Raw genomic sequence first — 55,789 nt, 5'->3', positions numbered from 1 at the left:
TGCCGCGATGGAGCAAGGGCAACACGAAGTAGCCGTACTGCCGCTTGGGGGCCGGGGTGTAGCATTCGATGCGATAGTCAAAATTGAACAGTTCACTGGCCCGCTTGCGATCCCACACCAGCGGGTCGAACGGCGACAAGGCGGTGGTATGGGTCGCCTTGAGGGTGCCCGCCTGTGCCCTTGCCAGCTCATCGGCCAGCGAGGCGTGCACAAAAGCGCCGTGCTGCCACCCCTCCACCCGTACCGGCAGCAGCTCACCCTCGTCCGCCAGCTGATGGAGCAAGGCGTCATATTTGCCGCGCCGCAGCCGATAGTAGTCAGCGACCCAGCCAGTTTTGACCAGCCCCAATGCCCGGCAACTAGCGCGCACCATATCCCGCTGCGCCTGCTCGACGCTCGGCAGATCCCGCTCGTCACGCCACTCGGGGATGACCCGCTCGGCCAGGTCATAGACCCGCTGAAAGTTGCGCCGCTCCCGCACCATCAGCTGACCTGTGGTAAAGAGCACCTCCAGATGGCGTTTCTCCGGCTTCCAGTCCCACCAGCCGTTCCCCTTGCCGGTTGTGCGCTCAAAGTCAGCCGCCCGGACCGGGCCATGGTGGCGAATACGCTCGATCAGCTGGCCAATCTCCTGCTGATGGGTGGCTAGCCAGTTGGCCGAAAACTTCCAGCCCATGGCGACGGGGTCGAGCATCCGATGGCGCAACAGCCGGTAATCCTCGCGGGGCACAAAGCAGGCCTCGTGGGCCCAATATTCGAAGATCTCGCCGTCGGCCAGCAGCTGCTCCAGCCAACGCGGTTCGTACTGGCCAAGGCGGCTAAAGAGCACCAGATAGGGGCTGCGCGCCACCACCGAGATGGTATCGATCTGCAGCAGCGCCATGCGGCGAATGGTGGCCAACAGATCGGCCGGAGTCGCCTTGCTGCGACGGGGGGCGAGCAGCCCTTGCGCCGCCAGTTGCAGATGACGGGCATCTTGCAGTGACAAATGGGTAATCGACATCAACAACCGCTCCCTGCTATCTGGCCATCGCACGCCCGGCGGATAGCCAACAAAACCGGGGGAGGCACCACGCTGGTATGCCTCCCCTCCCTGTGTACCAGCGCCGCTATGAATGGGCCGGGGGCAAGACCAGCTGATTGACCACCAGCATGATCTCTTGATAAGTGGCTTCTACCGTCTCGGGGGTCGGCTCCAGAATCAGGTCATCGGCATAGCCGTTGATGAGGGAGGTGATCTGGCGCGCCAGTCGCCGGGCATCGCCCGCCACAAACTCGCCGCTGTCGATCCCCTTTTGCAGGATCAGCTCCAATACCTCCCGCCACGCCAGAATGATTTTGCGGTAGCTCTCGGCAAACACAGGGTCGCGCAGTGACTCGTTCCAGGCATCCAGATAGATGGCCCAGGAGGCATCCTGACTGGTCGGCAGGTTATCCCGCACAAAGAGCGGCAACGCTTCGCGGGCCGGCAGCGGCAATAGCCACTCCCGCTGCTCGGCGATCTCCTGATAGGTGAAACGCTCCACGGCGCAGAGGCAGAGCTCCTTCCAATCCTTGAAGTAGTGGTAGACGTGGCTGCGCGCCAGACCGGTGCGCTCGGCCACATCACGGGTAGAAGAGGCGGCCATCCCCTTCTCCCGAAACAGGCCCAATACGGCCTCGATGATCATCTCTTTGCGCTGTTCTGCTGATGGGCGTGCCATCTGACCTCCTGCGATACCAATCGATCTGCTTGACTTTGAGCAGTCGCTCAAACAAACTTTGAGCACTCGCTCAAACTTAGCGTTTCCGACATCTTAGGAGATAACCCATGACAACACCAACCACTTCGGCAGCCAGTTGCAACGAGCAGGCCACGCCGTTGCCACACTCGGCCGGTCGTTCGCTGGGGGCGATTGCACGGGCCAATCCCCTCAAGCTGGCGGGCACCTTCTCGCTGGTGGCCCTCGAAAACATCCTGCTGGTGGCTTATCCCCTGTTCGCCGGCTTTGCCATCGACGCCATCGTCAAGGGCCAGTGGCTGCAGGCCTCAAGCTACGCCCTCATCGTACTGCTGTTCTGGCTCATCGGCGCCCTGCGCCGGGCAGTCGATACCCGCACCTTTACCCATATCTATGCGGCACTGGCGGTGCCGGTGATCCTGACCCAGCGCCAGCAGCAGGAGGGGCAATCCACCATAGTGGCGCGGGTTACCCTGGCGCGGGAATTTGTCGACTTCTTCGAGAAACATATCCCGATCCTGGCCACCAGCCTCATCTCCATCGTCGGGGCGGCAGTGATGCTGATGGTGATCGAGTTCTGGGTCGGCATCGCCTGTATGGGGGTATTGCTGCTGTTCGGCCTGCTGCTGCCCGGCTTTTCACGCAAAAACCAGCTGCTGCACGAGCGGCTCAACGATCGGCTGGAACACGAAGTCAAACTGGTCACCCATGCCCAATCAGCCAGCCTCTCCCGCCACTACCGCGCGCTGGCCTGGATCCGCATCCGGATTTCGGATCGGGAGACACTCGCTTTTCTGGCGGTCGGCATCAGCGCCTCCCTGCTGTTCCTGCTCGCCATCACCATGCTGATGGCCCAGCCCCAGGTCTCGGCAGGCCATGTCTATGCTGTGATGACCTACCTCTGGAACTTTGTCACCAGCCTGGATGAGGGGCCCGGTCTTGCCGATCAGCTGGCCCGGCTGCGAGATATCGGTCGCCGGGTCAACACCGCCCAACCCGATGAACTGATTTGATATTTTGTATCTGTAACCGGAGTAGAAGATGAATCCGACCACCCTTTGCCAACGAGCGTTGACCATGTGCATCAGCTGTTTCTTCCTCGCCGCCTGCGGCCCCAAGATGAGCGACTTTGAGCCCAACACCAGCTACTGGTTCAAGGAGAAACCGGCAGAGGAGAGCGCCCCGCTGGCACAAGACATGAAGGTGGATATCGCCATCATAGGCGGCGGCTACAGCGGACTCTCCAGCGCCTGGCATCTGGCCAAGGCCAACCCGTCGCTCAAGATCGCCATCTTCGAAGCCAAGCAGGTGGGCAGCGGCGCCTCGGGCCGCAACGGCGGCATGGTGTTGCCGGGCTCCGAGGTGATGGATCTCTACGAGGGGGGGGAGGCGAGCAAGCGCCACTACGATCTCACCGTCGCCAGCATGCGCAAGCTGCAGGCGCTGGTCGCCTCAACCGGCGTCGAGGCCGACCTCAAGCTCGATGGCTATGTGGAGGCGATCCTCGATGAGGAGGATATCGCCGAGTACCGCGACTATGTGAAAACCGCCAATCGCCTCGGCATCCCGCTCCAGTACTGGAACGCCGATACCACCGAAGAGAAGCTCGGCACCGATCGCTACGTGGGGGCGGTCTACGACCCCAATGGCGGCCAAGTACACGCCATGAAACTGGTCAATGCCCTGCGCAAGGCGGTGGAGCAGGCAGGCGTCACCATCTACGAGCAGAGCCCGGTGCAGGGGATCAAGGAGGGCAAGCAGATCGAGCTCAATGTGGCCCACAAGTACAAGGTGACCGCCGACAGCATAGTGCTGGCGACCAACGGCTATACCTCAAAACTTGGCTACTTCAGCGGGCGGGTCTTTCCGGTACACGCCCAGAGCGCCGTCACCGAGCCGCTCACACGGGATCAGCTTAACGCCATCCAGTGGCAGAGCCGGGTGCCCTACTACGACACCCGCAACATCCTGTTCCATCTGGTATTGACCCCGGATAACCGCATCGTCATCGGTGGCGGCAATGCCGAGTACGTCTTCAACGACGGCCTCAACTACAAGGGCGATCTCAATCGGGTCAGCGAGATGATGATGACCGAGCTGGTGACCCTCTATCCGGCCCTCAAGGGGATCAAATTTGAACAGGTGTGGGACGGGGTGCTCGGCATGACAGGCGACAGCACTGAAGCGGTGGGGGTGATGGGGGCTCACAAGAACATCTACTACGCCCTCGGCTACAACGGCCACGGCATCAATCTCTCCTTCCTGTTTGGCGACATCGTGGCCAGCCTCTATCAGGGCAAGGAGCACCCCTGGTTCAACCATGCCGAGCAGAGTCTGCCGATGTGGCTGCCGCCAGAGCCGTTCAAGTCAATTGGCGTAAAATCTGCCCTGATGTACTACCAGTGGCAGGACAAGGGCTACAAGGAGTAGCGCCGGGCGAACCCGACGAGTAACAGACGAAGGCACGCCTCAGGGCGTGCCTTTCTGCAATACCGCCACATCGGCGTGGGGGAAGCTGAGTTCGGCCTGCCAGCTGGCGGCCAACACCTGAAACGATGCCTCGGCAAAGAAGACGATGTGGGTCGGGTCGTGGCGATAGCGCCAGTTTTTAAACCGCTCGTCACCGAGCACCCGCTGGGTCTGCAACACCAGCAGGCCACCGGGCTTGAGGCAATCCCACAACTGCGCCAGCACCGTGCGCGGCTCGGCGATATGTTCTATCACCTCGGTACTGGTGATGAAGTCATACTGACGCGTCAGCAACTCGGGAAAGTCGGCATAGAACTTGTCATATCCCGCCATCTGGTAACCCGCCTCGCGCCCCATCGCCACCAGTGCCGGCCCCGGGCCACAGCCAAAATCGAGACCACTGGCAGGTAGCGGTACCCGCGCCAGCACCTCGCCAAAGGCCCGCATCAAAAAAGTGCGATAACGGGGATCATCCACCCGATTGTCGTGACCGTCATAGACCGCCTTCTCCGCCGCCTCATCCAGATGATCCGCCTCATCCAGCCAGACCAGCTCGCACGCGAGGCAGCGATGATAGCGCTTGCCAGCCACCGGCAGGGGATAACTGCGATGACTGGCACACAGGGGGCAGCTGACGGTGGATGACATGACGGTTCCTCTTGGGGGCTTCCTGTTGGATAACAGCGGCGCAGATTGCCTGCCCGCAGCCTCGCTGACAACTTTTTTTGCTCCTTAAGGGTTTCTTAAGTTTGCCCTTTTACTCTCAAACCATCGCAAGAGAAGGAGTCACCCATGACCATCGAGATCCAGGCCCCCTACCGATTGCTGCTAGCCAAGTCCCCGCAGCAGGTCATGGCGCTGCAAACCTATATCCAGGCCGCCTACACCCTCGAGTTCAACGCCCGCATCCCCCATTTTCTCCCCTGTCTGCTGGGGCTCTATCGGGCGGACGGGACGCTGGTCGGTGCCTGTGGTCTCAATCATACCAGTGAGGGGCCTCTCTATCTGGAACAGTATCTGGAGCAACCCATCGAGGCCGCCATCAACACCCGCCTCGGGGTCTATCCGGCACGCAACCGCATTATCGAAGTGGGCAATCTGGCCTGCAGCGAACCGGGCAATGCCCGCCTGATGTTCGCGGCCCTGTGTCGTCTGCTGTGTGAAAACGCCCTCGACTACGTGGTCTTTACCGGCACTGCCAAGCTGCGCAACAGCTTTGCCCGCCTGCAACTCAACCCGGTGGAGCTGGCCCCTGCACAGGCCCATCAGGTGGGAGCCGACGCCGATGCCTGGGGTGAGTACTACCGCTGCCAACCCAAGGTGATGGTGGGTGACATCAATCAGGGGCGCGAGGTGCTGGCCCAGCGCAGCCTGCTGCTCAATCTGCTGGCCCCCATGCCAACCCTGTTTGACGATGCCGGTGAGAGCAGTGATAACCAGACCCATCAAAAAAGGTGCGCCCAATGAGCCTGTTCGACGCCATCGCCAAACATGCCCACGAGGCTCCGCAATCCCCTGCGCTGCTGAGCAGCCTGCAGCGTCTCGATTACCAGACCCTGTGGCAACAGATCCAGCGTCTTACAAGCCAGCTGCAACAGCTCGACATCAATCGTCTGGCTCTGCAACTGGACAACGGCCTGCCCTGGGCGCTGCTGGATCTCGCCTGCACCCGCGCCGGTATCGTGGTCATTCCGGTGCCCCACTTCTTCAGTCAGGCCCAGCAGGCCTGGTTGCTGGAGAGCAGCGGTGCCGATGCGCTGGTGGGCCCATATCATCAGGGGTGGCATGCCGCCGAGCCGCTCTCGCTGATCACCGGCGAGCTGCCGCTCTGGCGCCATACCCCGGCCAATCGACCGGCGCTGCCCAAGGGCACCGCCAAGATCACCTACACCTCCGGCACCACGGGCCAGCCCAAGGGAGTCTGCCTGTCACTGACCCAGATGATGGCGGTGAGCCATGCGCTGGCCGAGCGAGTCGCGTCAGCCAAGGTGGAAAAACACCTGACCCTGCTGCCGCTGGCGACCCTGCTTGAAAACATCACCGGCCTTTATGTGCCGCTGCTGACCGGCGCCTGCAGCCGCATTCCGTCCCTCGGTGAGCTCGGCTTCACCGGCTCCAGTTCGCTCAATCCAGCCATGCTGGGGGAGGCGCTGCTACGCTGGTCGACCCACAGTCTGGTGCTGGTGCCCGAACTGCTGCGCCTGCTGCTGGCGCTCTGCACCAGCACCCCGACGCTGGCCCAGCAGCTCAAGAGCCTGCGCTTTATTGCCGTCGGTGGCGGCAAGGTGGCCCCCGACCTGATCAAACATGCCCGCCAGCTCGGACTGCCGGTATATGAAGGTTATGGCCTCTCGGAGTGTGGCTCCGTGGTGGCGCTCAACAGCCCGGATGCTGACAAGCTCGGCAGCGTCGGCCGCCCCCTGCCCCACTGTCAGGTCACCATCGCCAGCGACGGCGAAATTATGGTGAGCGGCAGTGCCATGCTGGGCTATCTCGGCAGCAACGAACTAACTCCCGAACAGATCGCCACCGGCGATCTGGGTCATCTCGATGATGAGGGCTACCTCCATATCACCGGGCGCAAGAAGAATGTCCAGATCACCGCCTTTGGCCGCAACTTCTCGCCAGAGTGGGTGGAAGCCGAGGCCCAGCTCTGCCCCGCCATCGCCCGCATCGTGGTGTTTGGCGATGGTCAGCCTGCCAACGTGGCGCTGATCCAGCCCCTGCCGGGGAAAGAGGCGGATCTGCCACGCCAGATCGCAGGTCTGAACCAGCGGCTGCCCGATTATGCCCGGCTGCACCACTGGTTGCCGGTGGCACTGGATCAACATCCCGGCCTGCTGACCGCCAACGGGCGCCCCCGTCGCAACGAGATTTACCAACACTTTTCCCGGCAAATCAGCCAATGCCTTACAGGAGAATCGTCATGAGCTTCTATCAGACTCTGCAACAAGCCACTGCCCAGGAGCGTGAGCATCTGTTCAACGCCCCCATTATCGAAGCCTGTCGCCGTGGCGATATCAGCCGTGACACCTATCTCGCCTTTCTGGCACAGGCTTACTACCACGTGCGCCACACAGTTCCGCTGCTGATGGCAACCGGCGGCAAGCTGGGTCAGGAGTACGAGTGGGTGCGTGGCGCCATTGCCGAGTACATCGACGAGGAGTATGGCCATCAGGAGTGGATCCTCAACGATATCCGCGCCTGTGGCGGTGATGCCGAGGCGGTGCGCCACGGCCAGCCCGGGCTGCCCATCGAGCTGATGGTCGCCTTCCTCTACGACCAGATCCAGCGCGGCAACCCCATGGGCTTCTTCGGCATGGTGCAGGTACTGGAAGGCACCAGCGTCGCCATCGCCCTCACCGTCGCCGACCAGCTGAAAAAGGGCCTCGGCCTGCCACCCCAGGCGATGAGTTACCTGAGCTCCCACGGCGCCCTGGATCAGGAGCACCTCAAATTCTTTGAATCCTTGATGGATCGGGTCGAGAGTCCGGCGGATCAGGCCGCCATCATCCACGGGGCCAAGGTGGTTTATCGCCTCTATGGCGAGATGCTCTACAACCTCACCGCCACACCGTAAGTCGGCAGCAGACAGCAAAAAGGGAATCCATACCATGAACCTTGAAGGGAAACTCGTGCTGCTCACCGGCGCCAGCGGTGGCATAGGTGAGGAGCTGGCACAGGAGCTGGCCGCCCAGGGGGCCCGCCTGCTGCTGCACGGACGTCGCGGCCCGGCACTGGAGCGGCTGTGCAAGTCACTGCCTCATCCCGAGCGCCATCAGGTGGTGCTCGCCGACCTCGGCTCTGCACAGGAGCGGGCCAAGCTGTTGCAACACCCGGCGCTGGAGCATGGGATCGACATCCTGATCAACAACGCTGGCTGCAACCAGTTTGCCTGGCTGGAAGATCAGAGCTTTGAGCAGGTGGAGCGCCAACTGCTGCTCAATATCGAGGCGCCCATCCAGCTCACCCGTGCCCTGCTGCCAACCATGCGCAAGCCGGGGATCATCATGAACATGGGCTCGAGCCTGGGCAGCATCGGCTACCCCGGTTACAGCGTCTACTGCGCCAGCAAATTTGCCCTGCGCGGCTTTAGCGAAGCGCTGGGACGGGAGCTGGAGGGGAGCGGCATCAAGGTGCTGCACTTTGCCCCCCGCGCCACCCGCACCAAGCTCAACTCCGAGGCTGCCTACGAGATGAATGCAGCGCTAGGCACCCAGACCGACAGCCCGCAGGAGGTGGCCGAAGAGGCGGTCATCGCCCTGTGCAACGAAACCCGCCGCAGCTGGCTCGGCTGGCCGGAAAAACTGTTCGTGCGGCTCAATGCCATGCTGCCCGGCATTGTCGACAAGGCGCTGGCCAGACAGCTGCCGATCATCAAACGTTATGCCCGTCATCTTCAGCCAGGGACGGCTGATGCTGGCGCCAACAGCGCGCCACAACCAGACTTGTCCCGCCCGATCCCGACCAAGAAGGAGCATTAATATGAACTTTTTCCGTCAATCAGTGACCTCTTGTGCCATCGCCATCCTGCTGGGATCCACCTCAGTCATGGCCGCGGGTGATGCCCTCGTCCCCATCCAGCAACAGTGGGCCGTCTGCCAGTATCAACAGAGCGGCAAGGCGAAAGAGAGCTGCCTCGAAACCCTGAGCACCCAGGCCGAAGCGGCCAGCGCCAAGGAGCCTTTTCGCGCCGATCTGCTGATCTGGTCGGCCATCGTCAAGAGCACCTGGGCGGGGGCCAAAGGGGGGCTGGGGGCACTGGGTCTGGTGAAAGAGGCCAAAGCCAAGCTGGAGCTGGCGCTCAAGCAGGATCCCAAGGCGCTGGACGGCTCTGCCTACACCAGTCTGGGCTCCCTCTACTATCAGGTGCCCGGCTGGCCGGTCGGCTTTGGCGATGACGAAAAGGCAGAGCAGCTGCTCAAGCAGGCGCTGGCCATCAATCCGGATGGCATCGACCCCAACTTCTTCTATGGCGACTTCCTGCTGGATCAGGGTCGCAAGGCCGAGGCCAAAACCTATCTCGACAAGGCGCTGGCCGCCCCGGCTCGCCCGGGCCGCGAAGTGGCCGACGAAGGGCGCAGAATGGAGATCCGCGATCGGCTGGCCAAGCTATAAAATCCTGATGGATCAAAGAACTATTTAAACTCTGCCCACCAGCTTGCATACTGGTGGGCAGGGTTGTTTATGCCACGGCACGCCCTGGCGCTGAGCCAGATCGCCACACCCAACAAACAGGGAGAAAAGAATGCGGATCCTGCTGGTGGAAGATGATGTGATGCTGGGGGATGGTATGCAGGATGCACTGCGCCATAGCGGCTACACGGTGGACTGGCTGCAACAGGGGTTGCCCGCTCTGGCAGCCCTCAAGAGCGACGAGTTCGCCGCCCTGATCCTCGATCTCAACCTGCCCGACATCGATGGCCTCAGCCTGCTGCGCAAGTTGCGGCGTGAAGGCCACCAGTTGCCGGTGCTGATCCTCACCGCCCGCGATGCGCTGGACGATCGGGTGGTCGGCCTTGATGCCGGCTCCGACGACTACATGGTCAAGCCCTTCGCCCTGCAGGAGCTCAACGCCCGCCTGCGCGCCCTGGTTCGTCGCAGCAAGGGGCAGGCTCAGGCGGTACTGGAGTATGGCGACATCCTCATCTATCCCGAATCCCAGCAGGTCACCTATCAGGGGGAAGCGGTCAAACTCACCCCCCATGAATACAAGTTGCTGCAGGAGCTGATCAGCCAGAGCGGCCGGGTGCTGAGCAAGGATCAGCTGCAACAGAGCCTCTACGGCTGGGATGAAGGGGCCGAGAGCAACGCGGTAGAGGTGCATATCCACCATCTGCGCAAGAAGTTCTACAGCGACCTCATCCGCAATATTCGCGGGGTCGGCTACATCATTCCCCAGCTCGAACAGCCAAGCCGGACACCCGCACGATGAAACGTCCCCGCTCCATTCGCCGCTTTCTGCTCACCGGTATCCTGACGCTGGTGAGCCTGAGTCTTACCATCAGCGCCTTTATCGGCTACATGGAGGCGAGCCACGAAATGGAGGAGCTGTTTGATGCCCGCCTCGCCCAGTCGGCCCGCATCACCAATCAGCTGCTTGCTCGCTACATGGCCCAGCAGGGGCAGTTGCCCGCCAACGGCACCGTCTATCAGGAGTGGGAGGCGCAAAATCCCGATGAGTGGCAAAAAGACCCCAGTCTCAACCTGACCGGCGAGGATCGGGAGATCACCCCCTACGGCCACGAGTTCGAACGCAATCTCTACTTCCAGCTGCTCGATGAAAAGGGCGGCTTGCTGCTGCGCGCCCCCAGCGCCCCGGATCAGCCGCTGGTCACCCTGGCCATCGGCTTCGACACGGTCGAAAAAGATAATCACCAGTGGCGCACCTTCACTCTCTACAACCAGCAGGAGCAGACCTGGCTGGTGGTGGCCGAGCGGGACGACGAGCGCAGCGAACTGGCCAGCAAGATGGCCACCCTCACCATGCTGCCGCTGCTGATCACCCTGCCCTTCCTGCTGGCCCTGCTCTGGTGGCTCATCACCCGCGGGCTGGCCCCCCTGCGTCAGCTGGCCCAGGCCATCAGTGAACGTCACCCCGCCAACCTGAGCCCGCTCAGCCTCAAGATAAGCGCTCAGGAGCTGACCCCCCTCACCAACGAGATCAACCGGCTGATGCAGGCGCTGGCGGAGACCATAGAGCGGGAGAAACAGTTTACCAACGAGGCGGCCCACGAGCTGCGCACCCCGCTGGCGGTGCTGCGGATCCACAGTGAAAATGCCCTGGCTGCCGAAGATGAAGTGAGCCGCCAGCAATCCCTGCACAAGATGCTGCAGGCCCTCGACCGCAGCGATCGGCTGATCCGCCAACTGCTGACCCAGGCTCGTATCGACAACCAACAGGGGCTGGTATTGACCGAGCTGGAGGTGGGCCACCTGCTGCAAGGCACCCTGGCGACCCTGGCCCCCATCGCGCTCAAGAAGGATCAGCAGCTGTCGCTGGAGTGTGAAGTGCCGCAGCTGGTGATGGGGCAGGCCACCCTGCTCGAACTGCTGTTTAGCAACCTGATCGACAATGCGCTGCGCTACACCCAGCCGGAGGGCGAGATCAGGGTGCGGGTTCAGCGAGAGGGCAATCGGGTGAGGGTGGATGTGAGCGACAATGGCCCCGGCATTCCCGCCAGCGCCTTGCCCCGGTTGTATGAACGCTTCTTTCGGGTCAATCCCCAGCAGGGGGATGGCGTGGGTCTCGGCATGGCCATCGTCTCACGCATCGCCCAGTTGCACGGCGCCGACCTCGATGTCCACAACCGGCCGAAAGGGGGGCTGGAGGTGAGCGTGCTGCTCCCGCTGCCGCCGGCAAGATAAGCGATAAGTAAAGAGCCCGCGATGCGGGCTCTTTACTTTCAATGACAATCTGGCTGCACGGTAAAGGTTCGACTGGAGTCCACCGGGCCCAGCTCCGCCAGCAGACGTCGACCCAGCAGCACCGGATAGATCATCTTGCTGCGATCCCGCAGGGTGAACCACTCCTCATACACCTTGTCCCCCAGACAGATGGACATGGTCACCGTTGGCCGCTGCTCCATGCCGCCCGCCCCACGCACCGTCACGCTGCGCTCGACCCGCCGTTCGAACTGCTGCTTGACCAGTTTGCCGCTGTCGGCATCGGTCACCACCAACATGAAGCGCACCCAGGGCTTGCCATCCCGTTTGAATCTGGTGATAGAGCGTGCATCGAGGGAAGAGGTGAGCGCCCCGGTGTCGAGTTTCATCTTCACCGCCACGCCGGTGGGCAAAATAAGTCCCTTCTCGATCCAGCCATAGCTGGTCGGGGTCTCTGCCAGCGCACTGCCACACAGTGCCAGCATCAGGGTGATCCCCACCATCATCTTGCCCATTTTACTGCCCTGCCTTGTCAATCCTGCGCCCAGATCTACCACAGTCCCATTGTGGGTCAATCCGATTTATTTCAGCTACTTGGATAATATCTGGCGGGTCAGGAGAGAGACGACAAAGAGTGGCCGAATGGCGGCCCAAGCGGGCGGGAATATCGTAGGAGAGCAAGGCACCGAACGGTGCTGGATGAAACTGGTGGTTAACCTCAGGTTGTGACGCCAAAGGCTACCACAACAATGAGCGAATTATCAGTCTTGTTCTGAAGGGATTTTTGCCTACACTGTTGTAAACCGGAGGGCCTGAAAACCACCGGTTTTTTTGCGCCTGCCGAAAATTTGCCACTGCAAAAGTGACTTTCAACAAGGCTCAATAAGGAATTTGTAATGCGTATCGAAGAAGACTTGAAGCTCGGTTTCAAGGATGTCCTGTTCCGCCCCAAGCGCTCTACTCTCAAGAGCCGTTCCCAAGTAAGCCTGACCCGTCAGTTCACCTTCAAACACACTCAGACCCAATGGCAAGGCGTACCCGTTATCGCCGCCAACATGGATACCGTCGGCAGCTTTGCCATGGCACGCACGCTGGCCGGTTTCGAGATGATGACCGCGGTACACAAGCACTACAGCCTTGAGCAGTGGCAAGCTTTCGTCAACGAGACCGATCCGGCGCTGCTGGGCCATGTGATGGTCTCCACCGGCACCTCGGCTGAAGATTTCGCCAAGACCCGCCAAATCCTCGCCATGTCCGAAGCGCTGCGTTTCATCTGTGTCGATGTGGCCAACGGCTACTCCGAACACTTCGTCGAGTTCGTGCGCAAAATTCGTGAAGCCTGCCCCAACCACGTCATTCTGGCGGGCAACGTGGTGACCGGCGAGATGGTCGAAGAGCTGATCCTCTCCGGCGCCGACATCGTCAAGGTCGGCATCGGCCCGGGCTCCGTCTGCACCACTCGCGTCAAGACCGGTGTCGGTTATCCGCAGCTCTCCGCCATCATCGAGTGTGCCGATGCGGCCCACGGCCTCGGCGGCCAGATCGTCGGTGACGGCGGCTGCACCTGCCCGGGCGACGTCGCCAAAGCGTTCGGCGGCGGCGCTGACTTCGTCATGCTGGGCGGCATGTTGGCAGCCCACGAGGAGTGCGGTGGCGAGATCGTCGATGTAGACGGCGAACCCTTCATGAAGTTCTACGGCATGAGCTCCTCCAGCGCCATGGACAAGCACGCCGGTGGCGTCGCCGAATACCGCGCCTCCGAGGGTAAAACCGTGCTGCTGCCCTACCGCGGCCCGGTCGAGAACGCCGTGCGCGACATTCTGGGCGGCGTGCGCTCCACCTGTACCTACGTCGGTGCCAGCCAGCTGAAAGAACTCACCAAGCGCACCACCTTTATCCGGGTACGCGAACAAGAGAACAACGTCTACGGCAAGGAGTAACCTGCCACAGACCGCCGTCACGCGCTGACGGTTAGAAGCCAGTCAACCGGTGTGCTACCCTGCGCACCGGTTTTTTTGCATCTGGGATCACGAGCCATGACCACTCCCCTGCCCCCGTTTGACTGGGACATCTTCTGCTGCGTCGTCGACAACTTCGGCGACATCGGTGTCACCTGGCGACTTGCCCGCCAGCTAAAGCGGGAGGGGAATATTGCGGCACATGGCGATGAGGTTCAGGTGCGGCTCTGGGTGGACGATTTGACAAGCTTTGCCCGCATCTGCCCCAAGCTCGACCCGGCGCAGGATGGCCAGTGGGTCAATGGCATCTATATCCAGCACTGGCATGAGACCCTGCCGAGCGACATGACACCGGCCAGGGTGGTGATCGAAGCCTTTGCCTGCGAGCTGCCCGCCCCCTTCATAGAGCTGATGGCGAGCCAACCCAGCCCCCCATGCTGGATCAATCTGGAGTACCTCTCGGCGGAGAGCTGGGTCGAGGATTGCCACGCTCTCGCCTCGCCCCAGCGGGTTGGCAACCAGAACCTCAATAAATACTTCTTCTTCCCGGGCTTTACCGCTAAAACCGGCGGCCTTTTGTGCGAGCACGACCTCATCACCGAACGGGAGCTGTGGCAGCAAGATGATGCGGGACTTACCGCCTACTGGGCCAGCCTCGGTTTGCCGCCAAAACAAGAGAACGAGCTGCGGGTCAGCCTCTTTACCTACGAGAGCGATGCGCTGAAGAGTCTGGTCGAGAGCTGGTGCCAGAGCGCCACGCCCATCACCCTGCTGCTGCCGCTGGGGCGCTCTCTCAACGATGTGCTCACCGGTGCCGGTCTGACTGATGCCATCCCTGCGGCCAAAGCGGGGGATCTGCTCCACTCGGGCAACCTCACCATCAAGCTGCTGCCGATGACCGATCAGGCCGGTTACGATCGACTACTCTGGAGCTGCGATCTCAATCTGGTGCGTGGGGAGGACTCCTTCGTGCGGGCCCAGTGGGCGGCTCGTCCTTTCCTCTGGCACATCTACCAACAGGAGGAGGAGGCCCATCTGGTCAAGCTGGAGCAGTTCCTTGACCACTACTTATCCGATCTACCCGCCGAGTGCGGCCAATGGCTGCGCTGCTTCAATCTGGCTCTCAACCGTGGCGAAGATTGCGGCGAACTTTGGGCCCAATGGCCCCGATATAGCGCCATTTGGCAGCAACATGGGCGAAGCTGGTCACAGAAGTTGCTCCGGGATGGGGATCTCGTCACGAGGTTGGTGAAATTTTTAGAAAGCCGTATATAATCTGGCAGTTTTTATCCGTCCGTTTCACGAACAGGAATTTTTTACATGAAAACCGCACAGGAAATCCGCGCTGGTAACGTAGTCATGATCGGCACCGAGCCGATGGTGGTTCAGAAGGCTGAATTCAACAAATCCGGCCGTAACTCCGCCGTGGTCAAAATGAAGCTGAAGGGCCTGCTGAACGGCAGCGCTACCGAGACCGTCTTCAAGGCCGACGACAAGCTGGACGTTGTTCAGCTGGAACGTAAAGAGTGCACCTACTCCTACTTCTCCGACCCCCTGTATGTCTTTATGGACACCGAGTACAACCAGTACGACGTAGAGAAAGACAACCTGGGTGACGTGCTGAACTACCTGGTAGACGGCATGGAAGACATCTGCGAAGTGACTTTCTACAACGAGAAAGCCATCTCCGTAGAACTGCCGACCACCATCGTGCGCGAAGTTGAGTACACCGAGCCGGCTGCCCGTGGCGACACCTCCGGTAAAGTGACCAAGCCTGCCCGTCTGAAAGGCACTACCTACGAGCTGGCTGTTGCCGCTTTCGTAGAGATCGGTGACAAGATCGAAATCGATACCCGCACCGGTGAATTCAAGCGTCGCGTCAACTAATTGACCGCTTTGAATTGATTACAAAAAAGCGAGCCACCGGCTCGCTTTTTTATTGCCTCCGAGTTGCCATCACACCGCCCGCCTTCAGAAAATCCCGCCGCCGCCGCTAACCCAGATAACCGGGGGAGCACACTATGGCCAGATTATCCTTATCACTGCTGTTATTGACCTTGCTGGCTGGCCATGGGGCAGAGGCGAGCGAGGTTGCGCCCCCCGTTGCCGAGCCAATGCCCCTCGACCATTGGCAAGCGAGCGACTGGAAAGGGCTACCCGATGCCACCCAGATAGACAAGCAGACGGTGCTGTTCGCCAAACACGACAGTGAAAACTATCTGGGGCTCGCCATTTTACTGCCCGACTGGCAGCGCAGCGGCCAGCTCTGGCAACTGACTCGCGCCCTCGGCCGATTGGGCTTTGATACCCTGCTGCTGCTGCCCTCCCCCCAGCAGACCGAACTGGACCCAGCCGCCGAGAAAAAAGCGAAAAACAGCGATGCATTTCGCAAACAGTTTGCCGAGCGGATCAGCAAGCTGGCCGATGCCAAGCTGCAGGAGGGGGGCTTCAAGCTGATCCTGGCGCAAGGCACAGGCGCCGCCTGGACTGCCAACCTCATCGCCAGCGAACAGTTGCCAGCCCCCGACGCCCTGGTGCTGCTCGATGGCTTCTTCCCCAACCAGCAGAGCAACCAGACCCTGGCCAAACAGGTGGCTCAGGCGGCCATCCCCACCCTGGACCTCTATCAGGAGGATGGCGGTCGCTGGCCACTGCTGGCCGCCGAGGCCCGCAAAAGCGAGAGCCGCCGCAGCAACAAGCTCAACTATCGCCCCTACGCCCTGATGGAGCTGGAGGAGACCCCCACCCGCATTCAGGGCTGGCTCAACCATCTGGGCTGGCTCTGACCTCGGGCCACAAAGCGCGCGCAACATCACATCTGCCGGATAAAGCCCAGCCATGACACAGCGGCAGGCTGGCCCTGACTGCATCCTCTTTGGCATCATGGCCTCTCGAACCTGAACAATGGCAGGAAGGCCCATGCAGCAGATTGTGTTTCTCGACAGCGATACCCTGGATGCGGGCATCACCCTGCATCACCCCGACTTCCCCCACCACTGGCAGAGCTATCCAAGTACTACCCCGGAACAGGTGGTGGAACGGCTGAAAGATGCCAGCATCGCTATCATCAACAAGGTACGGATCGGCGCCGCCGAACTGGCCCAACTGCCAGAGCTCAAACTCATCGCCCTGGCCGCCACCGGCAGCGACAACGTGGATCTGGAAGCGTGCCGCGCCGCCAACGTTGGGGTGTGCAATATCCGCAACTACTCGGGCCCCTCGGTGCCGGAGCACGCCATGGCGCTGATGCTGGCCCTGTCGCGCAACCTCTTCTGCTGGCGCCAGTCGCTGCTGGAGGGGCGCTGGCAACAGAGCGGCCAGTTCTGCTTCTTCGACCACAACATCATGGATCTGCACGGCAAGCAGCTTGGCATCATCGGTAAGGGAACTCTGGGACAGGCGCTTGGCGAGCGGGCCAAAGGGATGGGGATGACAGTGCGTTACGCCCAGAGCCAGGTCGGCGCCAGTCACGACGAGGATCGCTTGCCCCTCGACGAGTTGCTGCAAAGTTCGGATGTGATCAGCCTGCACTGCCCGCTAACCCCCTACACCCGCAACCTCATTGGCGAGCGGGAGCTGGATCTGATGAAACCGGGCGCCCTGCTGATCAACGTCGGCCGCGGCGGGCTGGTGGATGAGGAGGCGCTGCTGCAAGCGCTGGCCAACGGCCGCCTCGGTGGCGCCGGTTTCGATGTGGCAAGCGTCGAACCGCCGCCTCCCGACCATCCCTTGATGAAGGCGCTACAATACCCCCACTTCATTCTGACCCCCCATGTGGCCTGGGCCAGCGAGGAGTCGATGCAGCGTCTCGCCGATCAGCTGATCGACAACATCAACGCCTTTGCCGCCGGTCGCCGTCAGCACCGGCTGGTGTAACCGCACAAGCGAGTAACCGCAAAATTGAGTGACCACACCATGCAAAACGGGACCAAAAGGCCCCGTTTTGCATCTTCCGCACTCACTGCACACGCATCAATCGTCGTCATGCCATCTGTGCTTCTTATGCTTTTTGTACTTCTTGTGGTGCTTGTGATGGTGATGATCATCGTCATCATCGTAATAGCGATCCTGGCTCTTGTGGCCATCGCCCGTCTTGGAACCGATGGCCGAACCGCTCGCCCCGCCGACCCCGGCGCCGATCAGCTGGCCGGTATCACCACCGACACTCTTGCCGATGGCAGCACCACCCAGCGCCCCCACCGCGCCGCCAAGGGCCGCTTCATTCTTGTTGCCCTTGTTGGCCGTCGCAGCCCCACCGGCAGCACCGCCCAACGCAGCCCCCACCAGCGCACCGATATCGCCACCCAGCTCCTTGCCGATCATGGTGCCCGCTACACCGCCTGCGCCACCACCCAGAATGGTATTGAGGGTCTCGGAGGCGTGCACGGTCGTGCTGCCAGCCAGCAAGGCGCCCAGCAGTGTCAGTGCGCGAAGAGCACGCGAATTCATCTCCATGGGTACTCCTGTCCAATCTGATTAATTTCCTCTGCACTATACAAACCGGCAGGCAGCAAACCAGTGGGTGACTAGCGGCAAGTAGATTTTCACTTGAAACCCGGCAATAGGCGTGACCGGCAAGCCCGAATTCAATCTCTTGAATAACCACACGAAATTTTTTATTTCACAGATATGGCGTGTCCCTCGGCAGGGGCGGGAGGCTGTCGCAGCCCCACCCCAACTACTGGCGATCGGACAGCTCCTGTCACCTGCGCAGGGTTGGGTGGCGCAATCTCAGATGGGCTGACAGTTCAGCGCGCCTCAACCCCGTTCACTGGGGAGCAGCAGGATCGCCTATGTGCGGGGTGTTAACCCTCAGTTGAAAGTGTCACCACTACATGTAAACGCCCGGAAGATGATCGGGTGGTATAGTCTATAGCTTGAACAGCAGGGGATGGCTGGCCACAAGGCTGGCGCCCGGTGACTATCAAGCAAAGGAGATGTTATGAGCAGTCCGTTTATCGAGCAGATCAAAGCACGTCGTACCATCTATGCCCTGGGCGACCAGGTCTCCCATACGCCGGAGCAGCTGACGGCCCTGATCCAGGATGCCATCAGACACAGCCCCTCCTCCTTCAACTCCCAGAGCTCCCGCGCCGTCATCCTGTTTGGCGCCCAACACCACAAGCTGTGGGATATCGTCAAAGCCGAGCTGAAAAAGATTGTGCCGCCGGAAGCCTACGCCCAGAGTGAGGCCAAGGTAGATGGCAGCTTCCGCGCAGGCTTCGGTACCGTGCTGTTCTTCGAAGACACCGACGTCATCAAGGATCTGCAGCAAAAATTCGCCCTCTATGCCGACAACTTCCCCATCTGGTCGGAACATGCCACCGGCATCGCCCAGTTTGCGGTCTGGACGACGCTGGCGCAGGAGAAAGTCGGTGCCTCCCTGCAGCACTACAACCCGCTGATCGACGAGGCGGTACGCAAGGAGTGGAACCTGCCCGCCAGCTGGCTGCTGCGCGCCCAGATGCCCTTTGGCAGCATCAAGCAACCGGCCGGTGACAAAACCTTTATCGACGACGCTACCCGTTTCCGCGTTTTCAAATAACCGTTGAGATAGCAAAACGCCCCCGCATCTCGGGGGCGTTTTTATTGCGACATACAGTGTTGATGGCGCTGGATCATACCGCAATCTGCGATCGTAATACGCTCTATCCACCGCTCAGGCGGGCAGCGACACCAGCAGGGATGTCTCTCCAATCTCCACCTTCACCTCGCGCCAATCGCGGATCCCCCCCACCACCGCCGGATTGAGCGGCGCATCGCCTCCTACCTGCACCACGGTGCAACCTGCACGCAGGGCACTCTCGATACCGGCCGGGGCATCCTCGAACACCAGACAACAATCGGGCGAGACACCAAGCCGTTTGGCTCCCAGCAGATAGGGCTCTGGATCGGGCTTGCCATTGATCACAGCTTCGGCCCCCACCTGTACGTGGGGCAGCGGCAAACCGGCACAACGTAGGCGGTGATAGGCAACCCGCTCACTGGCGGAAGTCACGATGGCCCAACGCTCTGGCGGCAAGCGGCGCAGCAACTCGCCAGCCCCTGCGATGGCGTCGCCGCCGGTATGCTGCATCTCCAGCTCGTCGAGCCGCGCCGCTTCCCGCTCCACATCCAGTTGCGGGGCCAGCGCCCGGATCACCTCACGTGAGCGCATACCGTGGCACATAGCCAGTACCGGCTCTGGGGCAAGCTGATGATGCTGACACCAGAGCCGCCACACCTTCTCCACATCGCCGGTCGAGCAGACCAGGGTGCCATCCATATCGAGCAGCAGGGCGGATACCGACAGGGTGATCGTGTTCATGCCAGCGCTCATACAGACTCTCATACAGGCACCCCGGCCAGCTCGGGCAGAGAGCCAGAGAGCGCATCGGCAAAGGCCTGCTGCTGGGCGGCACGCTCATAACAGGCCAGCGCCTGCTCGGCACTGCCTGCCCACACTTGCAAGGGGCCGACCACAAACCCCTGTTGCAGCAGGCTGGCGAGCAGCTCCCCCGTCTCCGGGGCCGCCAATGGCTGGGCCAGCACCAGCTTGCCCTTGATCAAAAAAAGATAACGTTGGGTAGACATGATATGGCTCCTTGTTCCGGTTCAGAGGAGGGCGATTCCCCCCTTGCCGAGCCATTAGAACAAGGCGATTAGATTATTTATAATCAATAAATGGCCACCTTTGATAACAAATTGGAATGAAATTCGACTTGAGGCAACTGCAGGCGTTTGTGACGCTGGCCGACACCGCCAACTACCGGGAAGCGGCCAGCCGCCTCTTTATCACCCAACCGGCCCTCACCAAGCAGATCCAGGGGCTGGAGCAGACGCTGGGCTGCACCCTGTTCAAACGGGGCCGCCATGGTGCCGAGCTGACGGCGCTCGGCGCCCAGCTGCTCACTCAGGCGAGTGCACTGGTCAAACACGGCAGGGAGTTTGAACGTCACGCGTTGGCAGTGGCGAGTGGCGTGGCCGGTCGGCTCAAAATTGGCTTCGGTCTGTCGAGTTTCGCACTGGCCCCTGCGCTGGTGGCCCGCTTCAAACAGCAAGTCACGGACGTGATGGTCCATCTGCAGGATATGCCCTCCGCGATCCAGCAGGAGCAGCTGCTCTCCGGCCAGTTGCAGCTGGGCTTTATGCGCAGACCTCAGGTGCCGCAGTTACAGGAGCACAGACTGCTGATCGACCGACTGGTGCTGGCGGTGCCGACACGAATGACCGAACCAGACCCGGCCGCATTCGACGTCCAGCAGGCACTGACCAGTCAACCCCTGTTGCAGATGGTGGGCCACCGCTGCCCCGGGCTCAGCCAGCAGATCGCCGGTTTTCTCGGCGCCAATCGGCTGACCGGCGTGGTTCAGGAGGCCGAAGATATCCAGACGCTGGTGGCGCTGGTCGCGGCGGGCATCGGCAACGCCATCCTGCCACGCAGCGTCAGCTTTATCGCAGGGCCCGATGTCACCCTCTATCCCCTCTCAGGCCCCAGCTCCGAGTGGGAGGTCAGCATGGTATGGAATCCGGACTTTGCCGACCCCATCCGGGATCACTTCGTCAGGCAGGTGATCGCCAGCCATCCCCTGCCGCTGTCGGCCACACCCGAGCGCTGAAACCAACGCTCGCTGGTTGCTAACACCGTGACCAACCAAAAACAGTGCGCCCCCATCAAGGGGACGCATGCAGGACAAAAGCGGCAATGCGGCTCAACAACTGGCGCAGTGACTACGGTTTTTACCCGCCCCCTTGGCGCAATAAAGCGCCGCATCGGCCGCGGCCAGCAACGCCCCTTCCCCCTCCAGCGGTTGCTCTGCCGTGTAGGTGGCAATACCAATGCTGGCGCTAAGCTGAATATTATTTGCCACCACGATGTCGAGATCGTTGATGGCCTGGCGGATCTCCTCCGCAATCCGCTGGGCCGTATTTTGGTCGGTATTGCCGAGGATCAGGGCAAATTCGTCACCACCAAAACGGCAGGGCAGATCCGCAGGACGCTGGCAGAAGGATTGCAGAAGATGGCCCACCAGCTGGAGCGAGCCATCTCCCATCTGATGACCAAGATGGTCATTGCACGCCTTGAAGTTATCCAGATCCAGCATGATGAGGGAGAGCGGGGTATGTTCCCGCATGCTGCGCCGCCACTCGTTATGCAAAAAACTGTTGAACAGCCGCCGATTAGCCAGTCCGGTCAAAGGATCGTGGAGGGAGAGGCTTTCCACTTCCAGCTCCAGCAGCTTGCGCTCGGTGATATTGATATGGGCGATGGAAAAATACTCGGCATCAAGCCCGGGTACCGGCGCTACTCGCATCATAAACCAGCGCTGGGTGTCGGGGCTGTGGCAGGGGTATTCCAGATAGAACTTATCCTGCTGATGACGGATGACCCGGAGGATCCCCTCCACGGCAGCCAATCCAGAGGGCTCGGATTCAGCGTCACAAGCCCCCATGTAATTGACCCCAATCCAGTTATATCCCTTGGGCATGCCGTTTTGCTCGGCAAACAGATCCCAGGCGAGATTGGTGTAATGGATCACGCCATCCCGATCTATCACCGATATCTGGTCTTCCAGCGAATCCAGCAGCGCAGCCAGATGATGGGCTCGCTCGGCGAAGTGACTCTGCCGTGTCTGTATATCATCCGCCATGGTGGCCATCCTGTGGCAAAAGTGGCATACCGTCATCTATTAACAATTAAGTCAGCAGATAGAGTAAAGCACCCCATTCCCACTTAGCCAACTGAGACCAAATTTCACCATCGAACACTATCCGGCAAGGTTTCAGGCCAGTTTCCCTGCTCCGGATAACAAGAGCACATCATGAGTATATGTATTTGATAAATCACATTTAATGACCACACCACTGATTTTCGCAGGGGATGCCATCGCCCTCCCCGTCCATTTTGGTGTTCGGGCAATGTTGCAAAAACCAGGTTGCCTCCTCGCAGGAGGTCATCTGGGAGCAATGCTGCCGACCATCACACTGGCGAATAAAGGTCGTTGCCTGTGGCGTGCTGACCTCCTCCTGATTGAAAGAGGAGACCGGCAATGGAGCCATCGACTCGGCCGAGAAACGGGAATAGATGGAAAAGAGGCCAACGAGCACCAGCAGAGGGATCAATTTGCCACTCCAGCTGCTCTTGCGACGTCGATAGGGGTTACTTCTCTCTCTGGTCGAGGTGGGTCGTGGCGGCTGACTTGCCGCCCGAAATGATGGCGCCGCTGATGATGCGGCCGAAGGCACGGCATCCGCCAACGTGAGCGGGCGATCGGGGAAAAAGACCTGCAACGCCCTTGGCTTGCCATCCTGGCCACTGCCGATCAGATAGGTGACACGCTCCCCCGGCTCGGGCACGCGGCCATCTGATTGCAACGCCGTAACATGCACAAACAGCCCTGCACCGCGTGATCCATTGATTGTCTGCTCGGCGCCATTTTGCTCCGGCGTAATAAATCCAAAGCCGCGCGCCTCGTTCCAGCTCGCGATCCGTCCCTGATAACGCATCTGTCCATCCTTGTTGTTATCCATGTGAGCACTATATTGCCCGACAATCATGTTGCCCAAAAGCGCTGCGGCCCGACAAGGGGCCGCAAAGTCAATCTCAACACGGTGATCGGGCGCAGCCTGCGTTAAGGATCAAGCCAGCCGGGACACCTTGATGATCTCGGCGATGCGACCCAGCAACCGCAGCGAGGTGTGATGCTCAGTGGCATCTGCGGCGGCGCAGGCATCCTCCAGAATGGTGATGGCGTAGTCGCGATCGTGACCATCCCGCGCCGCCGCCTGAATGGCCCAGCTGGTGCTCACTCCGCACAGATAGAGGTGGTCGATGTGATTGGCCCGCAGCGCAGGCTCCAGCGCCGTGCCATAGAAGGGGCTCACTCTGGGCTTGGTCAGCACCAGATCGCCGGGCTGCACATCCAGATCCGGATGAAAGTCGGTGCCGCTGTCAGCCAAGGAGAGCGCCCCCAACTGGTGAGCGCGACCAAACATGGGAGACCCCTTGGGCTGCAGCTGATAGCCGCCGTCAAAGCCCACCTTGATCAGCACCACCAGCCAGCCGTGGGCGCGGGCATGGGCCAGCGCCTGATTGGCATGCGCAATGGCATCCTGCTCCAGCACATGGGCTGCGGAGGCGGCAATGCGCCCGTCGGGATGGGCAATATCGTTGATAAAATCGATCACCAGCAGTGCCTTGTTCATCACCTTTGCTCCTTCGCGAATTCAGCCCGTGTTACCTGGTTTCTACCTGTCAAACCAGCCCCAGTGCATAGCGCAGCGCCATCTCCTTGAGCGGGCCCGCCTTGTCCGCCAGATTGAGAGCCAGATTGCGGGCCAGCTTGAGGGGGCCAATCTCGTTGCTGAACACCCCGTAGAAGAGATCCATTCCCGACTGCATCAGCAGGTTGTCGGGGCGACGGCGTCGCTCGTAACGCTCGGCCAACGCCAGCTGATGCCAGTCGGCGCCGGCTCCTTGCAGCAGATCAGCCCAGCAGGCCACATCCTTGAAGCCAAGGTTGACCCCCTGCCCCGCCAGCGGGTTGATGGTGTGGGCAGCATCGCCAAGCAGCACCACCCGACCGACGTGATAGTCGTTGGCGTGGCGGCGCACCAGCGGGAAGCTCCCCTTGCCGGTGACGGTAAATCCGCCGAGGCGGCTTGGGAAGTGGCGGCGCACTTCGGCGGCAAGCCCTTCGTTGCTCATGGCCGCCAGCGCGCGGATACGGGCCGGGCTGTCATACCACACCAGGGAGCCGTGCTGACCGGGCAGCGGCAGGAAGGCGCGCGGGCCGCTCGGGGTGAACTGCTGCCAGGTGATATCTTCCTGCGCAAAGTCGGTGTCGATATTGATCAGCATGCAGTGCTGGCGGTACTCGAAGCGCGATACGCCGATACCGACCAGCTTGCGGGTGTGGGATTCGGCACCGTCGCAGGCCAGCACCCAACGGGCCGCCAACTCAGTGCCATCATCCAGAGTCAGCACCGCTTCATCCGCACTCTGGCGCAGGCTGGTCACCGCCGCCGGGGTGTGGGTCTGGATGGTAGGAAAATCTTCCATCCGCTTGAGCAGGGCGAGCTGCACCAGCCGGTTTTCGATGATGTAGCCGAGCTGGGGCAGACCGAGATCGGCGGCATTGAAGCGGGTGGCAAAACCGTCCAGCTCCCAGGTCTCCAGCCGGCGATAGGGGCAGAGCCGCATCTGCTGCAGATGGTGCCAGGCACCGGCCTGCTCCAGCAGCGCCACCGAGGCCTGACTGATGGCGGAGACCCGCAGATCCAGCGGCTGCTCCGGCGCGTAATGCTCCGGCAGTTGGGTCTCTATGACCCGCACCGAGAGGCCCTGAGCCGCCAGCAGACAGGCGGTGGCGGCGCCCACCATGCCGGCGCCGACGATGGCGATATCACACTGTTCCATACATTTATTCCTGAAAGGGTGCGTCCGGCGACAGCGCCCGGACGTGAACCGGATGGCTGCATGATAGCGCAAGGGCGGCTGATAAACAGTGAGACAAACGGGGAATTGCTGCGTCAAATCAAGGAGAAAGCTTATTGACCTTGCTGGCAACAGGTATCGGGTGAGCACCATTGCCAGCTGGATATTAGCTAGGCAGTATCCAGATTGCGGAGTAAAATGCGCGGTCCTTTGACCATGCCGATTTCAAAACAAGTCAAGAGAAGCAATGAGCAAGAAACTTCACATTAAAACCTGGGGTTGCCAGATGAACGAGTATGACTCGTCCAAAATGGCCGACCTGTTGGATGCCAGTAATGGCTACACCCTTACCGAAGAGCCCGAAGAGGCAGATGTCTTGCTGCTCAATACCTGCTCCATCCGCGAAAAGGCGCAGGAGAAGGTGTTCCACCAGCTGGGACGCTGGAAAAAGCTCAAGGCCAACAAGCCCGGTCTGGTGATCGGCGTGGGTGGCTGCGTTGCCTCTCAGGAGGGCGATGCCATCCGCCAGCGCGCTCCCTATGTGGATATCGTGTTCGGCCCGCAGACCCTGCATCGCCTGCCCGCCATGATCAAGGAAGTGCAAGAGGGCCGTGGTGCCCAGGTTGATATCGCCTTCCCCGAGATCGAAAAATTCGACAGCCTGCCCGAACCGCGCGCCGAAGGGGCCACCGCGTTCGTCTCCATCATGGAAGGCTGCTCCAAATACTGTACTTACTGCGTGGTGCCCTACACCCGCGGTGAAGAGGTGAGCCGACCGCTGGACGACGTGCTCTACGAAATCGCCCAGCTCGCCCAGCAGGGCGTGCGCGAAGTGAACCTGCTCGGCCAGAATGTCAACGCCTACCGCGGTCCGACCTTTGATGGCGGCATCTGCACCTTCGCCGAGTTGCTGCGTCTGGTGGCCGCTATCGACGGTATCGATCGCATTCGCTACACCACCAGCCACCCGATCGAGTTCACCGACGACATCATCGAAGTCTACAAAGATACCCCGGAAGTGGTCAGCTTCCTGCACCTGCCGGTGCAGAGCGGCTCCGACCGTATTCTGACCATGATGAAGCGCCCGCACACCATCCTGGAGTACAAATCCAAGATCCGTCGCCTGCGTGCCGCCCGTCCCGACATCACCATCAGCTCCGACTTCATCGTTGGCTTCCCGAATGAAACGGACGAAGACTTTGAAGCGACCATGAAGCTGATCGAGGATGTGGGTTTCGACATGAGCTTCAGCTTCATCTTCAGCCCGCGCCCGGGCACCCCGGCCGCCGACATGCCTGACGATGTCGACATGGAAGTGAAGAAAGCCCGTCTGGCCCGCCTGCAGCACGTCATCAACAACCAGGCGATGCAGATTGGCCGCGCCATGCTGGGCACCACCCAGCGCATCCTGGTAGAAGGGCCCTCCAAGCTCGACCCGATGCAGCTGTGTGGCCGCACCGAGAACAACCGGGTGGTCAACTTCGAAGGCCAGCACACCCTGATCGGCGGCTTTGCCGACGTGGAGATCACCGAGGTACGTCCCAACTCCCTGCGCGGCAAGTTCATCCGCGGCGAGAGCGAGATGAACCTGCGGATCGCCACCGCCCCGAGCGAAATCCTGGCCCGTCGCCCGGATAACGTACCGGACGAGCTGGGCGTTGCCGCCTTCACTCCCCATTAATCCCCTCCTCCCCATTCGCCCGGCGGATGGGGAGCGCCTTGAGACGAGGATATTTTGAGCCGACACATCTCGACCCTGAATCTGCATCTGGAGCCCGCCGACAACCAGCGCCTTACCAGCCTGTGCGGCCCCTTCGATGACAACATCAAGCAGCTGGAGCGCCGCCTCGGCGTCGAGATCAGCTACCGTGACAGCCACTTCCAGTTGGTGGGCAAACCGGCCCAGCTGGATGCCGCCGCCGTCATCCTCAAGCACCTCTATGTGGAAACCCAGCCCCTCAAGGGTGGCAAGGTGACCGATATCACTCCCGATATGGTCCATCTGGCCATTCAGGAGTCGCGGGTGCTGGAGCAGGATGACGAACCGGCGCCGAGCATCCCCTATGGCAAGGAGGTGACGGTCAAGACCAAGCGCGGTCTCATCAAGCCACGCAGCCCAAATCAGGCCCAGTACATTGCCAATATCGTGCGCCACGATATCTGCTTCGGCATAGGCCCTGCCGGTACCGGCAAGACCTATCTGGCGGTCGCGGCAGCAGTGGATGCGCTGGAGCGTCAGGAAATTCGCCGCATTTTGCTGACCCGTCCGGCAGTGGAAGCGGGGGAGAAGCTGGGCTTCCTGCCCGGCGATCTCTCCCAGAAGGTGGATCCTTACCTGCGCCCCCTCTACGACGCCCTGTTCGAGATGCTGGGTTTTGAGCGGGTCGAGAAGCTGATGGAGCGCAACATCATCGAAGTGGCGCCGCTCGCCTACATGCGCGGAAGAACCCTCAATGACGCCTTTATCATTCTCGATGAGGCCCAGAACACCACCACCGAGCAGATGAAGATGTTCCTCACCCGCATCGGCTTCAACTCCAAGGCGGTGGTCACCGGCGACATCACCCAGGTAGACCTGCCGCGCAACGCCAAATCCGGCCTGCGCCATGCGCTGGAAGTGCTGCCAGGGGTCGATGGTCTGTCGTTCAACTTCTTCGAGTCCAAAGACGTGGTGCGCCACCCGGTGGTGGCCCGCATCGTGCAGGCCTATGAGGCGTTCGACGCCAAACAGGCCGCCGAGAAGGTGGCCGGCCAAACAAACGCCAGCAAAGAGAGCGAGCAATGAGCGTAACCCTGGATCTGCAGCTGGCCAGTGCCAGCACTGACGGCCTGCCCACCGAAGCCCAGCTGCAAGGCTGGCTCGACGGCACCATTCTCGGCTTCCAGCAGGAGGCAGAAGTGACGGTGCGCATCGTCGACGAGGCGGAGAGCAACGAGCTCAACCTCACCTATCGCGGCAAGGACAAGCCCACCAACGTGCTCTCCTTCCCGTTCGAGGCGCCACCCGGTCTGGAGCTGCCGCTGCTCGGCGATCTGGTGATCTGCCGTCAGGTGGTAGAGCGCGAGGCCGAGGAGCAGGGCAAGCCCTTCATGGCCCACTGGGCCCACATGGTTGTGCACGGCAGTCTGCATCTGCTAGGTTATGACCATATCGAGGATGAGGAAGCCGAAGAGATGGAAGCGCTTGAGCGCGATATCATGCAGGAGCTCGGTTTTGCCGATCCTTATCTGAACGACGAAGAGTAAAGAACCGGATGGTCATCGTCTTGAAACAGCAGATGGCCATCCTTATATAACCCGAACTATTTCAAGTGTGTTCATACGAGTAACCAAGAGAGAAAATGACCGACGATCACCCTAGTACCGGCTCGCCGAAGAAAACCTGGCTCGACAAACTCAGCCAACTCTTCCAGGGCGAGCCAAAAGACCGCAATGATTTGGTAGACGTGATAGCCGATGCCGAAGAGCGCGACCTCATCGATCAGGACACCAAGGACATGATCGAAGGGGTGCTGGAGATCGCCGATCTTCGCGTGCGCGATATCATGATCCCCCGCTCCCAGATGGTGACCATCGAGAAGTCCCAACCGGTGGATGCAATCCTGCCGGTGATCATCGAGTCCGGTCACTCCCGCTTCCCGGTGATCAACGAGGACAAGGATCATGTGGAGGGCATACTGCTCGCCAAGGATCTGCTCCCCTTCGGGTTTGGCGGCCATCACGCCAGCGAGCCGCTGCAGCTCGAGAAAATCTTGCGCCCCACGGTGATCGTCCCCGAAAGCAAACGGGTTGACCGTCTGCTCAAGGAGTTCCGTGAAGAGCGCTACCACATGGCCATCGTGGTCGACGAATTTGGTGGCGTCTCCGGTCTGGTGACCATTGAAGACATACTGGAACTGATCGTTGGCGAGATCGACGACGAGTTTGACGACATCGAAGATGAACCGGACGAGATCCGCCGCCTCAGCAAGCGGGTCTTCTCCATCAGCGCCCTGACCGAGATCGAGGATTTCAACGACTTCTTCGGCACCAAATTCAGCGATGAAGAGGTGGATACGGTGGGTGGTCTGGTGATGCACGCCTTCAGCCACCTGCCCAAGAAGGGCGAGGAGATCGAGCTGGATGGCTACCTGTTCAAGGTGATGCATGCCGACCGGCGCCGTCTGCAGCAGTTGCAGGTGAAGATCCCCGAGCACCACGCGGCGGCGCAATCTGAGCCGCAATAGGCAGATCCGCTCGATGTGTGAAACAACGCCCCGACCTCGGGGCGTTGTGCTCTCTGCCACCGGCATCGAGGCTCGCCGTTGCCCCGCTTACAGGTTAAGATACCGGCCATTCGACCCCAGTTGCACACCAAGACGAGCACCATCGCCCGTGAGATTATCCCCTGTTACTTCTAAAATTCTGTTAAGCCTCAGTGCATTGGCCTCTGGTGCCATCGCAGTGCTGGCCTTCTCCCCCTTCGGCTACTGGCCGCTGGTGATCCCCTCCCTGCTTGGCCTCTACGCCCTGCTGGACAAAGCAACGCCGAAACAGGCCGCCTGGCGCGGTTTTGGCTACGCCATGGGACTCTTTTTGCCGGGGCTGTGGTGGATCCATGTCAGCATGACCGAGTTTGGCGGCATCCCGCTGCCGGTCGCCTTCGTCCTGCTGGCCGGGCTCTCCGCCTATCTGGCACTCTATCCGACGCTCGCCTGCTGGGTCTTTGCCCGCGTCTTTGGCGGCCGTCACTGGAGCCGCTGGCTGCTCGCCTTCCCGGCCCTCTGGTTGGTGGCTGACTGGCTACGTGGCTGGGTGATGACCGGCTTCCCCTGGCTCTGGTTTGGTTACAGCCAGATCGACGGCCCCCTCAAGGGCTTTGCCCCCATTCTCGGGGTGCAGGGCATCACCCTCGCCCTGTTGCTGTCCGCCTCCGCTATCTGGCTGGTGTGGAAGTCCCGCTCCCCGCTCTGGCTGGCGGTGCCTGCCCTGCTGGTGGCAGGTGCTCACGGTCTGATGCAGCTCAACTGGGTCACCCGTGGCGAGCCGGTCAAGGTGGCACTGGTGCAGGGCAATATCGCCCAGTCCCTCAAGTGGGATCCAGAGGCGCTGGCCCCCACGGTGCGCACCTATCAGGACTTGAGCCGCGAGAATCAGGATGCCGACATCATCATCTGGCCGGAATCGGCGATCCCGGCCATCGAGAAGGCGATGGGCCCCTATCTGGAGAATCTGGACAAGGCGATGAAGGTGAACGATACCGGCCTGCTGGCGGGGATTATTCACTACGATGAGCAGCAACAGCGCTTCTACAATACCGTGCTCGGCATGGGGGTGCAGGATGCGGATGGCAAGGAGTCCTACTTCTACAACCACTCCAACCGCTACAACAAGTACCACCTGCTGCCCATCGGCGAGTTCGTGCCGTTTGAAGATCTGCTACGCCCCATCGCCCCCTTCTTCAACCTGCCGATGTCCTCCTTCAGCCGGGGTGACGAAGTGCAGCCAAACCTGATCGCCAAGGGGCTCAAGTTTGCCGCCGCCATCTGCTACGAGATCATCTTCCCGGAGGAGGTGCGCCGCAACGTCAATGCCGATACCGACTTCCTGCTGACCGTCTCCAACGACGCCTGGTTCGGCACCAGTATCGGCCCCTGGCAACATATGGAGATCGCCCGGATGCGCGCGCTGGAGCTGGCTCGTCCGCTGCTGCGCGACACCAACACCGGCATCACTATCGTGACCGAGATCGATGGCAGCATCATCGGCCAGATCCCGCAGTTTGAAGCGGGCGTGCTGCGCAGCGAGGTGCGTCCCGCCCACGGCGAGACCCCCTACATGCGCTTTGGCAGCTGGCCCCTCTACGGTCTGACCGTACTGCTGCTGGCTCTGGCGCTGGCGCTGCGCCCCAAGGCTCACCCCTGGGCCCGCGAGCTGTAACGCCAATCCGCAATCCCCGATAAACAACGAGGCGCCCACAGGCGCCTCGTTTTTTTATGTCATCCCCTCACAGAGATATGCCGGAGAAGGACATGAAACCAAGGGACATCAGCCCCGCCACGATAAAGGTGATGCCGATGCCCCGCAGCCCCTCGGGTACATCAGCGTACTTCAGTTTCTGGCGCAGCCCGGCCATGGCGACAATGGCCAGCAGCCAGCCAAGCCCCGAGCCTGCGCTGTAGACCAGCGACTCGGCAAAATCGTAATCCCGCTGCGCCATAAACATCACCCCACCAAAGATGGCGCAGTGCACCGTCAACAGCGGCAGATAGATGCCGAGCGCCTGATAGAGCGCCGGAACGTACTTGTCGAGCACCATCTCCATCACCTGCACCAACGCCGCCAACACCCCGATGTAGATGATGTAATCGAGAAATCCCAGATCGAATTCCCCGAAAAAGGTACTGCCTGCCCGCAAGATATGGCGGTAAATCAAGTTGTTGAGGGGAATGGCGATCACCATCACCACCAGGATCGTCATGCCAAGGCCAAAGGCGGTGTTGATGTTCTTCGAGACGGCCAGAAAGGTACACATCCCCAGAAAGAAGGCTAGGGCGAGGTTCTCGACAAAGATTGAGTGAATAAACAGGTTGAGGTAGTAGTCCATAGGGTGTGCTCACCAGGTGTTTGCGCAAAGAGAAAGTCTGCCTCTGGCCGATGGCCAGCAGCATGGACGAAACAACAGAAAGCGCGGACGCAACTCCGGACGATAGAGCGCAGGCTGCAGGTGTCAGCCTACCCCGTCAGTCAATCGGGAGCGTTAAAAGCCGTGTGAAAATGTGGATGAGCGTCCGCCAGCCGGGTGAGCTAGTCGCCGTGACAGAAGCGAAATTGCAGATGGTGGCCGCAGAGTTGCCGTTTATGCAGATAGCCAACGTGGCCACAAGCTTGTCTGACATAGATCAGCGGCACAAAGAACAGCAGGCCACAGAGCAGGCCGAGGATGTCGTACTGGAACCAGGCCAGCAGCATCTGATAGAGATGGCCTTCCCGCTCCTTCGCCAACCGCCGCCCCTGCTCGACCCCGTGGCGCCACTGGTTGCCCGGCAGCAAACCGACCGTGTCGACCAGACGCTGATTGAGCGGGTCTTGCAGTGCCATCCCCGCCATCGCCCCGGCAGATGGCCCCTGCGAAACGGCGCTCAGCCCAGCTGCGGCAAAAGCAGCGAGCCACAGAATGCAGGCGATGGCAAAGGCCATTGCACAGTGCTGTATGCGGCTTGGGGGTAAGCGACGGGCAAGAGGCAAGGATCGAGCTCCTTCAAGGATGACAGGAATGCGAAGATAAATATATCACAAGACATCGCTTTATTGGATTTTTATATTCACCTAATCATGCAAATCAGCACTAAACACTCAATTATCACTGAACTGAGCATTTAAAAACCCAAACAAATGGGGGAGCATCTGCCCCCCCCTCCGGTCACTGGCTCACCCTCAATGGCAATAGCCATCCTCTTCACATCGCTTGCAGGCAGCAGATCACATAGCCGTAACTGCCCAGATATTGGCGGTGGATGGCCACTTCCCGGCTCAAGTCCTGCCAGGCAGCACTCTCCCCCAGCTCGTCTCGATAGCGCACCAGATTGACCTCGATAGGGTCCAGATAGTTGTTCCAGGCGCACATCGGCAACGGAGTATGCGACAGGCAGCGGTAGCCTGCCGCTTGTATCGTCTCAAGCAGGCCCGCCAGCGTCTGCATGGCGGGATAATCCTGCTGCCAGAATGCCAATGCCTCCTCGGGCGGGTTATCGGTCAGCCAGACCGCATCACTCAGCACGATGCAAGCCTGCGGGCTCGCGAGCAGCGGGCGCCACGCCTTCAGCGCATTGGCAACCCCCATCACGTAAGCGCTCCCCTCTGCCCAGATGAGGTCGGCCGGGGCCAGATCGTCCGGCAGTGCCGCCATGTTGGCGCAGAGGGTGGAGACATGCTCAAAGCCCGCAGCACGGGCGGAGTGCGCCACGGCGGCCAGTGCCTCCTCTTCCAGATCGATGGCCACAATGGCGGCATCGGTCACCTGAGCCAGCGCCATGGTCGAGGCACCGCGCCCGCAGCCCATGTCGAGGATCCGGCGCGGCCGGATGGGCAAGGCGGCAAACTGCAGCTGAGTGAAGGCGCGATCCCCCGGCCCCCAGTAACTCATGCCATCCAGCAGCTGGATAAAGTCTTTGATGTAACGCTCATGTTCATTCATGTCTTTGCTCAACCATTGCAAGTGGTAGCGATCTTTCTCGCTAAAACCCTGTTTCATCACCCAAGCGAAGTAGGCCTCCGGTGCCTCGCGCTGCAGTTGCAGCTGCCAGGCCTTGAACTCCTCACCGGAGCGCGGGCGCAGCCCTGCCAGATCCGCCAACAGATCCCGGGCGCGCTGCATCCGCGCCAGCTCCTCATCCAGCTCCCTGACCCGGGCCTGCAATGCCGCCTGATCTATCTCGCCAGCCAGACAGGCGAGGCACTGCTTGAGGCTGAGGCCACCTGCCTGCAGAGCCTGCACCATCTGCAGTCGCTGCAGATCCCCCTCGTCATAGTGGCGATAGCTGTTGGCGGCCCGGGTACCGGCAATCACCCCCAGCTTCTCGTAATAGAGCAGGGTGGAGCGGGCGAGGCCGCAGCGGCGGGCCAGTTCGGATATTTTCATGACAATCACTCACGGTGCGGGCCCTCAGGTGACCCGATAGAGACGAGCTTAAACTGTAAAGCTATAGACAGGTCAACGCCCTTTTCCAGAGATCTGTCAACAAAAACGGCCACCCGAGGGTGGCCGTTGTCAGCGATAGGGCTGCGATGCTCTTGACTCAAAGACCGGCCGCCTCCAGATGTTCCACCAGCAGCTGCACGCTGCGGTTGCCGCGCCACTCGTTGACATCGAGCCGGTAGACCAGCCGCACCCGCTTGACCGAGGCATCGGGCCAGCGCTTGAGATCGACGCCAAAGGCGATGGCATCCACCGCGTGACCGGAATCGGTTGTCAGCATCATTTTGAGGTGCTTCTCCCCCACCAGCCGCTGCTGCACCAGCACGAATTCACCGTCGAACAGCGGCTCGGGGAAGGCCTGACCCCAGGGGCCGGAGGCGCGAATAAGCTCTGCCAGCTCGAGAGTGAGCTCGTCTGGCAACAACTCGCCATCGGTGAGCAACACCCCGGTCAAAAGCTCGGGGGTCACCAGCTCACTAATGACCGCCTCAAAGGCCCGACCGAACGCCTCGATGTTGGCCTTGGCCAGGGTCAACCCCGCCGCCATGGCGTGGCCGCCAAACTTGCCCATCAGGCCCGGATGGCGGGTATCGAGCAGTTCCAGTGCATCGCGCAGGTGCACGCCGGGGATGGAGCGGCCGGAGCCCTTGAGCTCGGTCTCGCTGCTCTCGGCAAAGGCGATGACAGGGCGGTAGTACTTCTCCTTCACCTTGGAGGCCACCAGCCCCACCACTCCCTGATGCCACTCGTCCCGGTGCAGCACTATGCCCGACGGCACCTCGCCATCGCGAAAACGGATCTGCTCCAGGGTAGTGAGGGCCTCCTGCTGCATCCCCTGCTCGATCTCCTTGCGCTCCTGATTGAGGCTGTCCATCTCGGCCGCAAGCTGGCGCGCCAGATTGAGATCATCGCAGAGCAGACAGGCAACCCCGAGGGACATGTCATCGAGACGGCCCACCGCATTGAGGCGCGGCCCCAGCGCGAAACCGAGATCGGCGGCGGTGAGACGGCGACCATCGCGGCCCGACACATCCACCAGCGCCTGAATGCCGGGGCGGCAGCGGCCGGCCCGGATCCGCTGCAAGCCCTGATGGACCAGGATGCGGTTGTTGCCATCGAGCGCCACCACGTCGGCGACCGTACCAAGAGCCACCAGATCGAGGTAATCCGCCACATTGGGGGCTCGCAACCCTTGCCGTTCGTACCAGCCAAGCTGACGCAGATGGGTGTTGAGGGCCGCCATCAGGTAGAAGGCCACCCCCACCCCGGCCAGCGACTTGGAGGGGAAATCGCAACCGCGCTGGTTAGGGTTGACGATGGCATCGGCATCAGGCAGCTCCTGACCCGGCAAATGGTGATCGGTAACCAGTACCTGCATGCCGGCCGCCTTGGCAGCCGCCACCCCGGCGATGCTGGAGATGCCGTTATCCACCGTGATCAGGAACTCGGCGCCGCGCGCCACCGCCAGCTCGACAATTTCGGGGGTGAGGCCGTAGCCAAACTCGAAGCGGTTGGGCACCAGAAAATCGATGTGGCGACCGCCCATGGCGCGCAGGGCCAGCACACACAGGGCCGAACTGGTGGCACCATCGCAGTCGAAGTCGCCGACAATCAGGATCCGTTTCTGGGCGGTCAGGGCATCCGCCAGCAGCGGCACCGCCTGCTCCATGCCATAGAGGCGCTGGGGCGGCAACAGCTGGCTGGCGCTGCGCTCCAGCAGGGCGGGATCCTCTACGCCACGGCTGGCGAAGATTTGGCGAAGCAGGGGATGCAGGGTGGCAGGCAGATGGGAATCATCAACTCGCGGACGACGACGAATGTGCAGAGGCATCAAAATTATCCAGTATCTTGAGCAGCTGTTCGGGGCTCTGATACCCGCGCACCAGATCCCCGTCGGAGGAGACCCAGGCCGGCAGTACCTTGACCCCCAACCATTGGCTCAGGCCAATATTTTGGATAAGGGTCTCACTACATGCCGTTTGAGGCAAATAGGCTTTTAACGGATCATTTTGCAGCAGAGGATCGCTGCACCAGTCGGCGGCCCGTTCGGCGTGATCAATCACCGGATAGAGTGCCACGCTCACCCCGGATGCCTGCAGGTGTTGCAAGGTGCCGGAGAGCTGACGGCGCTTTGCGTCCTGCTCGCCGAGAAACAGCGCAACCCGGTGACGCTCATCCCGGGCCTTGAGCACGATGGGGGCATGGGCCACCTGTGCCAAGCCAAGTCGGCGCTGCTCGCGCATACCCGAGATGGTCAGGTTCTTCATGTCGCGGGTCATATCCAGCATGACCCCCTGCACCACATAATCCCCTTTGGCATCGCTGTAGAGCACCCCCTGTGAGGTGCCCAGCATATACAACCCCGCGATCGGGGTCGGTTCAACCAGATAGACGGGGACCCCCAGCCGGGCTGTGATGGTCTGTTTCAAGGCTTGGGTATCCATCCCCGCTCTGGCAGCAAATGTGCACAAAAGCATCATTCCCAGTAGTAAATACTTCACTTGTTTACTCACGTGGTATGAATGAATCGACCCAGCAAACTACAGCAGCACAGCTCATCATTCAACCAGCTAATTACCAAAAAATTAATATCACTTTGTACCAAAAAAATGGTTCCCCCCGATTGCCAAGGACTCATAACGCCCGCAAGCTAGTCAGGACGACAGGAACAACGCGGCTTAGCCTCTGTTTTTCCTGACAAGAGTTCGCCCTTTGGCAAGGGTAATCAACGCGCTATCTTGTTTAATTTCGGAGGAAATAATGAGTCTGATTCAAGAGTTCAAAGCCTTTGCCGCCCGCGGCAACGTCATCGATATGGCGGTCGGTATCATCATTGGTGCCGCCTTCGGCAAAATTGTCTCCTCTTTTGTCGGTGACGTGATCATGCCGCCCATCGGCCTGATCCTGGGCGGCGTGGACTTCAGCGACCTGGCGGTCACCCTGAAGGCCGCAGAAGGTACAACACCCGCCGTGGTCATTGCCTACGGCAAGTTCATCCAGACCATCATCGATTTTCTGATCATCTCCTTTGCCATCTTCATGGGACTGAAGGCCATCAACACCCTCAAGAAGAAGCAGGAAGAGGAAGCCGCCGCCCCGGCAGGCCCGACCAAGGATCAGGAGCTGCTGACCGAGATCCGTGATCTGCTGAAATCCCAGCAAGGGAAATAAGCGCCATCTCCTGTCGTGTAGAGATAAAAAAACCGCCTGCTGGCGGTTTTTTGTTTTTGGGAGGCCAGCCACTCAGGCTCTGGGGTGGTGCTCCCCGTGCAGCGCCTTGAGCCGTTCGTTGGCCACATGGGTGTAGATCTGGGTGGTGGAAAGATCCGCGTGACCCAGCAGCATCTGCACAACCCGCAGGTCTGCGCCGTGGTTGAGCAGATGGGTGGCAAAGGCGTGGCGCAAGGTATGGGGGGATAGCTCGCCGTTAATCCCGGCCCGCTGCGCGTAAAGCTTGATGCGGTGCCAGAAGGTCTGGCGGGTCATCATACGGGCCTGCTTGGAGGGAAACACCACATCCGAGCTGGTGCCCCCCAGCAGCAGGGTGCGGGCCTCCCGGTAGTAACGCTCCAGCCAGTGCATCGCCTCCTCGCCCATCGGCACCAACCGCTCCTTGTTGCCCTTGCCCACTACGCGCACCAAGCCCTGACGCAAACTGACATGCTCGGCAGTGAGCCCCACCAGCTCGGAAACCCGCAAGCCGGTGGCGTAGAGCAGCTCCAGCATCGCCTTGTCCCGCAACTCCAGCGGGTCATCCACCAGCGGCGCACTCAGCAACGCATCCACCTCCGTTTCGCTTAAATCGGAGGGGAGTTTTTTCGGCAGCTTGGGCCCCTCCAGCAGCACGGTCGGATCATCGCTGCGCAGCTTCTCACGGTTGAGATACTGATAGAAACGGCGCAGGGCCGAGAGAAAACGGGCGGTGCTGCTGGCCGCAAACTGGTGATCGACACGCCAGGCGAGGTAGTGCTGGATCTCGTCCATCCCCGCCAGCAGCAGCGAGCTCCCCTGCTCGTCGAGCCAGAGGGAGAACTTCTCCAGATCGCTGCGATAGGAGCTGACCGTGTTGTCAGACAATCCCCGCTCCAGCCAGAGGGCATCGAGAAAGGGTTCAATCAGGGGATGGGGGTCGGGCTTGCTCATGGTGCGCTGCAATCAGGGGATCGATGGCCCATTGTAACGCGCCAACTCCTTGGAAAGACAAGGCACTTTCATTGGAAAGATAAGGCACGTTTGCTACGCACCTTGCCGGGCGGTGAAGGTCGAATGGCAATCTGCTAGACTGGCGCCCTCCCCTTACGTTACCCATCGTGTTGCCAACATGGCGCAGCCCACGCGAGCATGCGAGAACGCGCCAAAAGCAAGCGAGAAAGCGCCAACAGAGAGAAGAGCGATGAAGATTGGTCTGTTTTACGGTTCCACCACCTGCTACACCGAGATGGCTGCCGAGAAGATCCGCGCCCTCATCGGCCCCGAGCTGGTGGATATTCACAATATCAAGGATGTCTCCCTGCGCCGGATGGAGGATTACGAGATCCTGATCCTCGGCATCTCCACCTGGGATTTTGGCGAACTGCAGGAGGACTGGGAGTCCCGCTGGGAAGATATCGCCGACCTCCATCTGGAGGGACGCATCGTGGCCCTGTTTGGCCTCGGCGATCAGCTCGGTTATGGCGAATGGTTCCAGGACGCCCTCGGCATGCTGCACGATCAGCTGGTGCCAAAAGGGGTCAAGCTGGTGGGCTACTGGCCCAACGAAGGGTACGAATTCGATGCCTCCAAGGCACTGATCGACGATGGCCGTCACTTCGTCGGGCTGGCCCTCGATGATGCCAACCAATATGACCAGACCGATCCGCGCATCGAGCAGTGGGTCGAGCAGATCCTGAGCGAAATCCACGCCCTGCTCTGACCTTTCCCACGTTTTGGCAAAACGACCCTGAGCGCCTGGCCCTGGCCGCCGGGCGCAGTTATCGCACCGATTTTCTCAATCGGTATCATCGCATGACGCTATAGCGACTTTTTTGTGCTGGTCTGCAACAATGGACTCGACATCCCATAACAATCAGAGCCGGATGTCGGAAGCAAACGGACAGACCAGAAAAGGATATTCTATGACCCCATTCTCCCTGTTGGCCCCCGCCATCGCCCGTGACGTGCTCGATCACGCGCTTGCGCTGGGTGCCGATTTTGCCGAGCTGTTTGTCGAGCGCAAGCGCCGCAGCCAGCTCAGCCTGCTCTCCAGCCAGATAGAGAACATCAGCGGTGGCCTCGATTTCGGCATCGGTGTGCGCCTCTGTTACGGCCACAAGGTGCTCTACGGCTACACCAATCTGGCCAGCCGCGACGAGCTGCTGCGCATCGTCACCCTGCTGGCGGCCAAAGACCGCCGCGACCCCGTGGTGACCGCCACCGCCTTCGATTTCACCCGCCTGACCGACCGCAACCCGGTGGCCCTGCCCTTGTCGGCAGACAAGCTGCTGGAGCAGAAGATCGCCTATCTGCACGCCATGGATGCGGCGGCCCGCGCCGAGAGCGACAAGGTGAGCCAGTTCTCCGGCAACGTGCTGGGCTGGGAGCAGGAGGTGGAGATCTTCAACAGTGAAGGGTTGCAAGTGGCCGATCGCCGCCACTACAACCGCATCATGGCCCAGACCATCGCCATGGAAGGGAGCGAGCAGAGCGTCGGTTACGAGGCCCCCGGCGCCCTGATGGGGTGGGAGCATGCCGATCGCATCGATCCGCGCGAGCTGGCCCTCACCGCCACCCGTCAGGCACTGGTGAAACTTGGCGCGGCTCCCTGCCCGAGCGGCACCCTGCCGGTCATCATGGAGAACGGCTTTGGCGGCGTCATCTTCCACGAAGCGTGCGGCCACCTGCTGGAGACCACCTCGGTAGCCAAGAAGGCCTCGGTATTCCACGACAAGATGGGCCAGCTTATCGCCAATCCGGTGGTCAATGCGGTGGACGAGGGGCTGCAAGGCAACGTCTGGGGCTCCATCAACGTCGATGATGAGGGGATGGCAACCCAGCATACCCAGCTCATTAAGGACGGCGTTCTGACCGGCTTTCTGGTGGACAGAATGGGCGCCCTCAAGACGGGCTACGCCCGCACCGGCTCGGGGCGGCGCGAATCGTACAAGTACGCCCCCACCTCGCGCATGCGCAACACCTATATCGAGCCGGGCAACCACAGCCTCGACGATATGCTGGCCACCGTCGAACATGGCATCTATGCCAAGAAGATGGGGGGCGGCTCGGTACAGCCCGGCACCGGTGAATTCAACTTCAATGTGCAGGAGGCCTACCTCATCGAGCACGGCAAGATCACCAGACCGCTCAAGTCGGCCACCCTGATCGGCACCGGCCCGCAGGTGCTGAAAGAGATCTCCATGGTGGGCCGCAATCTGGCGCTGGCTGCTGGCATGTGCGGCTCTGTCTCGGGCTCGGTCCCCACCTCGGTGGGCCAGCCGGCGCTGAAAGTGGACAATATTCTGGTGGGAGGGAACGCCTGATGAGCCAGCTCGACATGAACCAACTGCTCACTCGCCTGCTCGACAAGGTGGCCGACCTCAACGCCGAGGCAGACATCATCGCCAATCAGGAGAAGGCCTTCTCCCTCAAGGCAGACAAGGGCGAGCTGGGTGAATACAAGGTCACCAGCAGCCAGCAACTCGGTATTCGCCTGATAAAAGAGGGTCGGGTCGGCATCGCCTACTCGGAATCCCTCGATGAGCTGGCGCTGGATGCAATGCTGCAGGATGCGCTCGATGCCAGCCGCTTTGCCAAGGTGGATGCAAATCAGCGCATCTCGGTGGCCAATAGCCGGATCACCACAGATTGCGCCGAGATCAACCAGCCCGATATCACGCCGGTTGAGGAGAAGATCGCTCTGGCCCTGCGCCTGGAATCTGACATGCTGGCCATGCCCGATGTGAGCGGCGCCCCCTACAACAGCTTCTTCGAAGGGGAGAGCCAGCTCTGGCTCGCCAACAGTCAGGGCACCCTCTGCCAGCACGGCGAGTTCAGCGTCGGCTGCTACACCTCGGCGCTGGTGGAACGGGATGGCCGCCAGTCGATGCACTCGCAGGGGCAGTATGGCCGCCGCTTCGACGAGCTGGACAGTCAGGCCCTGATCGAGCAGATCTACGCCATCGCCGATGGTCTGCTGCCCGGTGAAGCGGTGCCGAGCGGTCACTACAGCGTCATCTTTAGCACCAACTGCTTCGCCAGCCTGTTTGGCTGCTTTCAGGGTGTGCTGTCGGGCAAGTGGGCCCAGCAGGGGATCAACCCCTGGCGCAGCAAGGTCGGCCAGAGCGTAGCGTCACGCTGGCTTACTCTGGAGAGCAGGGTCTATATGCCGGGCGGCATGAACATCAAGGCGTTTGATGGCGAGGGAGCTGCCAGCTCGGATCTGCTGCTGATTGGCGAAGGGGAGCTGAAAACCCTGCTCCACAACAGCGCCACCGCCCGCCACTTTGGAGTCGCCAGCAACGGTTCGGCCGCTCGCGGTGCCCGCAGCGCCCTCGATGTGACCGCTCGCCATCTGGTGTTTGGCGCAGGCCCCCATAGGGAAGCGGAGGTGCAAAGCGGCGACTATCTGGAGCTGGTCAAGCTGGATGGCCTGCACTCCGGTGCCGATGCGGTGAGCGGCGACTTCTCCTTTGGCGCGTCAGGTTTCCTCTGCCGCGATGGAGTTCGCCTGCAGCCGGTGCGCGGCATCACGGTAGCAGGCAACTTCTACCGCCTGCTGGGCGAGCTGGAAGCGGTCGGTGACACCCTGCACCACAACGACGGCAAGGGCTTCTACGCCCCGCAGATCCGTTTTGGCGGCCTCTCCGTAGCGGGCAAGTAAACGTCCCGACGAAACCTGCAAGCAAGAAAAAGGCGCCTGATGGCGCCTTTTTGCTCGTTATCTCGTCCGCCTTGAGGCCTGACTCAGGGCGAGAGCGGCTCGCGATGATACTCGGCGCAGCCGCATTCGGGGCAGGTATCGAGCTGTTGTGGGTGCAGCACGGTATGGCGCCAGCCACACTGGTCGCACACCATGACCCCGAGCCCTACCCAGTCACCCGCTTCGTAAACACCCTTGTGCTCCAGCTCGTCGGCCAGCTCGCGCCACTCCACCTGGGCGCGGTCGGTCACATCCGCCAGCCAGGACCAGGCGGTGTCTTTGAGGGCCAGCATAAAGGCAGACTCTTCCACCTGCGCACTATCGTCATGGCGCCCCTCGTCATAGTTGCCCAGATCCCGCTTCACGTACTCGGCGATGAGCGCCAGTTCGTCCTGGGTCAGGTCGCTGGCAGCCTCCAGATAGGCCTGCACCTTGGCAATCATCCGGTTGAGGCGCTCCCCCTGGAACTCTTCAGTCTCTTGCCACTGTTTTTGCAGCTCGGCAATGAAGGCTTCGTACCCTTTTTGACGTTTGTCCATGGCTCTAACTCCTCTACTAAACCCTGATCTGGCCCGGCTTAAGGCCCAAGGGACGCTGGCGGTTGTTGCCGCCGCAGGATATGGGTATTCTATTGCGATTTCCCAGCTGATTTATCTATTCATTTCACAGATCCGGATGTCACCAATGCAAGAGCAATACGTTCCCCAATCAATCGAACCAGCAGTGCAAAAGCACTGGGATGCCAAGAAAACCTTCAAGGCCGTGGAGAAGGTAGACAAGGAGAAGTTCTACTGCCTGTCCATGTTCCCCTATCCGTCTGGTCGACTACACATGGGGCACGTTCGTAACTACACCATAGGTGATGTGATCTCCCGTTATCAACGCCTCAATGGCAAGAACGTGCTGCAACCCATAGGTTGGGATGCATTCGGTCTGCCGGCCGAGAACGCCGCGATCAAAAACAATACCGCGCCGGCGCCCTGGACCTACGAAAACATCGAATACATGAAGAACCAGCTGAAGATGCTGGGTCTGGGTTATGACTGGGATCGTGAAGTCGCCACCTGCAAACCGGATTACTACCGCTGGGAACAGTGGTTCTTCACCAAGCTCTACGAGAAGGGTCTGGTCTACAAGAAGACCTCCTCCGTCAACTGGTGCCCGAACGACATGACCGTACTGGCCAACGAGCAGGTTGTCGACAACTGCTGCTGGCGCTGTGACACCCCGGTGGAACAGAAAGAGATCCCCCAGTGGTTCATCAAGATCACCGACTACGCTGAAGAGCTGCTCAACGACATCGACAATCTGGAAGGCTGGCCGGAGATGGTCAAGACCATGCAGCGCAACTGGATTGGCCGCTCCGAAGGGGTCAACATCAGCTTCGCTATCGAGGGTCAGGCTGAGCAGCTGGAGGTCTACACCACCCGTCCGGACACCTTCATGGGCGTCACCTATGTCGGTATCGCTGCCGGTCACCCGCTGGCGCTGCAGGCAGCCCAAAACAATCCTGAGCTGGCCGCCTTCATCGAAGAGTGCAAGAACACCAAGGTAGCCGAAGCTGAACTGGCCACCATGGAGAAGAAGGGCATGGCCACCGGCCTCTATGCCATTCACCCGCTGGATGGCCGCAAGGTACCAGTCTGGGTCGCCAACTTCGTGCTGATGAACTACGGCACCGGCGCCGTGATGGCGGTTCCAGCCCACGATCAGCGTGACTTCGAGTTCGCCACCAAATATGGCCTCGACATCAAGGCGGTGATCAAGCCGGTTGATGGCGACGTCGACGTGAGCGAAGCCGCTTACACCGAGAAGGGCGTGCTGTTCAACTCCGGCGAGTTTGACGGTCTCGACTTCCAGGGCGCCTTCGATGCCATCGCCAGCAAGCTGGAAGGGCTGGGCAAAGGCAAGCGCACCGTCAACTACCGTCTGCGTGACTGGGGTGTCTCTCGTCAGCGTTACTGGGGTGCCCCCATCCCGATGCTGACCCTGGCTGACGGCTCCGTGGTGCCGACGCCGGAAGACCAACTGCCGGTGCTGCTGCCGGAAGATGTGGTGATGGATGGTATCCAGAGCCCGATCAAAGCTGATGCCGAGTGGGCCAAGACCACTTACAACGGTCAGGAAGCGTTCCGCGAGACCGATACCTTCGACACCTTTATGGAGTCCTCCTGGTACTACGCGCGCTACTGCTCCCCGGACTACGACAAGGGCATGCTGGATCCGGCTGCTGCCAACCACTGGCTGCCGGTGGATCAGTACATCGGCGGTATCGAGCACGCCTGTATGCACCTGCTCTACGCCCGCTTCTTCCACAAGCTGCTGCGTGACGCGGGTCTGGTCAACAGCGACGAGCCGTTCAAGCGCCTGCTCTGCCAGGGCATGGTGCTGGCTGACGCCTTCTACTACAAAGACGAGAAGGGCGGCAACGTCTGGGTCAGCCCGACTGACGTCAAGGTAGAGCGTGACGAGAAGGGTCGTATCACCAAGGCCATCGACAACGAAGGTCGTGAGGTAATGCACTCCGGCATGACCAAGATGTCCAAGTCCAAGAACAACGGCATCGACCCGCAGCTGATGGTCGAGCGTTACGGCGCCGATACCGTCCGTCTGTTCATGATGTTCGCCTCTCCGGCCGAGATGACCCTAGAGTGGTCCGACTCCGGCGTAGAGGGTGCCCAGCGCTTCCTGCGTCGCCTGTGGCGCGTCACCTTCGAACACGTTTCCGGTGGCGCCGTTGCCGCACTGGATGTAGCGGCTCTCACCAACGAGCAGAAAGCGGTTCGCCGTGAACTGCACAAGACCATCGCCAAGGTGAGCGATGACGTGGGTCGCCGTCAGACCTTCAACACCGCCATCGCCGCCATCATGGAGCTGATGAACAATCTCTCCAAGCTGGGCAACGACGAGCAGGACCGCGCCCTGATGCAGGAAGCGCTGGAAGCCGTGGTAGTCATGCTCTACCCCATCACTCCGCACATCGGCTTCGAGCTGTGGAAGATGCTGGGCAAGGGCGACGACATCGATCACGCTGCCTGGCCGGTGGCCGATGAAGCGGCCATGTTCGAGACCGAGAAGCTGGTGGTGGTGCAGATCAACGGCAAGATGCGCGGCAAACTGACCGTACCAGCCGAGATCAGCCAGGCTGACGTCGAGAAGCTGGCGATGGCCGATGCCTCCGTGCAGAAGTTCACCGACGGCCTGACCGTGCGCAAGGTGATCTATGTACCGGGCAAGCTGCTCAACATCGTTGCTAACTGATCGGTTGCCAACTGATCATTGCCAATCTGTGACAGCAAACGGATGATAACGGCGGGCCCTGCGCCCGCCGCTTTCCCTTAATGCAAAGAGGATTTTCTATGGGCACCATCTTCACCCGCTGGATGGCCATCGTGCTGGCTGGTCTGCTGCTGCAAGGCTGCGGCTTTCACATGCGCGGCAACGGCATTCCGAGCGAGCTGATGACCATGAAGGTCGTGGGCGACAACAAGAGCGACTTCTACCGGATGGTTACCACCCGCCTGAAGGCCTCTGGCGTGACCCTGGCCGACAAGGAGGGCATTCCGGTGCTCACTCTGGGTGGCGTAGGCAGCACCAGTCAGGTTGCCTCGGTCAACGCCCTCGGGGTCGACACCGAGTATGTGCTGGGCTTTGGTACCCAGTTCACCATCTCGGTGCCGGGCAAGCCAACTCAAGTCTTCCCCATCAACTTCAACCGCAGCTTCCTCAACAAGCCGGATGCAGCGCTCGCCTCCTCCCGTGAGCAGGAGCAGCTCAACCGCGAAATGCAGGAGCAGGCGGCCAATCAGGTGATCCGGCAGTTGAGTCAGGTCAGCTTCTGATGCGGATCTACCCGGAACAATTTGGTGACCACCTCAAAGCAGGGCTTCGGCCCTGCTATCTCGTTTTTGGCGACGAGCCCCTGTTGCGACTGGAGGCCATCGACGCCATCCGTCAGATCGCCCGCAAGCAGGGTTTCGATGAACGCCACACTTTCGTGGTGGAACAGGGTCTGGACTGGAATCAGGTCTACGATGCCTGTCAGGCGATGAGCCTCTTCTCCGCCCGCCAGATCATCGAGCTGGAGCTGCCCGCCAAGGTGGACAAGGATCTGGCCGCCCGCATCAGCGAAATTGGCAAGCAGCTTCATCCCGACCTGCTGCTGGTGCTGAGTGGCGGTCGCCTCAACCAGACCCAGATGAAGGCAGCCTGGTTCGACAAGCTCTACCAAATTGGCACCTATGTGCCGGTCAACCATCCGGAGCCCAAGTTCTTCCCGCGCTGGATGAGCGCCCGTTTTGCGCGTTTCGGCCTCAAGGCGCTGCCGGATGCCATCAACTTCATGTGCCACTCCTACGAGGGCAACCTGCTGGCCGCCAGCCAGGAGATCGAGAAGCTGACCCTGCTCTCGCCGCCCCAGCCCATCAGCGTCACCTATCTGCAAGAGACCATTATCCGCCACGCCCACTTCACCCCGTTCCAGCTGGTCGATACCCTGCTGGAGGGCAAGGTGAACCGGGCCCAGCGCATTCTGGCCGCCCTGCGGGCCGAAGGTACCGAGCCGGGGATGCTGGCCTGGACCCTCTGCCGCGAGCTGGAGCAGCTGACCGAGCTGTCGTTGGCGATGCGGAGCGGCCAGCCGCTGGGTGAGCACTTCAGCCGCCTGCGCATCTGGCAGAGCCGCCAGCAGCTCATTCAGCAAGCACTGACCCGACTGCCGTTTGCCAAGTTGCAGCAACTGTGGCAACTGATGGCCCAGCTGGACGATGCCCAGCGCCGCTTCGATAGCGAGCAGGCGTGGCTGATGCTGCAGACCATTGCCCTCGGCTTTCGTGATGGCACCCCGCTGCCGCTGGTGATGGAGAGCAGCCCGTGCTGAAGGCGCCCATTGGCCTGCTGGGGGGCACGTTCGATCCTATCCATATCGGCCATCTGCGCCCCGCCATCGAGGCGCGCGATGCCATTGGTCTGGCGGAAGTACGGCTGATCCCAAACCATATACCGCCCCACCGCGCCAACCCGCACTGCTCCAGCGAGCAGCGTCTGGCCATGGTCAGGCTGGCGGCGGCAGAGAACCGCCACTTCGTGGTGGATGAGCGGGAACTTTTGCGCAACAAGCCCTCATACACCATAGATACCCTGATCGAGCTGCGTCAGGAGCTGCCCGATACGCCGCTCTGCTTTTTGATGGGGATGGACTCGCTGCTTGGCCTGCCCGGCTGGCACCGCTGGCGGGAGCTGCTCGACTACGCCCATCTGGTGGTGAGCACCCGCCCCGGCTGGCAACCCGATTATCCGGCCGAACTGGCTGAACTGCTGGCCCGTCATCAGGTCAAAAAGGTAGCCGCACTGCACCGGCAACGGGCAGGCCATATCTGGTTGGCCAGCAATCAACCCATTGAATTGTCTGCTACCCGGCTGCGCGAGCTGCTGGCGGCGGGAGAAGATCCCCGCTACCTCTTGCCCGAGCCGGTTGCGCACTATATTGATCAACAGGGGCTCTACCGCGCCATCTGCCGGTAAGACACCCCAGCTGTCCCGTTCCGGTAGGAAACGGGAGTGACCATGATATAATCCGCCGCCCTCACGCTGTCAGGCGCCGGAATACAGGAGAGACTCATTGCAAGGCCAAAAACTTCACGCCTTTATCATCGACAAGATTGATGACATGAAAGGCCGCGATATCATCACCCTCGATGTACGCGGCAAATCCAGCATCACTGACACCATGATCGTCTGCTCCGGCAACTCCAACCGTCACGTCTGCTCCATCGCCAACCATCTGGCCAGTGAAGCCCGTCATGCCGGGCTCGACCTGCTGAGCGTGGAAGGCGAGCTGAGCGGAGAGTGGGTACTGGTAGATATGGGATCGGTGATCGTGCATGTGATGCAGGATGAACATCGTGACTTCTACCAGCTGGAAAAACTGTGGGGCGGTGCCGCTCAAGTGAACACGCAATAACGAGAGCAGCAAAGTACCGACATGAAGATTCAGTTGATCGCGGTGGGCACCAAGATGCCCGCCTGGGTAGAGCATGGCTTTGAAGAGTATCGCCGCCGCTTCCCGAAAGATATGCCGTTCGAGCTGGTGGAGATTGGCGCCGGCAAACGGGGCAAAAATGCCGATATTCCCCGCATTCTGCAAAAAGAGGGGGAGGCCATGCTGGCTGCCGCGGGGCGCTCGCGCATCGTCACCCTCGACATTCCGGGCAAGCCATGGACCACGGAGCAGCTGGCTACCCAGCTGGAGGCGTGGAAGCTCGATGGCCGCGATGTCGCCCTGCTGGTAGGCGGGCCGGAAGGCTTGTCACCGGAGTGCAAGGCAGCCGCTGAACAGAGCTGGTCACTGTCACCGCTCACCCTGCCCCATCCGCTGGTGCGGGTGCTGGTGGCAGAGAGCCTCTATCGGGCCTGGAGCATCACCACCAATCATCCGTATCATAGAGAGTGAGCCATGCGTCTCTGGAGTCTCACCTCTCATATTCACCCCTATCACAGAGAGTGAACAATGCAGTTCCTGCTCTTATTGCCCCCAAGGGTCTTGAGGTAAAGGCATGCTGAAACAACGCATCGAAATGCGCGATCACAGTGCCGAGGGCAATCTGTTCTTCCGGCGCACCCTGGTAGCCTACATCGGCATCGTCGTGCTGATGCTGGTGCTGCTGGGCAATCTCTATTATCTGCAGGTCGAGTCCTACGACACCTACCAGACTCGCTCCAACTCCAACCGCATCCGCGTGGTGCCGGTGGCGCCGCCACGGGGCCTCATCTATGACGCCAACGGCGTGCTGCTGGCGGAAAACCGCCCGGTCTACAGTCTGGAAATTGTGCCGGAAGAGACCAAGGATCTCGAAAAAACCGCCGACCAGCTGATCACCCTGCTGGGTCTGCCAGAGGGCACCAAGGAGAAGTTCCTCGCCGAAGTGAAGCGCCAGCGCCGCTTCAAGCCGGTCCCCCTCTACGAGAAACTGACCGAATATCAGGTAGCCCTCTTCTCGGTCAACCAGCACAACTACCCAGGCGCCAGCATCGAGGCCTACCTCAAACGCTACTACCCGTTTGGTGACACCCTCACCCACGCTTTGGGCTATGTGGCCAAGATCAACACCCGTGACGTGGAGCGCCTCGAGAAGGAAGAAAAACTCGCCAACTACGCGGCCACCAAGGATATCGGCAAGCAGGGGGTGGAGAAGTATTACGAGGATGAGCTGCACGGTGTGGCGGGCTATCAGGAGGTCGAGGTGAACAACCGCGGCCGGATTGTCCGCACCCTCAAGTTCCAGCCACCTATTCCGGGCAAGGATATCTACCTCAATATCGACGTCCGGATGCAGCTCAAGGCCCAGCAACTGCTGGCCGGCCAGCGCGGCGCCATCGTGATGATGGATCCGAGAACCGGCGCCATCATCGCCATGGAGTCGAGCCCGAGCTATGACCCCAACCTGTTCGTGACCGGCATCTCCAGCGCCAACTACTCGGCGCTGCTCAACGATCCGGCGCGGCCGCTGGTGAACCGCACCACTCAGGGCATCTATGCCCCCGCCTCCACCGTCAAACCCATGATGTCGGTAATGGGACTCAACGAGGGGGCCATTACCCCGGGCTACCGCTATTTCGGCGGCCCGAGCTTCTCTATTCCCGGTACCACCAAGAAGTTTCGCGACTGGCGCCGCTGGGGTCATGGCTGGCTCGATGTCTATCGCGCCATCGAGGTCTCGGCAGATACCTATTTCTACGATCTCGCCTATCGGGTCGGCATCGACAAGATCCACAGCTACATGACCAAGTTCGGCTTCGGTCAGTACAGTGGCGTCGACCTCTATGAAGAGACCAAGGGGGTCATGCCGTCCCGTGACTGGAAAATGGCCCGCTGGCGTCAGCCCTGGTATCAGGGGGACACCATCTCCATCGGTATCGGTCAGGGATACTGGAGCGCCACGCCAATCCAGCTGGCCAAGGCGATCAGCATCCTGACCCAGAACGGTCACGATGTGACCCCGCACCTGCTCAAGAGCACCGCCTCCCAGGCGGGGGTGGTCGATGCACCGATCAACCCGAACATGGCGCTCAAAACCAAGAGTGACAGCTACTGGCAGGTGGCGCGGGAGGGGATGTGGCGAGTGATCAACGGCCACGAAGGTACCGGCCGTCGCGCTTTTGCCAACACCCCCTATGTGGCGGCAGGCAAGTCCGGCACCGCCCAGGTGGTCAACATGAAAGAAAATCAGGTCTACAACGCCAAAACCATGAAGGTAGAGCATCGCGACAATGCCCTGTTTGTCGCCTTTGCCCCCTATGAAACACCCAAGGCAGTCGTGGCGCTGGTGCTGGAGAACGCCGGTGGTGGCAGTACCAATGCGGCCCCCGTTGCTCGCCAGATGCTAGATGCCTATCTGCTGCCCCCTGATCCGCAACTGCCACCGGCACCGGAAAAGCCGTCCCAACCGAGTGAGGTCGCTCCCAATGAGTAATTCTGCCCGCCAGCAGAGCATCTGGTACAAGCTGCATATCGACTTGCCCCTGCTGCTCGGTCTGCTGGCCGTGATGACCCTCTCCATGGTGGTGCTCTACTCCGCCTCCGGTCAGGATATGGACTCCATCGTGCGCCAGCTGGTGCGCGGCGGTCTCGCCTTTGCCCTGATGATCGGCCTGGCCCAGCTGCCCCCCTCCCTCTACGCCCGCTGGTCGGTGCCGCTGTTCGCCGTGGTGGTGCTGATGCTGATTGCGGTGGACGTATTCGGCCACATCGGCAAGGGGGCCCAGCGCTGGCTCGATCTGGGCTTTATGAAGTTCCAGCCCTCCGAGGTGATGAAGCTCTCCATGCCGATCATGGTGGCCGCCTGGCTCAGTCGCCACTCGCTGCCCCCCAAGTTCAGCCATGTGGTGATCGCCCTCATCATGGTGCTGCTGCCGACCCTGCTGATCGCCGCCCAGCCTGACCTTGGCACCTCCATTCTGGTGGCCGCCTCCGGCTTCTTCGTCATCTTTCTGGCGGGGCTCAGCTGGTGGCTGATCGGCTTGGCGGTCCTGCTGATGCTGGCCTTTATGCCGGTGCTCTGGTTCTTCCTGATGCACGACTACCAGCGCCAGCGAGTGCTGATGCTGCTCGACCCGGAGAAAGACCCGCTCGGCCGCGGCTACCACATCATCCAGTCCAAGATTGCAATCGGCTCCGGCGGCGTCTTTGGCAAGGGGTGGCTGCAAGGGACCCAGTCCCAGCTTGAGTTTTTACCAGAACGCCATACCGACTTCATCTTCGCGGTGTTCAGCGAGGAGTTCGGTCTGGTAGGGGTTGCCCTGCTGCTGGTGCTCTACCTCTACGTCATCAGCCGCTGCCTGTTTATCTCGATGCAGGCTCAGAACAGCTTCGAGCGACTGCTGGGCGGCGCCATCACCCTCACCTTCTTCGTCTATGTGTTCGTCAATATGGGCATGGTGAGCGGCATCCTGCCGGTGGTAGGAGTGCCCCTGCCGCTGGTGAGCTATGGCGGTACCTCCATGGTGACCCTGATGGCCGGATTCGGTATCCTGATGTCCATCCAGACTCATAGAAGACTGCTCGCCTGATGAGACGGGTTGGATTGCTGCTCTCGCTCGCCACCACGATGGCGACCGCCGCCGTGGCGCCGGATCGGTTGGCCCTGCTCGCCGACCAGCAGCAGGTGCCGCTGGCGGAGCTGCAGGCTGCCGTCGCCCGCGCCCAGTTACGGCAGGAGGTGCTCGACACCATCAGCAAGCCGTGGGAAGCCAAACCCTGGCATCGCTACCGGCCGCTGTTCGTTACCCCGGATCGCATCCGTGATGGCCAGCAGTTCTGGCAGCAACATGCGGCAACGCTGGCCCGCGCGGAGCAGACCTATCGGGTGCCCGCCTCGCTCATCGTGGCCATCATAGGGGTCGAGACCTTCTATGGTCGCCAGATGGGCCGTCATCCGGTGCTCGATAGCCTCTACACCCTGGGGTTCCACTACCCGGAACGCAGCGACTTCTTTGCCAAGGAGTTTGCCCAGCTGGTGGTGCTGGCCAAAGAGGAAGGGTGGCAACTCGATACCCTCAAGGGCTCCTATGCCGGGGCCATGGGTATGGGGCAGTTCATGCCCTCCAGCTACCGCCACTACGCCGTCGATTTTGACGGGGATGGCAAGCGGGATCTGTTTGCCAACCCGGTCGATGCCATCGGCAGCGTGGCCAACTATTTTGCCAGCCACCAGTGGCGCTGGGGCGAATCCGTGGTGGAACCGGCCCAGATCGGGTTGATGGCAGTCGAGCCTCTACTCAGGCCTGAGCCCGAGTTAACACAACAGTGGTCAGAACTGGCGGCGGCAGGGATTGAGCTCGCCACGCCGCTGGCCCCACAGACGCCGGTCAAGTTGCTGGCGTTTGCCCAAGCCGATGGACCGGAATACTGGGTCGCACGGCATAACTTTTATGTGATCACCCGTTACAATCGCAGCCCACTCTATGCGATGGCGGTGTATCAACTTAGCCAAGCCATTCAGGAAGCGTATGCATCTTCGTCACAAACTCCTCCCGCTCAGCCTGAGCTTGTTGCTGGCCGCCTGTAGCAGCCAGCCGGAACAGAGCGCCCCCATCGAGCAGCAAGCACCGGTCAGCAAGCCACCCGTTATCGAGATCCCGCAAGCCACCGGCGCCATTCCGCGCCCCGAGCCCCTGAGTGCCAGCGGCAACCGGGACTACTGGATCGGCAAGCAGAAGCACGAGGTGTGGCGCGACATCAAACACTACAGCGAAGAGGGCACCGCCAGCTGGTTGTCGCCGGATCTGGACGGCCAGAAGACCGCCAACGGCGATGTGCTGGACAGCAAGCTGTTCAGTGCCGCCCACCGCAACCTGCCCATCCCGAGCTATGTGCGAGTCACCAATCTGGACAACGGGCTGGAGACCATAGTGCGGGTCAACGATCGCGGTCCCTTCAACAGCCCGCGCCTGATCGACCTCTCCTACGCAGCGGCCAAGCAGCTGGAGATGGTCGATAGCGGTGAGGCCAGAGTACGGCTGGAGCTGATCAGCGACACTCCGGATCAGATGGTGATCATGGAGCCGATGAAGCCCATCGAAATGACTCCGACCACTCCGGCTGCGGCCTCCAACACGCTGTCGCAAGATGGCTTCCTGGGTGAACCGACCGCGCTGGCGATGGCCACTCCCGCCGCCGAACCCGCTCCCGTCAAGGCACCCGCCGCCAAGCCAGCCAAAGCGGCACCTGTCAAACCAGCGCCAGCCAAGGCTGCAGCGCCCGCCGGTAGTGGTGATGGCAAGATGATCCAGGTACTGGCCAGCGGCTCCCGGGATCGGGCCGAGGCGATGGGCAAGGTGATGACCCAGCGTTACGGCGTGCCCTACCGGATCGATGCTCATGGCGCCATTTTCCGGGTACTGATTGGCCCGGTCGCCGCCGACCAGCAGGCAAGTGTGCTGGAAAAAGTACGTCAGGGCGGGCTGGAACAGGCCTTTATCGTGCCCTGATCGCCCCCCTTTGCTGCGGATGTGACTAACCGCTTACTCACTGTCATCACGTCGTTTTATGGCGTGATGACAGGGAGTGATGGATAAAAAACCAGTTCTGATCGCCATCTCGGGCTATAACCTGCGGGCGCATCTGGTATAGTTAGGCCCGCATTTTATCCCCATCTGGCTCGCAGGAATTTCAAGATGTCCAAATTTGCCCGTTCAGTTCTTCTGGCCTCACTGATCAGCGTAACCGCCCAGGCCAATACGCCGGTGCCGACACCGACCCCGAATGCCATGCCCATGGTGGTTCCCGCCGCGCCGGAGATCTCCGCCAAGGCTCATATTCTGATCGATTACTACTCAGGTCAGGTGCTGGCCGAGCAGAACGCCGAAGAGCGTCTGCCGCCCGCCAGTCTGACCAAGATGATGACCTCCTACATCATCGGCCAGGAGCTGCTGAAGGGGAATATCAAGCGCACCGACATGGTGACCATCAGCCAGAACGCCTGGTCCAAAAACTACTCCGACTCCTCCAAGATGTTTATCGAGGTGGGCAAGCAGGTCTCCGTCGATGATCTCAACAAGGGCATCATCATCCAGTCCGGCAACGACGCCTGCGTCGCCATGGCCGAGTTCCTGGCAGGCAGCACCGACTCCTTCGCCAGCCTGATGAACAGCTGGGCCGCCAAGCTCGGCATGAACGACAGCCACTTCATGAACCCGCACGGTCTGGATGCGGAAGGTCACTACAGTACCGCTCACGACATGGCCCGTCTGGGTCAGGCGCTGATCCGCGACCTGCCGGAGGAGTACAAGATCTACTCCCAGAAATCCTTCGTGTTCAACGGCATCACCCAGCACAACCGCAACCGCCTGCTGTGGGATCAATCCCTGCAAGTGGATGGCATCAAGACCGGCCACGTCAGCCAGGTCGGCTATAACCTGGTCTCCTCTGCCACCAACAACGAAGGCATGCGCCTGATCGCCGTGGTACTGGGCGCCAGCAGCGAAGCCTCCCGCGCCGCCGAGAGCAAAAAACTGCTCACCTACGGCTTCCGCTTCTTCCAGAGCCTGACCCCGTACAAGGCAGGCACCGAGCTGGTCACCCAGAAGATCTGGATGGGCGACAAACCGGAAGTGAAACTGGGCGTCGACAAAGATGTCTCCGTGCTGGTCACCCGCGGTCAGGGCAACAACCTCAAAGCGGACTTCCAGCTCGACAGCGAACTGAAAGCGCCGCTGGCCAAGGGGCAGCGCGTCGGTACCGTGTTCCTGAAGCAGGGTGACAAAGAGATCAAGCAGGTGCCGCTGGTCGCTCTGGAAGAGGTGCAGGAAGGTGGCTTGATGAGCCGTCTGTGGGACTATCTGGTACTGCTGGTCACCAGCTGGTTCAAGTAATCCAACGCACAATCCTCACCAAACAGCGGCGCCAACAGGCGCCGCTGCTGTCTGTGACCGGCAAAGGCAGTGAATAACCCTGTAAACTGCAGGTTCCGCCTCACCCTGATTTGTGGTAAAAAGCAGCACTTCCATCCTTGTCTGACCGATCCTGGCCTTGATCCCGGTCCGGGCAGCGCCCATATAGTTATGAGCCGTGCCCATATAGACTTGAAATGGCGGCCTCCACGGGCCATCGGCCACTAGCCATCCAAGATGAAGTCATCCCGGTGATGACGCAAAAGGTGAGTAAATGAATACCAAGTTTGATGAACTGCTGGAGTTTCCCTGCAAATTCCCGTTCAAGGTACTCGGCGTTGCCGACCCGGCACTGCCGGAAATGGTGGTTGAAGTGCTGCAGCAGCACGCCCCCGGCACCTACAGCCCGACAGTCCAGCCCAGCTCCAAGGGCAACTACCACTCGGTTCGCGTGACCGTGACTGCCCAGAGCAAAGAGCACATCGAAGCGATGTACCACGCTCTTGGCAAGATCGAGCTGGTGAAATACGTACTGTAATTTCTCTCTCGCCCCGTTCTGCGGGGCGACTGTTTTTGGCCGCAGCACGCCGCGAGGACGCCATGTCATCCCAGATCCCCGCCCAGTCCAGCCTGATTGTCAGGCAGCTGGGTCGCCGCCCCTACCAGCCGGTATGGGACGCCATGAAAGCCTTCACCGACAACCGCACCAGCGACACCCCGGACGAGTTCTGGGTGGTCGAGCACGATCCCGTCTACACCCAGGGCCAGGCCGGCAAGGCCGAACACCTGCTCAATCCGGGCAATATCCCGGTGGTGCAGAGCGATCGCGGCGGTCAGGTGACCTATCACGGCCCGGGCCAGCTGGTGCTCTACGTACTGGTGGATGTCCGCCGCTGCAAATTCTCGGTTCGCGAGCTGGTGACCGCGCTGGAGACAGCCATAATCAACACCCTCGCCAAAAGCGATATCCAGGCCTATGCCAAGGCCGATGCCCCCGGGGTTTATGTGAAAAATGACCTTGGCATGGAGGCAAAACTGGCCTCGCTGGGTCTGCGCATCCGCAAGGGGTGCTCGTTCCACGGGCTGGCCCTCAACATCAACATGGACATGACCCCCTTCCTGCACATCAATCCGTGCGGCTATGCGGGCATGGCCATGACCCAGACCAGCGCCCTGGGCGGCCCGCAGAGCGTGGCCGAGGCGCAATCCATTCTGGTGGCCGAACTGGCCAACCTGATTGGCTATCAAACAATAACAAACACCGAGAGTGAATCATGAGCAAACCCGTTCGTATGGAGCCGGGCGTCAAGCTGCGCGATGGCGACAAGATGGCCCTGATCCCGGTGAAATTCATGCCGGATCCCAACGAAGAACTCCTTC

57 protein-coding genes (2 of these 57 running past the window's edge) are annotated in these 55,789 nt (G+C 60.9%); 39 read left to right on the top strand and 18 right to left on the bottom strand.

The features are described from left to right. Together I6L49_RS20885 and I6L49_RS20880 are read right to left on the bottom strand one after the other, a co-directional pair. Positions 1-1,003, bottom strand: partial view of a winged helix-turn-helix domain-containing protein gene (locus tag I6L49_RS20885; RefSeq protein ID WP_216950298.1) — the 5' portion only. The gene continues 224 nt to the left of window position 1, outside the view; the window shows 1,003 of its 1,227 coding nt (coding positions 1-1,003); the start codon lies at positions 1,001-1,003; its stop codon lies off the left edge, out of view. A 106-nt stretch (positions 1,004-1,109) separates the two neighbouring features. Next, the gene (locus tag I6L49_RS20880; protein ID WP_216950297.1) at positions 1,110-1,703 is read right to left on the bottom strand and encodes a TetR/AcrR family transcriptional regulator; all 594 of its coding nucleotides are present in this window, start codon (positions 1,701-1,703) and stop codon (positions 1,110-1,112) included. A gap of 107 nt (positions 1,704-1,810) precedes the next feature. Between I6L49_RS20880 and I6L49_RS20875 the strand changes: the two genes are divergently transcribed. After that, complete coding sequence (locus I6L49_RS20875) at positions 1,811-2,734, top strand: ABC transporter six-transmembrane domain-containing protein (protein WP_216950296.1); 924 nt, start codon at positions 1,811-1,813, stop codon at positions 2,732-2,734. Between the two features lie 28 nt (positions 2,735-2,762). Then, the gene (locus I6L49_RS20870) at positions 2,763-4,151 is read left to right on the top strand and encodes an FAD-binding oxidoreductase (protein WP_216950295.1); all 1,389 of its coding nucleotides are present in this window, start codon (positions 2,763-2,765) and stop codon (positions 4,149-4,151) included. Between the two features lie 39 nt (positions 4,152-4,190). On the opposite strand, the gene I6L49_RS20865 is transcribed toward I6L49_RS20870, so the two are convergent. Next, positions 4,191-4,838, bottom strand: a complete 648-nt coding sequence (locus I6L49_RS20865) for a class I SAM-dependent methyltransferase (RefSeq protein WP_150389506.1) — start codon at positions 4,836-4,838, stop codon at positions 4,191-4,193. Positions 4,839-4,982: 144 nt separating this feature from the next. Between I6L49_RS20865 and I6L49_RS20860 the strand changes: the two genes are divergently transcribed. The 7 genes from I6L49_RS20860 (at position 4,983) to I6L49_RS20830 (ending at position 11,558) form a co-directional block, all read left to right on the top strand. After that, positions 4,983-5,657, top strand: coding sequence for a thermostable hemolysin (locus I6L49_RS20860; protein ID WP_216950294.1), 675 nt, complete (start codon positions 4,983-4,985; stop codon positions 5,655-5,657). Further along, positions 5,654-7,120 (top strand): AMP-dependent synthetase/ligase, encoded by a 1,467-nt coding sequence (locus tag I6L49_RS20855; protein WP_150389508.1) that lies wholly within the window; start codon positions 5,654-5,656, stop codon positions 7,118-7,120. Before I6L49_RS20860 ends, I6L49_RS20855 begins: the two co-directional genes overlap by 4 nt. After that, on the top strand, positions 7,117-7,770 hold the full coding sequence (locus tag I6L49_RS20850; RefSeq protein ID WP_100645292.1) for a TenA family transcriptional regulator: 654 nt from the start codon (positions 7,117-7,119) through the stop codon (positions 7,768-7,770). Before I6L49_RS20855 ends, I6L49_RS20850 begins: the two co-directional genes overlap by 4 nt. Before the next feature lie 34 nt (positions 7,771-7,804). Beyond that, on the top strand, positions 7,805-8,674 hold the full coding sequence (locus I6L49_RS20845; protein WP_216950293.1) for an SDR family oxidoreductase: 870 nt from the start codon (positions 7,805-7,807) through the stop codon (positions 8,672-8,674). A 1-nt stretch (position 8,675) separates the two neighbouring features. After that, positions 8,676-9,308, top strand: a complete 633-nt coding sequence (locus I6L49_RS20840; RefSeq protein WP_216950292.1) for a tetratricopeptide repeat protein — start codon at positions 8,676-8,678, stop codon at positions 9,306-9,308. A 130-nt stretch (positions 9,309-9,438) separates the two neighbouring features. Further along, entirely contained in the window at positions 9,439-10,125 is a 687-nt protein-coding gene (locus I6L49_RS20835; RefSeq protein ID WP_005335091.1) for a response regulator, read from the top strand. Beyond that, on the top strand, positions 10,122-11,558 hold the full coding sequence (locus tag I6L49_RS20830; protein WP_216950291.1) for an ATP-binding protein: 1,437 nt from the start codon (positions 10,122-10,124) through the stop codon (positions 11,556-11,558). Before I6L49_RS20835 ends, I6L49_RS20830 begins: the two co-directional genes overlap by 4 nt. Positions 11,559-11,596: 38 nt before the next feature. Here the strand turns inward: I6L49_RS20830 and I6L49_RS20825 are convergent, their stop codons facing one another. Then, positions 11,597-12,091, bottom strand: coding sequence for a RimK/LysX family protein (locus I6L49_RS20825; RefSeq protein ID WP_081990717.1), 495 nt, complete (start codon positions 12,089-12,091; stop codon positions 11,597-11,599). 381 nt (positions 12,092-12,472) lie between these two features. Between I6L49_RS20825 and I6L49_RS20820 the strand changes: the two genes are divergently transcribed. The 5 genes from I6L49_RS20820 (at position 12,473) to I6L49_RS20800 (ending at position 17,410) form a co-directional block, all read left to right on the top strand. Beyond that, entirely contained in the window at positions 12,473-13,516 is a 1,044-nt protein-coding gene (locus I6L49_RS20820; protein ID WP_005348017.1) for a GMP reductase, read from the top strand. Between the two features lie 96 nt (positions 13,517-13,612). Next, positions 13,613-14,809: an elongation factor P maturation arginine rhamnosyltransferase EarP gene (gene earP, locus I6L49_RS20815; protein ID WP_216950290.1), complete on the top strand. Its 1,197-nt coding sequence runs from the start codon at positions 13,613-13,615 to the stop codon at positions 14,807-14,809. A gap of 45 nt (positions 14,810-14,854) precedes the next feature. Beyond that, positions 14,855-15,421 carry an elongation factor P gene (gene efp / locus I6L49_RS20810; RefSeq protein WP_005362323.1) on the top strand — a complete coding sequence of 189 codons (567 nt, stop codon included), beginning with the start codon at positions 14,855-14,857 and terminating at the stop codon, positions 15,419-15,421. Between the two features lie 134 nt (positions 15,422-15,555). After that, positions 15,556-16,320, top strand: a complete 765-nt coding sequence (locus I6L49_RS20805; RefSeq protein ID WP_005354060.1) for a DUF3530 family protein — start codon at positions 15,556-15,558, stop codon at positions 16,318-16,320. A 133-nt stretch (positions 16,321-16,453) separates the two neighbouring features. Then, a complete protein-coding gene (locus I6L49_RS20800; protein ID WP_005362328.1) occupies positions 16,454-17,410 on the top strand; it encodes a D-2-hydroxyacid dehydrogenase in 957 nt (318 codons plus the stop codon). A 96-nt stretch (positions 17,411-17,506) separates the two neighbouring features. Here the strand turns inward: I6L49_RS20800 and I6L49_RS20795 are convergent, their stop codons facing one another. Beyond that, complete coding sequence (locus I6L49_RS20795; RefSeq protein ID WP_216950289.1) at positions 17,507-17,989, bottom strand: glycine zipper domain-containing protein; 483 nt, start codon at positions 17,987-17,989, stop codon at positions 17,507-17,509. A 487-nt stretch (positions 17,990-18,476) separates the two neighbouring features. On the opposite strand from I6L49_RS20795, the gene I6L49_RS20790 reads away from it, so the two are divergent. Beyond that, complete coding sequence (locus tag I6L49_RS20790) at positions 18,477-19,079, top strand: nitroreductase family protein (RefSeq protein WP_005348028.1); 603 nt, start codon at positions 18,477-18,479, stop codon at positions 19,077-19,079. Between the two features lie 114 nt (positions 19,080-19,193). Here the strand turns inward: I6L49_RS20790 and I6L49_RS20785 are convergent, their stop codons facing one another. Continuing rightward, positions 19,194-19,841: an HAD-IA family hydrolase gene (locus I6L49_RS20785; RefSeq protein ID WP_216950288.1), complete on the bottom strand. Its 648-nt coding sequence runs from the start codon at positions 19,839-19,841 to the stop codon at positions 19,194-19,196. Positions 19,842-19,861: 20 nt separating this feature from the next. After that, the gene (locus tag I6L49_RS20780) at positions 19,862-20,107 is read right to left on the bottom strand and encodes a hypothetical protein (protein WP_139463531.1); all 246 of its coding nucleotides are present in this window, start codon (positions 20,105-20,107) and stop codon (positions 19,862-19,864) included. A 116-nt stretch (positions 20,108-20,223) separates the two neighbouring features. On the opposite strand from I6L49_RS20780, the gene I6L49_RS20775 reads away from it, so the two are divergent. Further along, a complete protein-coding gene (locus I6L49_RS20775) occupies positions 20,224-21,132 on the top strand; it encodes a LysR family transcriptional regulator (RefSeq protein WP_216950287.1) in 909 nt (302 codons plus the stop codon). Positions 21,133-21,225: 93 nt separating this feature from the next. Here the strand turns inward: I6L49_RS20775 and I6L49_RS20770 are convergent, their stop codons facing one another. From I6L49_RS20770 to I6L49_RS20755, 4 genes are all read right to left on the bottom strand, one after another. After that, positions 21,226-22,164: a sensor domain-containing diguanylate cyclase gene (locus I6L49_RS20770; RefSeq protein WP_216950286.1), complete on the bottom strand. Its 939-nt coding sequence runs from the start codon at positions 22,162-22,164 to the stop codon at positions 21,226-21,228. Positions 22,165-22,363: 199 nt separating this feature from the next. After that, entirely contained in the window at positions 22,364-23,020 is a 657-nt protein-coding gene (locus I6L49_RS20765) for an excalibur calcium-binding domain-containing protein (protein WP_151286117.1), read from the bottom strand. A 132-nt stretch (positions 23,021-23,152) separates the two neighbouring features. Then, positions 23,153-23,719 carry a cysteine hydrolase family protein gene (locus I6L49_RS20760; RefSeq protein ID WP_216950285.1) on the bottom strand — a complete coding sequence of 189 codons (567 nt, stop codon included), beginning with the start codon at positions 23,717-23,719 and terminating at the stop codon, positions 23,153-23,155. Between the two features lie 49 nt (positions 23,720-23,768). Beyond that, on the bottom strand, positions 23,769-24,932 hold the full coding sequence (locus tag I6L49_RS20755; RefSeq protein WP_216950284.1) for an FAD-dependent oxidoreductase: 1,164 nt from the start codon (positions 24,930-24,932) through the stop codon (positions 23,769-23,771). A 265-nt stretch (positions 24,933-25,197) separates the two neighbouring features. Between I6L49_RS20755 and miaB the strand changes: the two genes are divergently transcribed. From miaB to lnt, 5 genes are all read left to right on the top strand, one after another. Beyond that, on the top strand, positions 25,198-26,631 hold the full coding sequence (gene miaB, locus I6L49_RS20750; RefSeq protein ID WP_005335132.1) for a tRNA (N6-isopentenyl adenosine(37)-C2)-methylthiotransferase MiaB: 1,434 nt from the start codon (positions 25,198-25,200) through the stop codon (positions 26,629-26,631). Positions 26,632-26,685: 54 nt separating this feature from the next. Continuing rightward, the gene (locus I6L49_RS20745) at positions 26,686-27,735 is read left to right on the top strand and encodes a PhoH family protein (protein ID WP_216950283.1); all 1,050 of its coding nucleotides are present in this window, start codon (positions 26,686-26,688) and stop codon (positions 27,733-27,735) included. Then, entirely contained in the window at positions 27,732-28,196 is a 465-nt protein-coding gene (gene ybeY / locus I6L49_RS20740) for an rRNA maturation RNase YbeY (RefSeq protein ID WP_216950282.1), read from the top strand. The genes I6L49_RS20745 and ybeY overlap by 4 nt, the downstream gene beginning before the upstream one ends. Before the next feature lie 95 nt (positions 28,197-28,291). Continuing rightward, positions 28,292-29,176 carry a CNNM family magnesium/cobalt transport protein CorC gene (gene corC / locus I6L49_RS20735; RefSeq protein ID WP_005354092.1) on the top strand — a complete coding sequence of 295 codons (885 nt, stop codon included), beginning with the start codon at positions 28,292-28,294 and terminating at the stop codon, positions 29,174-29,176. 148 nt (positions 29,177-29,324) lie between these two features. Next, a complete protein-coding gene (gene lnt, locus I6L49_RS20730; RefSeq protein ID WP_216950281.1) occupies positions 29,325-30,869 on the top strand; it encodes an apolipoprotein N-acyltransferase in 1,545 nt (514 codons plus the stop codon). A 67-nt stretch (positions 30,870-30,936) separates the two neighbouring features. Here the strand turns inward: lnt and nqrE are convergent, their stop codons facing one another. From nqrE to I6L49_RS20705, 5 genes are all read right to left on the bottom strand, one after another. Beyond that, complete coding sequence (gene nqrE / locus I6L49_RS20725) at positions 30,937-31,536, bottom strand: NADH:ubiquinone reductase (Na(+)-transporting) subunit E (protein WP_076493655.1); 600 nt, start codon at positions 31,534-31,536, stop codon at positions 30,937-30,939. 200 nt (positions 31,537-31,736) lie between these two features. Continuing rightward, a complete protein-coding gene (locus I6L49_RS20720) occupies positions 31,737-32,129 on the bottom strand; it encodes a hypothetical protein (protein WP_254127509.1) in 393 nt (130 codons plus the stop codon). Positions 32,130-32,388: 259 nt separating this feature from the next. Further along, the gene (locus I6L49_RS20715; RefSeq protein WP_216950280.1) at positions 32,389-33,570 is read right to left on the bottom strand and encodes a MerR family transcriptional regulator; all 1,182 of its coding nucleotides are present in this window, start codon (positions 33,568-33,570) and stop codon (positions 32,389-32,391) included. Between the two features lie 157 nt (positions 33,571-33,727). Next, positions 33,728-35,458 carry a single-stranded-DNA-specific exonuclease RecJ gene (gene recJ, locus I6L49_RS20710; protein WP_216950279.1) on the bottom strand — a complete coding sequence of 577 codons (1,731 nt, stop codon included), beginning with the start codon at positions 35,456-35,458 and terminating at the stop codon, positions 33,728-33,730. Then, positions 35,424-36,071, bottom strand: coding sequence for a disulfide isomerase DsbC N-terminal domain-containing protein (locus tag I6L49_RS20705; protein ID WP_216950278.1), 648 nt, complete (start codon positions 36,069-36,071; stop codon positions 35,424-35,426). Before I6L49_RS20705 ends, recJ begins: the two co-directional genes overlap by 35 nt. 316 nt (positions 36,072-36,387) lie before the next feature. Between I6L49_RS20705 and mscL the strand changes: the two genes are divergently transcribed. Continuing rightward, positions 36,388-36,798 carry a large-conductance mechanosensitive channel protein MscL gene (mscL, locus tag I6L49_RS20700; RefSeq protein WP_042054731.1) on the top strand — a complete coding sequence of 137 codons (411 nt, stop codon included), beginning with the start codon at positions 36,388-36,390 and terminating at the stop codon, positions 36,796-36,798. Between the two features lie 72 nt (positions 36,799-36,870). On the opposite strand, the gene xerD is transcribed toward mscL, so the two are convergent. Next, positions 36,871-37,770, bottom strand: a complete 900-nt coding sequence (gene xerD / locus I6L49_RS20695; RefSeq protein WP_042061134.1) for a site-specific tyrosine recombinase XerD — start codon at positions 37,768-37,770, stop codon at positions 36,871-36,873. Positions 37,771-38,020: 250 nt separating this feature from the next. On the opposite strand from xerD, the gene fldB reads away from it, so the two are divergent. From fldB to I6L49_RS20680, 3 genes are all read left to right on the top strand, one after another. After that, entirely contained in the window at positions 38,021-38,539 is a 519-nt protein-coding gene (fldB, locus tag I6L49_RS20690) for a flavodoxin FldB (RefSeq protein WP_005335151.1), read from the top strand. A gap of 202 nt (positions 38,540-38,741) precedes the next feature. Next, the gene (locus I6L49_RS20685; RefSeq protein WP_216950277.1) at positions 38,742-40,142 is read left to right on the top strand and encodes a TldD/PmbA family protein; all 1,401 of its coding nucleotides are present in this window, start codon (positions 38,742-38,744) and stop codon (positions 40,140-40,142) included. Further along, a complete protein-coding gene (locus tag I6L49_RS20680; RefSeq protein ID WP_216950276.1) occupies positions 40,142-41,482 on the top strand; it encodes a TldD/PmbA family protein in 1,341 nt (446 codons plus the stop codon). The genes I6L49_RS20685 and I6L49_RS20680 overlap by 1 nt, the downstream gene beginning before the upstream one ends. Positions 41,483-41,565: 83 nt before the next feature. Here the strand turns inward: I6L49_RS20680 and I6L49_RS20675 are convergent, their stop codons facing one another. Beyond that, positions 41,566-42,060, bottom strand: a complete 495-nt coding sequence (locus tag I6L49_RS20675) for a zinc ribbon-containing protein (protein ID WP_005335155.1) — start codon at positions 42,058-42,060, stop codon at positions 41,566-41,568. A 145-nt stretch (positions 42,061-42,205) separates the two neighbouring features. Between I6L49_RS20675 and leuS the strand changes: the two genes are divergently transcribed. The 14 genes from leuS to lipA all read left to right on the top strand — a co-directional run. Further along, complete coding sequence (gene leuS / locus I6L49_RS20670; protein ID WP_216950275.1) at positions 42,206-44,782, top strand: leucine--tRNA ligase; 2,577 nt, start codon at positions 42,206-42,208, stop codon at positions 44,780-44,782. Positions 44,783-44,880: 98 nt separating this feature from the next. Next, positions 44,881-45,363, top strand: a complete 483-nt coding sequence (gene lptE / locus I6L49_RS20665; RefSeq protein ID WP_144714343.1) for an LPS assembly lipoprotein LptE — start codon at positions 44,881-44,883, stop codon at positions 45,361-45,363. After that, positions 45,363-46,400, top strand: a complete 1,038-nt coding sequence (gene holA, locus I6L49_RS20660) for a DNA polymerase III subunit delta (RefSeq protein WP_216950274.1) — start codon at positions 45,363-45,365, stop codon at positions 46,398-46,400. Before lptE ends, holA begins: the two co-directional genes overlap by 1 nt. Then, positions 46,394-47,044 carry a nicotinate-nucleotide adenylyltransferase gene (gene nadD, locus I6L49_RS20655; RefSeq protein ID WP_216950273.1) on the top strand — a complete coding sequence of 217 codons (651 nt, stop codon included), beginning with the start codon at positions 46,394-46,396 and terminating at the stop codon, positions 47,042-47,044. The genes holA and nadD overlap by 7 nt, the downstream gene beginning before the upstream one ends. Positions 47,045-47,141: 97 nt before the next feature. Next, positions 47,142-47,483: a ribosome silencing factor gene (gene rsfS / locus I6L49_RS20650; protein ID WP_216950272.1), complete on the top strand. Its 342-nt coding sequence runs from the start codon at positions 47,142-47,144 to the stop codon at positions 47,481-47,483. Positions 47,484-47,504: 21 nt separating this feature from the next. Then, on the top strand, positions 47,505-47,972 hold the full coding sequence (gene rlmH / locus I6L49_RS20645; protein ID WP_005335166.1) for a 23S rRNA (pseudouridine(1915)-N(3))-methyltransferase RlmH: 468 nt from the start codon (positions 47,505-47,507) through the stop codon (positions 47,970-47,972). Between the two features lie 103 nt (positions 47,973-48,075). Further along, positions 48,076-49,992: a penicillin-binding protein 2 gene (mrdA, locus tag I6L49_RS20640; protein ID WP_040066816.1), complete on the top strand. Its 1,917-nt coding sequence runs from the start codon at positions 48,076-48,078 to the stop codon at positions 49,990-49,992. Beyond that, positions 49,985-51,088, top strand: coding sequence for a rod shape-determining protein RodA (gene rodA, locus I6L49_RS20635; protein ID WP_005335170.1), 1,104 nt, complete (start codon positions 49,985-49,987; stop codon positions 51,086-51,088). Before mrdA ends, rodA begins: the two co-directional genes overlap by 8 nt. Beyond that, positions 51,088-52,086 carry a lytic murein transglycosylase B gene (gene mltB / locus I6L49_RS20630; protein ID WP_216950271.1) on the top strand — a complete coding sequence of 333 codons (999 nt, stop codon included), beginning with the start codon at positions 51,088-51,090 and terminating at the stop codon, positions 52,084-52,086. The genes rodA and mltB overlap by 1 nt, the downstream gene beginning before the upstream one ends. Continuing rightward, positions 52,028-53,008: a septal ring lytic transglycosylase RlpA family protein gene (locus tag I6L49_RS20625; RefSeq protein WP_216950270.1), complete on the top strand. Its 981-nt coding sequence runs from the start codon at positions 52,028-52,030 to the stop codon at positions 53,006-53,008. Before mltB ends, I6L49_RS20625 begins: the two co-directional genes overlap by 59 nt. Before the next feature lie 186 nt (positions 53,009-53,194). Then, entirely contained in the window at positions 53,195-54,391 is a 1,197-nt protein-coding gene (locus I6L49_RS20620; RefSeq protein ID WP_005335176.1) for a D-alanyl-D-alanine carboxypeptidase family protein, read from the top strand. Between the two features lie 292 nt (positions 54,392-54,683). After that, a complete protein-coding gene (ybeD, locus tag I6L49_RS20615; protein ID WP_005335178.1) occupies positions 54,684-54,947 on the top strand; it encodes a DUF493 family protein YbeD in 264 nt (87 codons plus the stop codon). Between the two features lie 62 nt (positions 54,948-55,009). Next, complete coding sequence (lipB, locus tag I6L49_RS20610; protein WP_106842844.1) at positions 55,010-55,687, top strand: lipoyl(octanoyl) transferase LipB; 678 nt, start codon at positions 55,010-55,012, stop codon at positions 55,685-55,687. After that, on the top strand, positions 55,684-55,789 hold the beginning of the coding sequence (gene lipA / locus I6L49_RS20605; protein WP_005335190.1) for a lipoyl synthase. 860 nt of this gene lie beyond the right edge of the window; only the first 106 of its 966 coding nucleotides appear in the window; it begins with the start codon at positions 55,684-55,686; its stop codon lies off the right edge, out of view. Before lipB ends, lipA begins: the two co-directional genes overlap by 4 nt.

Source organism: Aeromonas sp. FDAARGOS 1419, from assembly GCF_019047045.1.
In the GTDB taxonomy this organism is placed as follows: domain Bacteria; phylum Pseudomonadota; class Gammaproteobacteria; order Enterobacterales; family Aeromonadaceae; genus Aeromonas; species Aeromonas veronii.
Note: the sequence above shows the minus strand (reverse complement) of the source record. Positions and strands in the feature narration are given on the sequence as shown.

Bases quoted from the DNA above. Each gene is read 5' to 3' on its own strand.
- I6L49_RS20880 (WP_216950297.1), bottom strand. From the start codon at position 1,703: ATGGCACGCCCATCAGCAGAACAGCGCAAAGAGATGATCATCGAGGCC.
- I6L49_RS20875 (WP_216950296.1), top strand. From the start codon at position 1,811: ATGACAACACCAACCACTTCGGCAGCCAGTTGCAACGAGCAGGCCACG.
- I6L49_RS20870 (WP_216950295.1), top strand. From the start codon at position 2,763: ATGAATCCGACCACCCTTTGCCAACGAGCGTTGACCATGTGCATCAGC.
- I6L49_RS20865 (WP_150389506.1), bottom strand. From the start codon at position 4,838: ATGTCATCCACCGTCAGCTGCCCCCTGTGTGCCAGTCATCGCAGTTAT.
- I6L49_RS20860 (WP_216950294.1), top strand. From the start codon at position 4,983: ATGACCATCGAGATCCAGGCCCCCTACCGATTGCTGCTAGCCAAGTCC.
- I6L49_RS20855 (WP_150389508.1), top strand. From the start codon at position 5,654: ATGAGCCTGTTCGACGCCATCGCCAAACATGCCCACGAGGCTCCGCAA.
- I6L49_RS20850 (WP_100645292.1), top strand. From the start codon at position 7,117: ATGAGCTTCTATCAGACTCTGCAACAAGCCACTGCCCAGGAGCGTGAG.
- I6L49_RS20845 (WP_216950293.1), top strand. From the start codon at position 7,805: ATGAACCTTGAAGGGAAACTCGTGCTGCTCACCGGCGCCAGCGGTGGC.
- I6L49_RS20840 (WP_216950292.1), top strand. From the start codon at position 8,676: ATGAACTTTTTCCGTCAATCAGTGACCTCTTGTGCCATCGCCATCCTG.
- I6L49_RS20835 (WP_005335091.1), top strand. From the start codon at position 9,439: ATGCGGATCCTGCTGGTGGAAGATGATGTGATGCTGGGGGATGGTATG.
- I6L49_RS20830 (WP_216950291.1), top strand. From the start codon at position 10,122: ATGAAACGTCCCCGCTCCATTCGCCGCTTTCTGCTCACCGGTATCCTG.
- I6L49_RS20825 (WP_081990717.1), bottom strand. From the start codon at position 12,091: ATGGGCAAGATGATGGTGGGGATCACCCTGATGCTGGCACTGTGTGGC.
- I6L49_RS20820 (WP_005348017.1), top strand. From the start codon at position 12,473: ATGCGTATCGAAGAAGACTTGAAGCTCGGTTTCAAGGATGTCCTGTTC.
- earP (WP_216950290.1), top strand. From the start codon at position 13,613: ATGACCACTCCCCTGCCCCCGTTTGACTGGGACATCTTCTGCTGCGTC.
- efp (WP_005362323.1), top strand. From the start codon at position 14,855: ATGAAAACCGCACAGGAAATCCGCGCTGGTAACGTAGTCATGATCGGC.
- I6L49_RS20805 (WP_005354060.1), top strand. From the start codon at position 15,556: ATGGCCAGATTATCCTTATCACTGCTGTTATTGACCTTGCTGGCTGGC.
- I6L49_RS20800 (WP_005362328.1), top strand. From the start codon at position 16,454: ATGCAGCAGATTGTGTTTCTCGACAGCGATACCCTGGATGCGGGCATC.
- I6L49_RS20795 (WP_216950289.1), bottom strand. From the start codon at position 17,989: ATGGAGATGAATTCGCGTGCTCTTCGCGCACTGACACTGCTGGGCGCC.
- I6L49_RS20790 (WP_005348028.1), top strand. From the start codon at position 18,477: ATGAGCAGTCCGTTTATCGAGCAGATCAAAGCACGTCGTACCATCTAT.
- I6L49_RS20785 (WP_216950288.1), bottom strand. From the start codon at position 19,841: ATGAACACGATCACCCTGTCGGTATCCGCCCTGCTGCTCGATATGGAT.
- I6L49_RS20780 (WP_139463531.1), bottom strand. From the start codon at position 20,107: ATGTCTACCCAACGTTATCTTTTTTTGATCAAGGGCAAGCTGGTGCTG.
- I6L49_RS20775 (WP_216950287.1), top strand. From the start codon at position 20,224: ATGAAATTCGACTTGAGGCAACTGCAGGCGTTTGTGACGCTGGCCGAC.
- I6L49_RS20770 (WP_216950286.1), bottom strand. From the start codon at position 22,164: ATGGCGGATGATATACAGACACGGCAGAGTCACTTCGCCGAGCGAGCC.
- I6L49_RS20765 (WP_151286117.1), bottom strand. From the start codon at position 23,020: ATGCGTTATCAGGGACGGATCGCGAGCTGGAACGAGGCGCGCGGCTTT.
- I6L49_RS20760 (WP_216950285.1), bottom strand. From the start codon at position 23,719: ATGAACAAGGCACTGCTGGTGATCGATTTTATCAACGATATTGCCCAT.
- I6L49_RS20755 (WP_216950284.1), bottom strand. From the start codon at position 24,932: ATGGAACAGTGTGATATCGCCATCGTCGGCGCCGGCATGGTGGGCGCC.
- miaB (WP_005335132.1), top strand. From the start codon at position 25,198: ATGAGCAAGAAACTTCACATTAAAACCTGGGGTTGCCAGATGAACGAG.
- ybeY (WP_216950282.1), top strand. From the start codon at position 27,732: ATGAGCGTAACCCTGGATCTGCAGCTGGCCAGTGCCAGCACTGACGGC.
- corC (WP_005354092.1), top strand. From the start codon at position 28,292: ATGACCGACGATCACCCTAGTACCGGCTCGCCGAAGAAAACCTGGCTC.
- nqrE (WP_076493655.1), bottom strand. From the start codon at position 31,536: ATGGACTACTACCTCAACCTGTTTATTCACTCAATCTTTGTCGAGAAC.
- I6L49_RS20720 (WP_254127509.1), bottom strand. From the start codon at position 32,129: ATGGCCTTTGCCATCGCCTGCATTCTGTGGCTCGCTGCTTTTGCCGCA.
- I6L49_RS20715 (WP_216950280.1), bottom strand. From the start codon at position 33,570: ATGAAAATATCCGAACTGGCCCGCCGCTGCGGCCTCGCCCGCTCCACC.
- recJ (WP_216950279.1), bottom strand. From the start codon at position 35,458: ATGCCTCTGCACATTCGTCGTCGTCCGCGAGTTGATGATTCCCATCTG.
- I6L49_RS20705 (WP_216950278.1), bottom strand. From the start codon at position 36,071: ATGGATACCCAAGCCTTGAAACAGACCATCACAGCCCGGCTGGGGGTC.
- mscL (WP_042054731.1), top strand. From the start codon at position 36,388: ATGAGTCTGATTCAAGAGTTCAAAGCCTTTGCCGCCCGCGGCAACGTC.
- xerD (WP_042061134.1), bottom strand. From the start codon at position 37,770: ATGAGCAAGCCCGACCCCCATCCCCTGATTGAACCCTTTCTCGATGCC.
- fldB (WP_005335151.1), top strand. From the start codon at position 38,021: ATGAAGATTGGTCTGTTTTACGGTTCCACCACCTGCTACACCGAGATG.
- I6L49_RS20685 (WP_216950277.1), top strand. From the start codon at position 38,742: ATGACCCCATTCTCCCTGTTGGCCCCCGCCATCGCCCGTGACGTGCTC.
- I6L49_RS20680 (WP_216950276.1), top strand. From the start codon at position 40,142: ATGAGCCAGCTCGACATGAACCAACTGCTCACTCGCCTGCTCGACAAG.
- I6L49_RS20675 (WP_005335155.1), bottom strand. From the start codon at position 42,060: ATGGACAAACGTCAAAAAGGGTACGAAGCCTTCATTGCCGAGCTGCAA.
- leuS (WP_216950275.1), top strand. From the start codon at position 42,206: ATGCAAGAGCAATACGTTCCCCAATCAATCGAACCAGCAGTGCAAAAG.
- lptE (WP_144714343.1), top strand. From the start codon at position 44,881: ATGGGCACCATCTTCACCCGCTGGATGGCCATCGTGCTGGCTGGTCTG.
- holA (WP_216950274.1), top strand. From the start codon at position 45,363: ATGCGGATCTACCCGGAACAATTTGGTGACCACCTCAAAGCAGGGCTT.
- rlmH (WP_005335166.1), top strand. From the start codon at position 47,505: ATGAAGATTCAGTTGATCGCGGTGGGCACCAAGATGCCCGCCTGGGTA.
- mrdA (WP_040066816.1), top strand. From the start codon at position 48,076: ATGCTGAAACAACGCATCGAAATGCGCGATCACAGTGCCGAGGGCAAT.
- rodA (WP_005335170.1), top strand. From the start codon at position 49,985: ATGAGTAATTCTGCCCGCCAGCAGAGCATCTGGTACAAGCTGCATATC.
- mltB (WP_216950271.1), top strand. From the start codon at position 51,088: ATGAGACGGGTTGGATTGCTGCTCTCGCTCGCCACCACGATGGCGACC.
- I6L49_RS20625 (WP_216950270.1), top strand. From the start codon at position 52,028: ATGCATCTTCGTCACAAACTCCTCCCGCTCAGCCTGAGCTTGTTGCTG.
- I6L49_RS20620 (WP_005335176.1), top strand. From the start codon at position 53,195: ATGTCCAAATTTGCCCGTTCAGTTCTTCTGGCCTCACTGATCAGCGTA.
- ybeD (WP_005335178.1), top strand. From the start codon at position 54,684: ATGAATACCAAGTTTGATGAACTGCTGGAGTTTCCCTGCAAATTCCCG.
- lipB (WP_106842844.1), top strand. From the start codon at position 55,010: ATGTCATCCCAGATCCCCGCCCAGTCCAGCCTGATTGTCAGGCAGCTG.